The sequence below is a fragment of the Brevundimonas sediminis genome (genome assembly GCF_048799765.1).
In the GTDB taxonomy this organism is placed as follows: domain Bacteria; phylum Pseudomonadota; class Alphaproteobacteria; order Caulobacterales; family Caulobacteraceae; genus Brevundimonas.
Window position 1 is genome coordinate 1 of sequence record NZ_JBLYQK010000001.1, and the last position, 52972, is coordinate 52972.

General features: G+C 69.4%; 58 protein-coding genes, 1 tRNA gene and 1 pseudogene (1 of these 60 cut by a window edge). 31 read left to right on the top strand and 29 right to left on the bottom strand.

What is annotated here, in order from left to right:
* Both ACLQ7T_RS00005 and ACLQ7T_RS00010 read right to left on the bottom strand, forming a co-directional pair.
* Positions 1-335: pseudogene (locus ACLQ7T_RS00005) on the bottom strand (hypothetical protein); the annotation flags it as partial.
* Positions 336-499: 164 nt separating this feature from the next.
* A complete protein-coding gene (locus ACLQ7T_RS00010; protein ID WP_420477556.1) occupies positions 500-1078 on the bottom strand; it encodes an RcnB family protein in 579 nt (192 codons plus the stop codon).
* A gap of 153 nt (positions 1079-1231) precedes the next feature.
* Between ACLQ7T_RS00010 and ACLQ7T_RS00015 the strand changes: the two genes are divergently transcribed.
* Both ACLQ7T_RS00015 and ACLQ7T_RS00020 read left to right on the top strand, forming a co-directional pair.
* On the top strand, positions 1232-1954 hold the full coding sequence (locus ACLQ7T_RS00015) for a glutathione S-transferase family protein (protein WP_420477557.1): 723 nt from the start codon (positions 1232-1234) through the stop codon (positions 1952-1954).
* Positions 1955-2168: 214 nt separating this feature from the next.
* Positions 2169-2474: a sel1 repeat family protein gene (locus tag ACLQ7T_RS00020; RefSeq protein ID WP_420477558.1), complete on the top strand. Its 306-nt coding sequence runs from the start codon at positions 2169-2171 to the stop codon at positions 2472-2474.
* A gap of 9 nt (positions 2475-2483) precedes the next feature.
* On the opposite strand, the gene ACLQ7T_RS00025 is transcribed toward ACLQ7T_RS00020, so the two are convergent.
* Both ACLQ7T_RS00025 and ACLQ7T_RS00030 read right to left on the bottom strand, forming a co-directional pair.
* Positions 2484-2921, bottom strand: coding sequence for a four helix bundle protein (locus ACLQ7T_RS00025; protein WP_420477559.1), 438 nt, complete (start codon positions 2919-2921; stop codon positions 2484-2486).
* A 105-nt stretch (positions 2922-3026) separates the two neighbouring features.
* On the bottom strand, positions 3027-3782 hold the full coding sequence (locus ACLQ7T_RS00030) for a polysaccharide biosynthesis/export family protein (RefSeq protein WP_420477560.1): 756 nt from the start codon (positions 3780-3782) through the stop codon (positions 3027-3029).
* Positions 3783-3905: 123 nt separating this feature from the next.
* On the opposite strand from ACLQ7T_RS00030, the gene ACLQ7T_RS00035 reads away from it, so the two are divergent.
* A complete protein-coding gene (locus ACLQ7T_RS00035; protein WP_420477561.1) occupies positions 3906-5351 on the top strand; it encodes a GumC family protein in 1446 nt (481 codons plus the stop codon).
* 54 nt (positions 5352-5405) lie between these two features.
* Positions 5406-6107 (top strand): P-loop NTPase family protein, encoded by a 702-nt coding sequence (locus ACLQ7T_RS00040; protein ID WP_420470034.1) that lies wholly within the window; start codon positions 5406-5408, stop codon positions 6105-6107.
* Here ACLQ7T_RS00040 and ACLQ7T_RS00045 read toward each other — a convergent pair.
* Genes ACLQ7T_RS00045 through ACLQ7T_RS00060 form a run of 4 tightly spaced genes read right to left on the bottom strand, consistent with a single transcriptional unit; the run spans position 6104 to position 10997 of the window.
* On the bottom strand, positions 6104-7039 hold the full coding sequence (locus ACLQ7T_RS00045; RefSeq protein WP_420477562.1) for a glycosyltransferase: 936 nt from the start codon (positions 7037-7039) through the stop codon (positions 6104-6106). The two genes, ACLQ7T_RS00040 and ACLQ7T_RS00045, sit on opposite strands and share 4 nt — an antisense overlap.
* Positions 7039-7980, bottom strand: coding sequence for a glycosyltransferase family 2 protein (locus ACLQ7T_RS00050; protein ID WP_420477563.1), 942 nt, complete (start codon positions 7978-7980; stop codon positions 7039-7041). Before ACLQ7T_RS00050 ends, ACLQ7T_RS00045 begins: the two co-directional genes overlap by 1 nt.
* Positions 7977-9425, bottom strand: coding sequence for a lipopolysaccharide biosynthesis protein (locus ACLQ7T_RS00055; RefSeq protein ID WP_420477564.1), 1449 nt, complete (start codon positions 9423-9425; stop codon positions 7977-7979). Before ACLQ7T_RS00055 ends, ACLQ7T_RS00050 begins: the two co-directional genes overlap by 4 nt.
* A 9-nt stretch (positions 9426-9434) precedes the next feature.
* The gene (locus ACLQ7T_RS00060; RefSeq protein ID WP_420477565.1) at positions 9435-10997 is read right to left on the bottom strand and encodes an exopolysaccharide biosynthesis polyprenyl glycosylphosphotransferase; all 1563 of its coding nucleotides are present in this window, start codon (positions 10995-10997) and stop codon (positions 9435-9437) included.
* A gap of 119 nt (positions 10998-11116) precedes the next feature.
* Between ACLQ7T_RS00060 and ACLQ7T_RS00065 the strand changes: the two genes are divergently transcribed.
* Positions 11117-11208, top strand: a tRNA-Ser gene (locus ACLQ7T_RS00065).
* Positions 11209-11262: 54 nt separating this feature from the next.
* On the opposite strand, the gene ACLQ7T_RS00070 is transcribed toward ACLQ7T_RS00065, so the two are convergent.
* The gene (locus tag ACLQ7T_RS00070) at positions 11263-12141 is read right to left on the bottom strand and encodes a LysR substrate-binding domain-containing protein (protein WP_420477566.1); all 879 of its coding nucleotides are present in this window, start codon (positions 12139-12141) and stop codon (positions 11263-11265) included.
* Positions 12142-12256: 115 nt separating this feature from the next.
* Between ACLQ7T_RS00070 and bla the strand changes: the two genes are divergently transcribed.
* From bla to ACLQ7T_RS00095, 5 genes are all read left to right on the top strand, one after another.
* Positions 12257-13201, top strand: coding sequence for a subclass B3 metallo-beta-lactamase (gene bla / locus ACLQ7T_RS00075; protein ID WP_420477567.1), 945 nt, complete (start codon positions 12257-12259; stop codon positions 13199-13201).
* A gap of 61 nt (positions 13202-13262) precedes the next feature.
* On the top strand, positions 13263-13820 hold the full coding sequence (locus tag ACLQ7T_RS00080; protein ID WP_420477568.1) for a hypothetical protein: 558 nt from the start codon (positions 13263-13265) through the stop codon (positions 13818-13820).
* 113 nt (positions 13821-13933) lie between these two features.
* Entirely contained in the window at positions 13934-14239 is a 306-nt protein-coding gene (locus tag ACLQ7T_RS00085) for an SCP2 sterol-binding domain-containing protein (RefSeq protein ID WP_420470026.1), read from the top strand.
* A gap of 80 nt (positions 14240-14319) precedes the next feature.
* Complete coding sequence (locus ACLQ7T_RS00090; RefSeq protein ID WP_420477569.1) at positions 14320-15522, top strand: acyl-CoA dehydrogenase family protein; 1203 nt, start codon at positions 14320-14322, stop codon at positions 15520-15522.
* 44 nt (positions 15523-15566) lie between these two features.
* Complete coding sequence (locus ACLQ7T_RS00095; protein ID WP_420477794.1) at positions 15567-17462, top strand: ABCB family ABC transporter ATP-binding protein/permease; 1896 nt, start codon at positions 15567-15569, stop codon at positions 17460-17462.
* Here the strand turns inward: ACLQ7T_RS00095 and ACLQ7T_RS00100 are convergent.
* The 5 genes from ACLQ7T_RS00100 to ACLQ7T_RS00120 form a co-directional block, all read right to left on the bottom strand.
* A complete protein-coding gene (locus tag ACLQ7T_RS00100; protein ID WP_420477570.1) occupies positions 17459-17935 on the bottom strand; it encodes a chemotaxis protein CheE in 477 nt (158 codons plus the stop codon). The two genes, ACLQ7T_RS00095 and ACLQ7T_RS00100, sit on opposite strands and share 4 nt — an antisense overlap.
* Positions 17932-18510, bottom strand: coding sequence for a response regulator (locus ACLQ7T_RS00105; protein ID WP_420477571.1), 579 nt, complete (start codon positions 18508-18510; stop codon positions 17932-17934). Before ACLQ7T_RS00105 ends, ACLQ7T_RS00100 begins: the two co-directional genes overlap by 4 nt.
* Before the next feature lie 90 nt (positions 18511-18600).
* Positions 18601-19551 carry an acetyl-CoA carboxylase carboxyltransferase subunit alpha gene (locus tag ACLQ7T_RS00110; RefSeq protein ID WP_420477572.1) on the bottom strand — a complete coding sequence of 317 codons (951 nt, stop codon included), beginning with the start codon at positions 19549-19551 and terminating at the stop codon, positions 18601-18603.
* 84 nt (positions 19552-19635) lie between these two features.
* Positions 19636-19923: a hypothetical protein gene (locus tag ACLQ7T_RS00115; RefSeq protein ID WP_420477573.1), complete on the bottom strand. Its 288-nt coding sequence runs from the start codon at positions 19921-19923 to the stop codon at positions 19636-19638.
* On the bottom strand, positions 19920-20819 hold the full coding sequence (locus ACLQ7T_RS00120; protein ID WP_420477574.1) for a tyrosine recombinase: 900 nt from the start codon (positions 20817-20819) through the stop codon (positions 19920-19922). The genes ACLQ7T_RS00115 and ACLQ7T_RS00120 overlap by 4 nt, the downstream gene beginning before the upstream one ends.
* Positions 20820-20929: 110 nt before the next feature.
* On the opposite strand from ACLQ7T_RS00120, the gene ACLQ7T_RS00125 reads away from it, so the two are divergent.
* Complete coding sequence (locus tag ACLQ7T_RS00125) at positions 20930-21487, top strand: shikimate kinase (protein ID WP_420477575.1); 558 nt, start codon at positions 20930-20932, stop codon at positions 21485-21487.
* Positions 21484-22590: a 3-dehydroquinate synthase gene (gene aroB / locus ACLQ7T_RS00130; RefSeq protein WP_420477576.1), complete on the top strand. Its 1107-nt coding sequence runs from the start codon at positions 21484-21486 to the stop codon at positions 22588-22590. The genes ACLQ7T_RS00125 and aroB overlap by 4 nt, the downstream gene beginning before the upstream one ends.
* Before the next feature lie 15 nt (positions 22591-22605).
* Here the strand turns inward: aroB and ACLQ7T_RS00135 are convergent, their stop codons facing one another.
* Both ACLQ7T_RS00135 and tadA read right to left on the bottom strand, forming a co-directional pair.
* Entirely contained in the window at positions 22606-23010 is a 405-nt protein-coding gene (locus ACLQ7T_RS00135) for an MliC family protein (RefSeq protein WP_420477577.1), read from the bottom strand.
* A 35-nt stretch (positions 23011-23045) separates the two neighbouring features.
* Positions 23046-23531: a tRNA adenosine(34) deaminase TadA gene (gene tadA / locus ACLQ7T_RS00140; protein ID WP_420477578.1), complete on the bottom strand. Its 486-nt coding sequence runs from the start codon at positions 23529-23531 to the stop codon at positions 23046-23048.
* On the opposite strand from tadA, the gene ACLQ7T_RS00145 reads away from it, so the two are divergent.
* On the top strand, positions 23520-24983 hold the full coding sequence (locus ACLQ7T_RS00145) for a pseudouridine synthase (protein WP_420477579.1): 1464 nt from the start codon (positions 23520-23522) through the stop codon (positions 24981-24983). The two genes, tadA and ACLQ7T_RS00145, sit on opposite strands and share 12 nt — an antisense overlap.
* A 3-nt stretch (positions 24984-24986) precedes the next feature.
* Positions 24987-25565, top strand: a complete 579-nt coding sequence (gene rsmD, locus ACLQ7T_RS00150) for a 16S rRNA (guanine(966)-N(2))-methyltransferase RsmD (RefSeq protein WP_420477580.1) — start codon at positions 24987-24989, stop codon at positions 25563-25565.
* Positions 25566-25573: 8 nt separating this feature from the next.
* Here the strand turns inward: rsmD and ACLQ7T_RS00155 are convergent, their stop codons facing one another.
* Positions 25574-26230 (bottom strand): hypothetical protein, encoded by a 657-nt coding sequence (locus tag ACLQ7T_RS00155; protein ID WP_420477581.1) that lies wholly within the window; start codon positions 26228-26230, stop codon positions 25574-25576.
* Positions 26231-26443: 213 nt separating this feature from the next.
* Between ACLQ7T_RS00155 and ACLQ7T_RS00160 the strand changes: the two genes are divergently transcribed.
* Positions 26444-27481, top strand: a complete 1038-nt coding sequence (locus tag ACLQ7T_RS00160; RefSeq protein ID WP_420477582.1) for a Kelch repeat-containing protein — start codon at positions 26444-26446, stop codon at positions 27479-27481.
* A 172-nt stretch (positions 27482-27653) separates the two neighbouring features.
* Here the strand turns inward: ACLQ7T_RS00160 and ACLQ7T_RS00165 are convergent, their stop codons facing one another.
* Positions 27654-28115 carry a low molecular weight protein-tyrosine-phosphatase gene (locus tag ACLQ7T_RS00165; RefSeq protein WP_420477583.1) on the bottom strand — a complete coding sequence of 154 codons (462 nt, stop codon included), beginning with the start codon at positions 28113-28115 and terminating at the stop codon, positions 27654-27656.
* A 53-nt stretch (positions 28116-28168) separates the two neighbouring features.
* Here ACLQ7T_RS00165 and ACLQ7T_RS00170 point away from each other — a divergent pair, with 53 nt between their 5' ends.
* Entirely contained in the window at positions 28169-28540 is a 372-nt protein-coding gene (locus ACLQ7T_RS00170) for a thioredoxin domain-containing protein (RefSeq protein ID WP_420477584.1), read from the top strand.
* A 208-nt stretch (positions 28541-28748) separates the two neighbouring features.
* Here the strand turns inward: ACLQ7T_RS00170 and ACLQ7T_RS00175 are convergent, their stop codons facing one another.
* Together ACLQ7T_RS00175 and mutL are read right to left on the bottom strand one after the other, a co-directional pair.
* Positions 28749-29579 (bottom strand): DUF4062 domain-containing protein, encoded by an 831-nt coding sequence (locus ACLQ7T_RS00175; RefSeq protein ID WP_489671784.1) that lies wholly within the window; start codon positions 29577-29579, stop codon positions 28749-28751.
* A 79-nt stretch (positions 29580-29658) separates the two neighbouring features.
* Entirely contained in the window at positions 29659-31542 is a 1884-nt protein-coding gene (mutL, locus tag ACLQ7T_RS00180; RefSeq protein ID WP_420477586.1) for a DNA mismatch repair endonuclease MutL, read from the bottom strand.
* A gap of 125 nt (positions 31543-31667) precedes the next feature.
* Between mutL and ACLQ7T_RS00185 the strand changes: the two genes are divergently transcribed.
* The gene (locus tag ACLQ7T_RS00185; protein WP_420477587.1) at positions 31668-32366 is read left to right on the top strand and encodes an AIM24 family protein; all 699 of its coding nucleotides are present in this window, start codon (positions 31668-31670) and stop codon (positions 32364-32366) included.
* Positions 32367-32374: 8 nt separating this feature from the next.
* Here ACLQ7T_RS00185 and ACLQ7T_RS00190 read toward each other — a convergent pair whose 3' ends face one another.
* Both ACLQ7T_RS00190 and ACLQ7T_RS00195 read right to left on the bottom strand, forming a co-directional pair.
* On the bottom strand, positions 32375-32614 hold the full coding sequence (locus ACLQ7T_RS00190) for a DUF2164 domain-containing protein (protein ID WP_420477588.1): 240 nt from the start codon (positions 32612-32614) through the stop codon (positions 32375-32377).
* Complete coding sequence (locus ACLQ7T_RS00195) at positions 32611-34518, bottom strand: ABC-F family ATP-binding cassette domain-containing protein (RefSeq protein ID WP_420477589.1); 1908 nt, start codon at positions 34516-34518, stop codon at positions 32611-32613. Before ACLQ7T_RS00195 ends, ACLQ7T_RS00190 begins: the two co-directional genes overlap by 4 nt.
* 142 nt (positions 34519-34660) lie before the next feature.
* On the opposite strand from ACLQ7T_RS00195, the gene ndk reads away from it, so the two are divergent.
* Positions 34661-35080 (top strand): nucleoside-diphosphate kinase, encoded by a 420-nt coding sequence (gene ndk, locus ACLQ7T_RS00200; protein WP_343793486.1) that lies wholly within the window; start codon positions 34661-34663, stop codon positions 35078-35080.
* A gap of 143 nt (positions 35081-35223) precedes the next feature.
* Here the strand turns inward: ndk and ACLQ7T_RS00205 are convergent, their stop codons facing one another.
* The gene (locus ACLQ7T_RS00205) at positions 35224-37281 is read right to left on the bottom strand and encodes a M13 family metallopeptidase (protein WP_420477590.1); all 2058 of its coding nucleotides are present in this window, start codon (positions 37279-37281) and stop codon (positions 35224-35226) included.
* A gap of 81 nt (positions 37282-37362) precedes the next feature.
* On the bottom strand, positions 37363-37959 hold the full coding sequence (gene purN, locus ACLQ7T_RS00210; RefSeq protein ID WP_420477591.1) for a phosphoribosylglycinamide formyltransferase: 597 nt from the start codon (positions 37957-37959) through the stop codon (positions 37363-37365).
* Between the two features lie 130 nt (positions 37960-38089).
* Between purN and ACLQ7T_RS00215 the strand changes: the two genes are divergently transcribed.
* Entirely contained in the window at positions 38090-38560 is a 471-nt protein-coding gene (locus ACLQ7T_RS00215) for a hypothetical protein (RefSeq protein ID WP_420477592.1), read from the top strand.
* A gap of 19 nt (positions 38561-38579) precedes the next feature.
* Here the strand turns inward: ACLQ7T_RS00215 and purM are convergent, their stop codons facing one another.
* Positions 38580-39617: a phosphoribosylformylglycinamidine cyclo-ligase gene (gene purM / locus ACLQ7T_RS00220; protein WP_420477593.1), complete on the bottom strand. Its 1038-nt coding sequence runs from the start codon at positions 39615-39617 to the stop codon at positions 38580-38582.
* A gap of 80 nt (positions 39618-39697) precedes the next feature.
* Between purM and rnd the strand changes: the two genes are divergently transcribed.
* Positions 39698-40846, top strand: a complete 1149-nt coding sequence (rnd, locus tag ACLQ7T_RS00225) for a ribonuclease D (RefSeq protein WP_420477594.1) — start codon at positions 39698-39700, stop codon at positions 40844-40846.
* A 40-nt stretch (positions 40847-40886) separates the two neighbouring features.
* Here the strand turns inward: rnd and ACLQ7T_RS00230 are convergent, their stop codons facing one another.
* Both ACLQ7T_RS00230 and ACLQ7T_RS00235 read right to left on the bottom strand, forming a co-directional pair.
* Complete coding sequence (locus ACLQ7T_RS00230) at positions 40887-41462, bottom strand: HD domain-containing protein (RefSeq protein WP_420477595.1); 576 nt, start codon at positions 41460-41462, stop codon at positions 40887-40889.
* A gap of 2 nt (positions 41463-41464) precedes the next feature.
* Complete coding sequence (locus ACLQ7T_RS00235; protein WP_420477596.1) at positions 41465-41926, bottom strand: peptidylprolyl isomerase; 462 nt, start codon at positions 41924-41926, stop codon at positions 41465-41467.
* A gap of 66 nt (positions 41927-41992) precedes the next feature.
* Between ACLQ7T_RS00235 and ACLQ7T_RS00240 the strand changes: the two genes are divergently transcribed.
* Positions 41993-42721: an RlmE family RNA methyltransferase gene (locus ACLQ7T_RS00240; protein ID WP_420477597.1), complete on the top strand. Its 729-nt coding sequence runs from the start codon at positions 41993-41995 to the stop codon at positions 42719-42721.
* On the opposite strand, the gene ACLQ7T_RS00245 is transcribed toward ACLQ7T_RS00240, so the two are convergent.
* On the bottom strand, positions 42718-43290 hold the full coding sequence (locus ACLQ7T_RS00245; RefSeq protein WP_420477598.1) for a DUF2061 domain-containing protein: 573 nt from the start codon (positions 43288-43290) through the stop codon (positions 42718-42720). The genes ACLQ7T_RS00240 and ACLQ7T_RS00245 overlap by 4 nt on opposite strands.
* A gap of 129 nt (positions 43291-43419) precedes the next feature.
* On the opposite strand from ACLQ7T_RS00245, the gene guaB reads away from it, so the two are divergent.
* The 6 genes from guaB to ACLQ7T_RS00275 all read left to right on the top strand — a co-directional run bounded on the left by guaB (position 43420) and on the right by ACLQ7T_RS00275 (position 50418).
* A complete protein-coding gene (guaB, locus tag ACLQ7T_RS00250; protein WP_420477599.1) occupies positions 43420-44877 on the top strand; it encodes an IMP dehydrogenase in 1458 nt (485 codons plus the stop codon).
* A gap of 44 nt (positions 44878-44921) precedes the next feature.
* Positions 44922-45296 carry an MAPEG family protein gene (locus ACLQ7T_RS00255; RefSeq protein WP_420477600.1) on the top strand — a complete coding sequence of 125 codons (375 nt, stop codon included), beginning with the start codon at positions 44922-44924 and terminating at the stop codon, positions 45294-45296.
* Between the two features lie 10 nt (positions 45297-45306).
* Positions 45307-46611: an RsmB/NOP family class I SAM-dependent RNA methyltransferase gene (locus ACLQ7T_RS00260; RefSeq protein ID WP_420477601.1), complete on the top strand. Its 1305-nt coding sequence runs from the start codon at positions 45307-45309 to the stop codon at positions 46609-46611.
* Positions 46608-47318 (top strand): 5'-methylthioadenosine/S-adenosylhomocysteine nucleosidase, encoded by a 711-nt coding sequence (locus ACLQ7T_RS00265; RefSeq protein ID WP_420477602.1) that lies wholly within the window; start codon positions 46608-46610, stop codon positions 47316-47318. Before ACLQ7T_RS00260 ends, ACLQ7T_RS00265 begins: the two co-directional genes overlap by 4 nt.
* Positions 47315-48874 carry a glutamine-hydrolyzing GMP synthase gene (gene guaA, locus ACLQ7T_RS00270; protein WP_420477603.1) on the top strand — a complete coding sequence of 520 codons (1560 nt, stop codon included), beginning with the start codon at positions 47315-47317 and terminating at the stop codon, positions 48872-48874. Before ACLQ7T_RS00265 ends, guaA begins: the two co-directional genes overlap by 4 nt.
* Positions 48875-49164: 290 nt before the next feature.
* Entirely contained in the window at positions 49165-50418 is a 1254-nt protein-coding gene (locus ACLQ7T_RS00275; RefSeq protein WP_420477604.1) for a tyrosine-type recombinase/integrase, read from the top strand.
* On the opposite strand, the gene ACLQ7T_RS00280 is transcribed toward ACLQ7T_RS00275, so the two are convergent.
* Positions 50372-50665, bottom strand: a complete 294-nt coding sequence (locus ACLQ7T_RS00280; protein ID WP_333590336.1) for a helix-turn-helix transcriptional regulator — start codon at positions 50663-50665, stop codon at positions 50372-50374. The genes ACLQ7T_RS00275 and ACLQ7T_RS00280 overlap by 47 nt on opposite strands.
* Before the next feature lie 138 nt (positions 50666-50803).
* On the opposite strand from ACLQ7T_RS00280, the gene ACLQ7T_RS00285 reads away from it, so the two are divergent.
* The 4 genes in view from ACLQ7T_RS00285 to ACLQ7T_RS00300 are tightly spaced (at most 7 nt apart) and all read left to right on the top strand, a layout consistent with a single transcriptional unit that may run on beyond the window.
* Positions 50804-51139: an ArsR/SmtB family transcription factor gene (locus ACLQ7T_RS00285; RefSeq protein ID WP_333590335.1), complete on the top strand. Its 336-nt coding sequence runs from the start codon at positions 50804-50806 to the stop codon at positions 51137-51139.
* Positions 51140-51146: 7 nt separating this feature from the next.
* A complete protein-coding gene (gene arsC / locus ACLQ7T_RS00290) occupies positions 51147-51572 on the top strand; it encodes an arsenate reductase (glutaredoxin) (RefSeq protein WP_161638695.1) in 426 nt (141 codons plus the stop codon).
* Positions 51569-52648: an ACR3 family arsenite efflux transporter gene (gene arsB, locus ACLQ7T_RS00295; RefSeq protein WP_420477605.1), complete on the top strand. Its 1080-nt coding sequence runs from the start codon at positions 51569-51571 to the stop codon at positions 52646-52648. The genes arsC and arsB overlap by 4 nt, the downstream gene beginning before the upstream one ends.
* On the top strand, positions 52648-52972 hold the 5' portion of the coding sequence (locus ACLQ7T_RS00300) for a GNAT family N-acetyltransferase (protein WP_333590332.1). It continues 92 nt past the right edge of the window; 325 of the gene's 417 nt are visible here — the first part of the coding sequence; its start codon is at positions 52648-52650; its stop codon lies beyond the right edge, outside the window. Before arsB ends, ACLQ7T_RS00300 begins: the two co-directional genes overlap by 1 nt.

The window sequence follows — 52972 nt, forward strand, 5'->3', positions numbered from 1 at the left end:
TGTGGCCGGTCCGCGCCGGGCGAGCGCGGCTGATCGGGGCGTTGCGGCCGTTCCCCGCGCGGCTGTTCCGGGCGGTCAGGCTGCTGCGGGCGATCCGGGCGCGGCTGTTGGGGGCGCTCGGGACGGGCGGGGCGGTCCTCGCGTTGCGAGGGCGCGGGACGGTCCTGCCGGAGGGTCGGCGCGGAGTCGCCGCGGGATTCGCGGGAGCCCTCGCCGTCATCGTGGCGGGCGCTGCCCCGTCGGCCGGGACCGTCCTGGGCGGCGGCGATCATCGGCGTGACCAGCGGGGCCGTCAGGGCGGTTATGGCGACGGCGACCAATAGTGAGCGTTTCATTCTCGTGTGTTCTCCGCACGCCTCTTTCAGGCGGCTTGTCCCAAGGGTCGCGTTTTCCAGCTGAACGGCGACTGAACGAACAGCGTCTTCAGATGAGGACCTTGCCATGGAAAAAGGCCCCGCGGAGAGGTCCGCGGGGCCTTCATCAAGGCGGAAGCGTCCGGTCAGAAGACGTTGGACAGGACGCTGGCGATCAGGCCGGTGGCGACCGCGATCATGACAATGTCGTTGCCGGCATAGACATAGCGGTAGCCGTAGGGAGCCGGGCGCAGGCCGTAGACGTACGGATCGCGGACGTAGTAGCCGCGGTAGGCCGACGGCAGGTAGCCGCCGCGCTGCCAGCGATAGCCGTAGTAGCGGGGTTCGACCCGGTAGTAGCCGTAGCCGGGGGCGTACCATTGATTATACCGGGCCCCGCGGTAGTCGCGGAAATCGTCCCGGCCACGCCACCAGTCGCGATTGTTGCGATCCCAGCGGCGATCATTGCGATAGTCCCGCCGATCGTCCCTGCGGTCGTCGCGGTAGTCCCGGCGGTCGTCGCGCCGGTCGCTGCGATAGTCGCGACGGTCGTCCCGGCGGTCGTCGCGGTAGTCCCGCCGATCATCGCGCCGGTCGCTCCGGTAATCGCGGCGGTCGTCACGACGCTCCTGGCGGTCGCCGCGGCTCTGGGCCTGGGCGGCGAGGGGGGCGGCGGTGGTGGCCAGCGCCAGTCCGAGGATCGCAGCCTTGGTGAAACGGTTCATCTTCGGTCTCCATGCGGGACCCGCGATGAGCCGGTCCGTTGCGGCGAAGGTCGCGCTCCCCGCATGAACTGCTTCTGAACATTCCTGTCAGGTTCGGCGTTGCGCGCGCGAGGCCGGGCGCCCACCTCGACCGTAACCGACACAGGAGCCGTCATGACCGTCCGCCCGATCGAACTCTGGTACTGGCCCACACCGAACGGCTGGAAGGTGTCCATCGCCCTGGAGGAGATGGGGCTGCCCTATGAGCTCAAGCCGGTGAACATCGGCGTCGGCGAACAGTTCGAGCCGGCCTTCCAGCGGATCAGCCCGAACGGGCGGATGCCGGCCATCGTCGATCCCGACGGTCCGGACGGCCTTCCGCTGTCGATTTTCGAATCCGGCGCGATCCTTCAGTATCTCGGCGCCAAGTCGGGCAAATTCTATCCGCACGACCTGCGCGGCAAGGCCGAGGTGGACCAGTGGCTGTTCTGGCAGGTCGGCGGTCTGGGGCCGATGGCCGGACAGACCCACCATTTCCGCCAGTACGCTCCGGCCCTGATCCGCGATCAGCGCCAGATCGCCTACGGCGTCCGTCGCTATACGGACGAGACCCATCGTCTTTACGGCGTCCTGGACCGGCGGCTGACGGATCGGGACTATCTGGCGGGCGACTATTCCATCGCCGACATGGCCGCCTGGCCGTGGATCCTGCCGGAACTGCAGGGGCAGAACATCGACGACTTCCCGAACCTGAAGGCCTGGCTGGCGCGGGTGGGCGAACGGCCGGCGGTGCAGCGGGGGCGGGCGCTGGGCGACGAACTGCGCCGGAACCTGGCGGCGTCCGGGAAGGCCGCCGAGGCGGCGCGGAAGGTGCTGTTCGGGCAGCGCGCGCGGTAACCCTGTGTAAGGGTTCCGGTGACGACTCGTTAGGGCCTCTGAATCAGGGATTATCGAGAGATTTCAGAGGTCTTTACGGGGTGAAGAAAGTGGGTCCGATTTCGCCGAAAAGGCCTTCGGACCCCTTTGCTGTTAACTCTGTATTCAAACCGCGGGTATTTCACTCGGGTCACAGGACGGGGCCAGAACGGTCCTTTGAACCGGAGACACGGTGATGATCGCGCAAGAAACGGCGCCGGAAATGATGGTCGAGGATGCGGCTCTGCCGTTGCCGACCGCGGACATGAGCGGGGACGACCTGTTCCGTCTGGGCATGATGTACTCCACGGGCCAGAACGGATGCCCGATGGACCGCGTCTCGGCCCATATGATCTTCAACCTCGCCGCCATGAAGGGCAGCATCGAAGCGCGCGTCTATCGCCGCGAGATGAGCCAGGAGATGGAGCGGGAAGAGATTTCCGAAGCCCAGAAGGCGGCCCGCCGCTACATCGACGCCGGCGTGGTGAAATTCGCGGCCTGAAGGTGCTCGCTACGACTGACCGCCGGGGATCACCAGTGGTGAGTGGATAGTGGTTGGTGGATGGCTGGGGCAGGCGTCTGTGCGCCGGCTCAGCGACGCAGAAAGCGCCACCAGCATGCGGCTGATGTCGGATGACGCAAGCAAAAGCATCCGCGCGTCGGTCGCGGGCAGATAGGATAGCCGCTCCGCCAGCAGGAGTTGGGTTTCGGCTTCGGCGAGTGATCCTCTCGCGACGCCGACAAACTGAATGAATTCCCCCGTGCTCCGTCTTGCTGATCCTTCGGCGATATTGGACGCCACAGAGACCGCCGCTCGCCTCACCTGGCTGATCAGTCCGAAGCGCTCATCGCGAGGCCAATGCGCGGTGGCCTCATAAACAGCTTCTGTCCAGGACATGGCCTGCCGCCAGACCTTCAGGTCGCGATAGCTGGCTATGCCTTGGGACATGAGTGCGAAGGGTTGCGGCTGCGATCCACCAGCCACTAACCACTAATCACTTCGCCGTACAACTTTCAGGAGCTTGAGTTCCGTCGCCCCGTCGCCCCGTCGCCCCTAGAAGCTCTGATACTGCCCGCCCAGCGCGTAGGTGAAGCCGACCGGCAGGGCGTTGCGGAACTGGGTGACGAAGTTGGCGACTTCACCCAGGGTTGAGCGCGGCACGAAGATGATGTCGCCGCGGCGCAGGGCGATGACCTCTCCGCGACGGGGGCGGAGATCGGCGGCGCGCATCATGCGGACGCCGCCGCGACCCCGGCGGATCAGCGCGACCTCGCCCTGTTTGGCCGTCGGCAGGAAATCGCCCGCCTGGATGATGGCCTGATAGGCGTCCAGATCGCCGTTCATCTCGATCATGCCCGGGGTGCGGACCTCGCCGCCGACCCAGACGCGGATCGGTCCGGCGGTTTTCAGCGTCACCTCGACCATCGGACGGCGCAGCTGGCTGGCGTAGGCCGCGGAGGCGTCGGCCTCCAGTTCGGCGATGGTGCGATCCGCCGCCATCAGCTGGCCGACCAGCGGCAGGGACACCCGGCCGTCCGGTCCGATGCGCTGGGTGCGGGTGAGCTCGGTCGCGGTGGGCGTGGCGATCTCGATCTCGTCGCCGGGATAGAGGACGTATTCCGGCTCGTCGTCCGACCAGTCCGCGAAGCCGATCTCCGGGAAGGAGCGGCGGCCCACCGACTGCACCCGATTCGGATCCCGCACGGTCTGACGGGGCAGGGGAGCCGCGCCCGAGCCTCCGCCGCAGGCCGTCAGGGCGCCCGCGCCGCCGAGAAGGCCGAGCAGCATCAGGCGACGGTCGATGGACATGGCGGAATCGCTCCCGAAAGCGGCGTTGGCGGCAAGGTGAGGGCTTATGGGTAACCCATGGTTAACGCCGGTGGGCGAAGGCTGACGTCCAACAGTCCCGTTTGATGGAATCACTCCGTTCGCATGCGTACGACGGCCTACACGACAGTCCGGCCGCGCTACGGCTTCGCTGACATTGTCGGCCTGCTGTTCCGCGAGCTGTTGCTGATGATCGTGATCTTTCTGGCCGTGTTCGCCATCGGCACGCTGGCGGTGCTGACGCTCAAGAAGACCTACACCGCCACCTCCAGCGTCTATGCGGGCGCCGGGCAGGAGTATGTCTATCAGCCGCGCGTCGGCGTCACCGACCGGACCGCCCAGCCGCTGGAGGCCTCGGCGGTGGCGCAGGCGGAAGCCCAGATCCTCGGCAGCCTGGAGGTCAAGCGCCGGACGGTGCAGGCCCTGGGGCCGGACGTCATCCTCGGGCCGGACGCCAAGGGGACGGCGACGGAACGCGAGCTGGCGGCTCTCAAGGCGCTGGACAACGGTCTGGGCGTCGGCACCACCCCGGCCAGCGCGATCATCGCCGTCTCCTATGAATCCGGCGACGGCGAGCGCGCCGCGCGCGTCCTGAACGCGGTCGTCGACCAGTATCTGATCCAGCGCCGGAATGTGTTCCGCGACCGCGCCAGCCCGGCCTTCACGGCCCAGCGGGAGGCGTTCGAGAGCGAGCTGGCCGATGCGGATACGGCTTATGAGACCTTCCTGCAGTCGAACGACATCGGCGACTTCGCCACGGCCAAGGCGACGCTGGCGGCGACCTATCAGACGACCTTCGCCGAAACCCTTTCGGTCCGCGCGCAGCTGAACCAGGCGTCGCAGCGCCTGCGGACCCTCGAGGCCCAGCTGGCGCAGCAGCCGGCGGAGGTTGTGCTGCAGCAGGACCTGAACGTTTCGGCCCAGGACCAGATCCTGCAGCTGCGCACCGAGCGCGAGAACCTGCTGGCCCGCTATACGCCGGACGCCCAGCCGGTGCGTGACATCGATCAGCGGATCGCCCAGCTGCAGGCCTATGTGGCGACGGGCACCACGGTCGGCGCGCGCGAGGTGCGCACCGGCCCGAGCACCATCTTCACCGAGATCGAGACCACGCGGATCAACGCCGCCGCGGATCGGGACGCCCTGGCCGCGCGGCTGGCGGTCCTCGAAGGCCAGCTGAACACCCTGCGCCAGCGACAGGCGCACCTGACCCAGCTGGAATCGACCAACGCCACCCTGGCCGGCAACCGCGAGGTGCTGACCGCCAAGGTGCGCGAGTTCCAGCAGCGCGAGACCGAGGCTCGCGCCGACAGCGCCCTGGTCGCCGCCGGGGCGGACAATGTCACCGTCATCGCCCGTGCCGAGGCTCCGACCCGCGGCAAGAGCCTGAAGGCGCCCCTGCTGGCGGCGGTCTTCCTGTTCGCCGGCTTCACCGCCCTGTGCGTCGGCCTTCTGCGGGTCTTCACCCATCGCGGCTTCGCCACGCCCGCGTCGACCGGCCGCACGCTCGAGATGCCGGTTCTGGCCGTGGCGCCGGTGAAGGGACGATGAGCCCGCGCCCGGCCGTGGTAGCGTTCAGGCCGAGCACAGGCGCGTAACGATTCGATGGTCGATCTGACGTCCGAAATGGCGGCCCTCTGGGCGGCGCTGGGACCGGCGCCGGGCCACCGCGGCCGCGTGATCCAGATCGCCGGCGCCAATTCGGGTGAGGGGGTCTCGACCGTGGCGCGCGAGTACGCCCGCCTCGCCGCCGTGCGCGCCCGCCGTCCCGTCTGGCTGGTTGACGCCGATCTGGCCCAGCAGGGGCAGGTCGAGGCCATGGCGTCCGAGCCCGAGCGCTTCGGCCGCCCCGGCAAGGCCGCCATGGCGACGCCGGACGGCTCCATCTTCTTCGCCGTCACGCCGCGCCTGACCGACCGGCAGGGCAAGCCGGTGCATCCGGCCCGACTGGTCACCGCCCGCCCGTTCCTGGGCGGCCGCCTGTGGGGGACGCGATTCGCCGGCGAGCATCTGCGGTCCGGGCAGCGGGCCGAGGTTCTGGCGGACGCCCGCTACTGGGACGCCCTGCGTCGGCACGCCGACACGGTGGTCATCGATTCTCCCGCGGCGGATCGCAGCGATGCGGCGATCACCCTGGCCCCCTTCGTCGATGCGACGGTGCTGGTGGTGTCCGCGGGCGGCGCCTCGGCCAACGAGCCGCTGATCCTGCGCGATGAAATCGAAGCCGTGGGCGGCCGGATCGCGGGGGTGGTGGTCAACCGCTCGACCTACAATCCGCCCGCCTTCCTGCGTCGCCTGACAGGCTAGCTCCGGTTCAGCCGCGCCACCTCGGCCGCGCCGTAGAAGCGGGGCTCGAAGCCCTTCATCCAGAAGACCTTCCCGATCCCCCGCGCCGTGCGGTCGTACAGTTCGGCCCGCTTCGGGCTCTGGATCAGGGTCAGGGCCAGCGCGGCCGCGCCGAAGATCGCGGCCTGTCCGGCGCCGATGACCATCCAGCGGACTACGCCCGGCCAGTTCCGCGCCGCTGCGGCGGTCTGGCTGGGCCCCTGTCCGTAGGCGAAGGCGCGGGTGAGGGCATAGCCGAGCGTGGCGCGATGGGCGGGGGCGAACTCCTCGACGCGCGCCTCGGCCGCCCAGCCGAAACGGCCGCCGCGGGCTTCCAGGGCCGCGAACAGGATGTCGTCCTCCCCGCCGGTATGGTCCGCCGCGGCGCTGAACGGCGCGGCGCCGGGCAGGGCGGTGGCCCGCACCAGCAGGGAGTTGCCGCACCCCCACGGGTGCGCGATCAGCCCTGTTTCGGCGGGTCCGTCACGGCCGAAGAAACGCTCCAGATACGGCCGAAGCCAGGCCTTGGCGTCCGGCGCGCGGCCGGTGATTGGACCGAAAACGGCGTCGGCGCCGGTCCGGGCCTGCGCGGCCAGAAGCGCGCCCAGCCAGCCCGGCGAGGCCGCCTCGTCGTCGTCCAGAAAAGCGATCAGGGGGGCGCCGGTCGCGGCCAGGCCGGCGTTGCGGGCGCGCGCCACCCCGGGTGTGGGCTCGGAGACGTAGAGGAGCGGCCAGGGGCTGGCGGACCGCAGTTCATCAATCATTGATCGGGCTGAGGCGGCCGGGTCGTTGTCGACCACGACGACGGCGGCGAGCCGATCGGCCACGCCCTCCTGGACGAAGATCGAGCGCAGGGCCCTGGCCAGGCTGTCCGGCCGTCGCAGGGTCGGGATGAGGACGGCGACGTCTCCCATCAGACCGCATCCGCATAGAGGGTGGCGCGGTACAGGCGCAGGCAGAAGGCGCGGGTGGCGACCGGCAGGGCGTCCGTCCCCGCCATCCTGCGGACCAGCCCGCGCAGCAGGGGCAGGCCGGGGATCGTCTTCAGCAGCTTCGCCGCCCTGTAGCTGGGATAGGCGGCGACGATCCCGGGGTGGCGTTCGACCATCCGGGCGAAGTTCGGCGCGGACTGCTCATATTTGCGGGCCAGCGCCTCGACCGTGTCGAGACCCATATGGGTGGCGGGGTTGTCGAGGTGCACGACGCGGAACCGGCGCGACACGCGCATGGCCCATTCAACGTCCTCCCAGCCCCAGCCGGTGAAACCGGGGTCGAACGCCTCGGAGTCGAACACGTCGCGGCGGACGAGCAGATTGGAGGTGTAGACGTATTTCTCGGGCTGTCTGGCCCGCTCCGCACAGGGCACGCATTCCGAGCGGGCGGCCATCGAGCGGTGCACCTGGTACCGGGCGTCGGTCGGCGCCTGCAGCAGGGAGAAGCCGCCGAAGGCGACGGCCGGGTCCTCCGTCGCCACGAGCTTCGCCCAGTCGGCGAGGAAGCGGGAATGGTCCGGGCGCATGTCGCTGTCGAGGAACAGCAGACTGCCGCCGCGCGCCGTCGAGGCCAGGCGGTTGCGGCCGATGGCGCGGCCTTCGTTGGCGGGCAGGGTGATCAGGCGGACCGGCAGGGCCATGGCCTTCACCTGCCGAACCAGACGGGCCGTCAGTTCGGCGTCCGCCGTGCCGTCGTCCAGCACGACGATCTCGACCGCCCCGTCGACCGTGGCGGCCTCCTGGTCCAGCAAACGCAGCAGGTCCGACGGATCGTCCCGCAGGAAGGGAATGAGCACCGAGACCGCGGGGCTGGCGGTCGTCCAGGCGGCGTTGTCGGTGAGCCGGGCCTTGAGGGCGGTCATGCGGCGGCCTTTCGGGCGCGACGGCGCTCCAGCAGGCGCAGGGCCACGTCGCGGACCCCGGCGGCGTTGATGGTGAGGGCGACGGCGGCATAGACGATCACCCCCGCGCCCGCGGCCAGAACGAGCTCCACGACGCCGCCCAACGGGGGGACGAGAGACACGACCGCCGCCATGACGGCGGTGGCGATCCCGCAGCGGATCAGGCTCTCCCAAGGCACCGGAAGGGGCAGGACGCGGCGGCCCAGGGCTATGGTGGCCAGCAGGCCCAGGCCGAAGCTGGCGGCGGTCGCCCAGGCGGCGCCCATGACGCCGAAGCGGGGCACGAGGATCAGGTTCAGGACCACGTTGGCGCCCGCCGGAATGGCCATGGCGGCGAGCAGATGCTTCGTCTTGCGGCCAAGGGTGAAGGCCTGGCCGAAATAATAGGCCGTCAGGCCGTAGAGCAGGGCCGACAGGGCGATCCACGGCGTGATCGAGGCGGCGGCGACGCGCAGGTCCTCGCCGATCAGCACCTCGGCCAGAGGGCGGGCGACCAGGGCCACGCCGGCGGCGGCGGGCAGGCCGACCAGCAGGAAGGTGGACAGCTGCTCCCGGGCGGCGACGTTCAGCCGGTCCTTGCCGCCGCGCTCCAGCGCCATGACCAGGGCGGGCTGGCCGGCCGAGCCGAGCCACAGGAACAGCACGTCCAGCGTCCGGTTCGCGATGGAATAGCCCGCGTGATAGGCGCCGACCGCGGCCTCATCCATGAAGGCGGCCAGCAGAAACCGGTCGGTGGAGGACAGCACCACGGTCAGGGCCAGGGAGATGGCGATCGGATAGCCGTACAGGGCGTAGCTGCGCATCCGCCCGGGCTCGAAACGACCGTCGCGCGCCTGCCTCAGTTCACCCGGCAGGACAAAGGGCAGGGCCAGAAGCGGGGCGAGGCCGAGACCCAGCAGGGGCGCCGCGCCGCCGGCTCCGGCGAGGGCGAAGCCGACGCCGATCAGCAGGCCGCCGATCGAGACCGCCATGTCGAATCCCGCCGCCTTGCCGACCTCTCCCGCCGCCCGGAAGCGCTCCTGACCCAGTTTCATCAGGCATCGGGCGGGGGCGCCCGCCAGTCCGACGGCCAGGGCGGTCTTGAACAGGACGTCGGTCGGCCACAGCCACAGGCCGACGGCGATCACGACCAGGAAGGCGGCGCCGAGCGCGAAGGCGGTGCGGTACAGGCTGGCGAAATGGCCGCCCAGGGAAGCGCCGTTCTGGGCGGCCCAGAAGCGGGCCATGGACGCCTCCAGCCAGCTGAACACCGCCACATGGGCCAGGGTCATGACCGAGAAGGCCAGGGCGTAACGCCCGAAATCGTCCGGGGTCAGCAGCCGGGTGAACAGGACGATGGTCAGGAAGCCAACCACCCCCTGCACGATGTTGGCGGGCAGATAGCCCCAGACGCCCTTCCAGAACATGTCAGCCGGTCACCGGATGGCGGCGCGGTCGCCCAGGAGGACGGGCACGGTGACAGCCATGATCCACAGGTCCATCCACAGGCTCTGGCGCTCCACGTAGTCGATGTCCAGCTGGACCCGCCGACGCACGTCCTGGGCGGTGTGCAGCGGGCCGCGCGAGCCGTTGACGGCGGCCCAGCCGGTCATGCCCGGCTTGATGCGATGACGATGCGCGTATTCGCCGACCAGACGGGCGCTCTCGACATGGCCGGTCTTCATGCCGATGGCGTGCGGGCGGGGGCCGACCAGCGACATCTCGCCGGTGACGACGTTGAGCAGCTGCGGCAGCTCATCCAGGCTGGTGGCGCGGATGAATTTGCCGATGCGGGTGACGCGGTCGTCGTTGTGCGTCACCTGGCGGCTGGCGGTGGCGTCGGCGGCCTCCTGACGCATGGAGCGGAATTTCCACACCACGATCTCTTCCTGGTTGAAGCCGTGACGACGCTGGCGGAAGAAGATCGGACCGGGGCTGTCCAGGCGAATGGCCAGGGCGATCACCGCCATGACCGGGGACAGGGCGATCAGGGCGATGAGGCCCAGGATCAGGTCCTGCATCCGCTTGTGGAAGGCGCGGCGGTCGGGATCGGCCGAGCCCTGGATGTCGGCGAGGGGCGCGGCGGCCAGCCGGTCCAGCGCCGCCGTCATCTCCTGCGCCCCGTTGGGCTCGACCAGCAGGGTCACCTCGTTCGGAAGGGTGCTCAGGCGGGCGGTCAGCTCCCGCACCCGCGCCTCGGCCCTGGGGTCGATCGCCAGGACGATCCGGTCGACATAGGGCGTCATCTTGTGGGTCAGCAGGTCTCCGGACGCGCCCAGGACCGGTACGCCCTTCACCGCGGCCGGACTGCGCGCCAGCCGGTCGTCGAAGATGCCCAGAACGTTCAGGTCCCGGCGTTTCAGGGCTTCACGAATCAGGGCCTCGGCGTGGCGGGTGGCGCCGACCAGCACGATATTGGGCGTCAGGGCGCCCGAGGCGCGCCAGCGGGCGACCCTGCCGCACCAGGTCAGGTGCAGGGCGGTCAGGGCGGCCAGGTTCAGTCCGCCCCACAGGATCAGGGCGTCCCATCGCGTCGCGTCGCCCGGACGCAGAACCAGGGCCAGGGCCGCGGCGGCCGCCGCACCGACCAGGGCGACGCCGGCCACGGACGCCAGATGGGTCGCCGTGCGCTGGCCGCGCGAGAAGCGGTAGCGGCCGAGCGACCGCAGAAGGGCGAGGGTGGTCAGGGCGCCCAGTCCGAAGGGCGCGATCTGCGACACCTCGGCGTGAATCAGGCCGCCCGGCGCGACAAAGGCGGCGCACAGCAGGGTCAGGCCGGTCACGGCCAGGACGTCGAAGGCGCGGAAATAGTGGGCGGCGAGTCGCGACGCGTGTCGCTGGCGGGCGTTCAGCCAGACGTCGGGGCGGAAGGGGCCGCGGCGGGCCGCGCCGGCGTCCGTGCGCGTCACGGGCTTGCCGACCCGCTGGGCCGGGCCCTGCGCCGTCGCCTTGCGGGGCGGGGCGTCGTGACGGGAAAGGCGGGTCGCGGCGTCGGTCATCGGGCTCGCACGAGGGGTTCCCGGGCATCTTGCACAACCGGACTGACTGTCCCGTTAACGCACAACCGCGATTGACCCGTTGCGCCGCCCGAAATGCTCGGCTAAGCACGCCGCCTGCCGGAGACGTGGCCGAGTGGCTGAAGGCAACGGTTTGCTAAATCGTCGTACCGGGTAACCGGTACCGAGGGTTCGAATCCCTCCGTCTCCGCCAGAACCTTCCCCGACATCCGGTCCGCTGTCCGCCCGTCCCGGGCGCCGCGCCCGGTCAGCGCTGATCGGCTGCGATTTCGGCGCGTATCCAGTCGCGGAAGGCGGCCATGGCGACGGTTTCCGCGCGGGAGTGAAGGCGGGTCAGCCAGTAGCCGCCCAGCGCGATCTCCGTCTCGAACGGGCGAACGAGTCGCTCGGCCGCCAGTTCTCGGCCGAACAGGGCCGCGGGGACCAGGGCCACGCCGAGGCCCGAGGCCGCCGCGGCGGCCATCACCACCGAATTGTCGAAGACTGGGCCGCGCAGGGGCGGGCAGGGGGCGCCCGCCGCCTCGAACCAGCGGGGCCATTCGTCCGCCCGGTACGAGCGCAGCAGGCGTTCCCCGATCAGGGCGGCGGGGCCGCCGAGGCGGGCCGCGACGGCGGGCGCGCACACCGGCGTCAGCGGCGCGGGCAGGATGGCCTCGGCATGGGTTCCGTGCCAGGCGCCGTCGCCGTAGCGGATGGCGAGATCCAGTCCTTCGCCGGCCAGGTCGACCCGGTTGTTGTTGGTCATCACCCGCAGGTCGATGTGCGGGTGATCGCGATTGAAGGCCTCCAGCCTCGGCAGCAACCAGCCGCCGGCGAAGGCGCCGACCACGCCGAGGGTCAGCACCTCCTGCAGACGCCCGCCCGCATAGCGATCCAGGGTCGCCCCGACCCGGTCGAAGGCGTCGGCCAACACCGGGACGAGCGCCTGTCCCTCGTCCGTCAGGGCCAGTCCCCGGGGCAGGCGGCGAAACAGGGTGACGCTCAGCCGCCGCTCCAACTGGGCGACCTGATGGCTGACGGCCCCTTGGCTGACGCACAGCTCAAGCGCTGCGCGGGTGAAGTTCAGATGCCGCGCGGCCGCCTCGAAGGCGCGCAGGGCGTTGAGGGGCAGCTGGGCGCGATCCATCGTTCAGCCATGAGCTGAGCTCATGGCTTTGTCCAGATATGATGGTTTGCGCCGGGCCGCCGCAGTGCGCATCGTCGGGCTGTCCCTTCCCCCTGAGGAGTGCGTTATGAGACCGATGTCCTGTCTTGCCGCGGCGGCCCTGCTGGCGCTGACGGCCGCCTGCGCCCGGGCTGAGCCGCAGCAGGACGCGGCGCCGCCGGCCGCGCGCCCTGATCCCGCTCACGATCCCCTGCTGCAGCCCATCGCGCCGGAACACGCCCGCCAGTGGCTCGGCGTTGAAATCCCCACCCGCATCTACGGCAATACCTGGTTTGTGGGCTTCAGCGGCCTCTCGGTCGTCCTGATCTCGACGAGCGAGGGGCTGGTGCTGGTGGACGGCGCCCTGCCGCAGGCGGTTCCGGCCATCGAGGACAACATCCGGCGGCTCGGCTTCCGCCTGGAGGACGTCAAATACATTCTCAGCACCGAGCCCCACTATGACCACGCCGGCGGACTGGCCGCCCTGGCGAGGGACACGGGCGCGACCGTGATCGCCAGTCCCGCCGCCGCCGCCGTCTTGCGTCGGGGACGGAGCGGGGCGGACGACCCCCAGGCCGCCTGGCTGGCGCCGTTCCCGGCCGTGGAGCGGGTTCGCGCCCTGCGGGACGGGGAGGTGCTGCAGGTGGGCGATGTGGCGATCACGGCCCGGGCGACGCCGGGACATACGCCGGGCAGCATGAGCTGGAGCTGGCGCGCCTGCGAGGCGGACGCGTGCAAGGCGGTGGTGTTCGGCTCCAGCCTGAACCCGATCGCCGCGGACGGTTATCGCTTTTCCGACCCGGCCAACCGCGCCCTGCTGGACGCCTTCCGCGAGACGCTGACCCGGTTGCGGACCCTGCCGTGCGACATCCTGCTGACCGCCCACCCCGGACAGTCCGACGGCGACACCCGCATGGTGCGTCTGCGTCAGGGCGGGACCCCGAACCCCTTTGTGGACCCCACGGCCTGTCGGGCCTATGCGGATCGCTCCGAAGCCCTGCTGGATCGCCGCCTCGAGCGGAAGCGGCAAGGACGGGACTGAGGGGCGGGGCGAACCAAAGCCGGTCGCCGTCGTTCCTCCCGGGCCAGCCTGGAGTGACGCCATGACCACCCCCGCACCGAGTTCCGCGCCGTCGCCGGCCCGCCCCTGGATGATCGGCGCGGGGGTGACGGTCGTCCTGGCGGCCGGACTGTCCCTCGCCCTGATGCGGGGCGATCCGACGGGCGCCGTCGCCGGCAGTCGCATGACGGTCGAGGTGGTCGCGCCGGTCGAGCCTGTGGTGGATCCGGGGACGACCATGGAGGTGGGGCCCCTGGTCGACGGCTACACCCATGTCGACCGCCCGGTGCCCTCCGACCCGGCGGACGCCTATGACGCGGATTACCAGACGGCCTGGGTGGAGCCTCTGCCGCCCCTGCCGGAGCCCCGGCGGGTTCGGGTCGATCTCCCGATGGACGGGCCGACGGTCGCCCCGACGGCGCCCCAGCCGGAGCGGACCGGCGGCGCCTACGGCTTTGACGCGCCGGGCCCCGACTATGCGGCCGAGCGTCGCGCCCGGCAGGCCCGACTGGATCGCATCCAGGCCGAACAGGCCTTCAGGGGGCGCGGCGGACCGCCCGTCACCGGGCCGGCGCTGGATCGGGACACCGCCTTCTACTGAGACCGTTTCCCACCGCTCCACAGGCGATGGCGGGAACTTGACCCGGCGTGATCTTGGCAGCCGCCCCCGCGAGGGCTACGTCGGAAGCTCAACCGTCCCTAGGGAGAGACGTCATGGCCGATCTGGCTCAAGTCACCGAACACATCCGCGGCGCCGTGGGCGACAACTCCGGTCTGGGCAAGACCGTGAAGCTCGACCTGGGCGACGCCGGCAAGATCTACATCGACGGCGCCTCGTCGCCGAACACGGTGACCAACGAGGACAAGCCGGCTGACGCCACCGTCTCGATCAGCTGGGACGACTTCATGGCCCTGTCGGAAGGCAAGCTGGATCCGATGATGGCCTTCATGCAGGGCAAGCTGAAGATCGCCGGCGACATGATGATCGCCCAGAAGCTGGCTCCGCTGCTGAAGCGCTGATCTTGAAGACGCAGAACTGACTGTTGGCGGCGCGGCTCCGGAAGAGGGCCGCGCCGTTTTCGTATCGAGGAGGACGACCCATGGATTTCCGTCACAGTGACAAGGCCCTGCACTGGCAGGAGCGCGTGCAGCGCTTCATGGACGAGAAGGTGCTGCCGCGTTCGGCGGAATACTGGGCCGAGGTGAAGGCGGATCACACCGTCCAGCCCAGGGCGATGGAAGAGATGAAGGCCCAGGCGAAGGAAGCCGGGCTGTGGAACATGTTCCTGCCGGGCGATCACGGCGCCGGTCTCACCAACCTCGAATACGCGCCGCTGGCCGAGATCATGGGCCGCCATCTGTGGACGGCGGAGGTGTTCAACTGCAACGCCCCGGACACCGGCAATATGGAAGTCCTGCACATGTACGGCGACGCCGCCCAGCAGGCGCAGTGGCTGAAGCCGCTGATGGACGGCGAGATCCGCTCGGCCTTCCTGATGACCGAGCCGGCCGTGGCCTCGTCGGACGCCACCAATATCGAGACCCGGATCGAGCGGGACGGCGACCACTACGTCATCAACGGCCGCAAATGGTGGTCGACCAATATGGCGCACCCGAACGTCGCCATCACCATCGTGATGGGCAAGACCGACACCGGCGCGGCCACCCACCAGCAGCAGTCCCAGATCCTGGTCCCCACCGACACGCCCGGGTTCCGCGTCGAGCGGATGCTGTCGGTGTTCGGCTATGACGAGCGCCCGATCGGCCACGCCGAGGTGGTTCTGGACAACGTCCGGGTGCCGGCCTCCAACCTGATCGCCGGCGAGGGCCGCGGGTTCGAGATCGCCCAGGGCCGCCTCGGGCCGGGCCGCATACACCATTGCATGCGCACCATCGGCTCCGCCGAGCGGGCCCTGGACCTCATGGTCGAGCGCCTGCTGAGCCGCACGGCCTTCAGGAAGAAGATCGGCGAGCACTCGGTGTGGGAGCAACGCGTCGCCGAGGCCCGCATCAACATCGAGATGTGCCGCCTGTCGGTGCTCAAGGCCGCCTGGATGATCGATCAGGCCGGCGCCAAGAACGCCAAGTCCGAGATCGCCCAGATCAAGGTCGCCGCGCCGCGCATGGCCCTGAAGGTCATCGACGACGCGATCCAGGCCTTCGGCGGCGCGGGCGTGTCCGGCGACTTCCCGCTGGCCGAGCTCTATGCGGGCGTTCGCACCCTGCGTCTGGCCGACGGTCCGGACGAGGTCCACAACCGCACCATCGCCAAGCTGGAATACGCGAAGCACGGCGGACGTTGACCCTTCCGCCCGGCCCCTGACGGGGCCATATGGCGGGCATGGCGATGAGAGGTGAACGCGGGGCCGGGCGACGGCAGGGATCGGAAGCCAGGGCGGCCAACGCCGGGCTGACGACGCCGACTGAAGGCCCGCCGACCCTGCAGGCCCTGGCTGACCTGATGCGTCTGGTCAGCCGGTCCAACGCGCCGCAGCTGAAGCTGCGCCTGGCCGCGGCTGTCGGCATGACGCTGGCGGGCAAGGGGCTGGGCGTCCTCGCGCCCCTGGTGCTGGGCGCGGCGGTCAATCATCTGGCGGCCGGGCAGGGGGTGGAGGTCGCCGTCGGTCTCGGCTTCGCCGCCTTCGCCCTCGGGTGGGCCCTCGTGCGTCTGCTGTCGGCGATCGCCCCGAACGCCTCGGATGTGGTGTTCGCGCCGGTGCGCTCGGCGGCCCAGCGGACCGCGGCGACCGAGACCTTCGCCCACGCCCTGGGCCTGTCGCTCGACTTCCACCAGACCAAGCGGTCAGGCGCCCTGTCACGAACCATGGACCGCGGCTCCCGGGCCGTGGACTTCCTGCTGCGCATTCTCGCCTTCAACCTCGTCCCCACCGGCGTCGAACTGGTGCTGGCGGCCGGGGTTCTGGCGGGGCGGTACGACTGGCGCTTCGGGGCCCTGGCCGTGGCGGTGGTGGCCGTCTACGCCGTCTCCACCTTCGCCCTGTCCAACTGGCGGATCGAGCACCGACGGATCATGAACGCCGCCGACACCCAGGCGGCGGGGGTCTCCGTCGACGCCCTGCTCAACTATGAGACGGTGAAGGCCTTCGGGGCGGAGGCGCGGGCGGCCCGCAGCTATGACGCGGCGCTGGGCGACTACACGCGGGCGGCGTTGAAGGCGAACAGCTCGCTGGCCCTGCTGAACATCATCCAGGCTGTGATCATGAATGTCGGTCTGGGCGTGATGGCCGTCATGGCCGGGTTCGAGGCCGCCGCCGGGCGGATGGGCCCGGGCGACGTGACCGCCGCCGTGCTGATCATGATCAGCCTCTATGCGCCGCTGAACATTCTCGGCTTCGCCTATCGCGAAATCCGGCAGTCCTTCATCGACATGGAGGAGATGCTGAAGGTCACCCGCCAGACGCCGCAGGTGGCCGACGCGCCCGACGCGGCGCCGCTGGCCCGGCCGGCGGACGTCAACGGCGCGGCCCTGACGTTCGAACAGGTCGGCTTCCGGCATGACGCCCGGGCGAGCGGCCTTGAGGCCGTCAGCTTCCATGCCGCGCCGGGGACGACGACGGCGCTGGTCGGACCGTCCGGCTCCGGCAAGTCCACCATCGTCAAACTGGCCCTGCGTCTTCTGGACCCGCAGGAGGGACGGGTGCTGATCGACGGCGTCGACGTCCGCCATGTGACCCAGGAGAGTCTGCGGGCCGCCGTCGCCCTGGTTCCGCAGGACGTGGCCCTGTTCAACGATACGCTGCGGGCCAACATCAGCTTCGCCCGCCCCGATGCGGACGAGGCGGCCATTCTGGCGGCGGCCGAGGCGGCCGAGCTGGGGCCGTTCATCGCCCAGCTGCCCGATGGACTTGAGACCGTGGTCGGCGAGCGCGGGCTGAAGCTGTCCGGCGGCGAGCGTCAGCGGGTGGGCATCGCCCGCGCCCTGCTGGCCGACCCCTGCATCCTGATCCTCGACGAGGCCACCAGCGCCCTGGACAGCCGGACCGAGGCCGCGATCCAGAAGACCTTGCGCCGGGCCCGGGCCGGGCGGACGACCCTTGTGGTGGCCCACCGTCTGTCGACCATCGCTGACGCCGACCAGATTTTGGTGCTCAAGGCCGGGCGGGTGGTCGAGCGCGGCGCGCACCATGAACTGGTGGCCCGTCAGGGCGGTGAGTATGCGGCCCTTTGGCGGAAGCAGACGCGCGGGGCCCGGGTGAAGGCCGGGCTGGAGGCCGCGATCTAGTCCGGCGTCGCCAGCTTCCGGCTGACCATCCCGTCCAGGCTTTCGCGCACCTGACGACGGCCGTCCGCATCTCCGGACAGCGTCAGCAGCAGGTGCAGGGACCGGGCGTAGATCGGCAGGACGCGCCAGTCGAACGGCCGCTCGGCGGTGGCGGCGTCGATCAGGTCGCACAGCCCGACGGCGACCGCGCAGACGTCGTCCTGTTCCAGCAGGCCGGCCGCCTCGATGACGCCGTTGGCGGCGTGATAGGCCCGCATCAGGCGCGCATGGGCCTCGGGCGCGTCGCCGTCCGGGGGCGGCGTGATGGCGGCCAGTTCCGCGACCCGGCGCTCGACCTCTTCCGCCCCGCGGGCTTCCAGCGCCCCCAGGTTGGCGCGGGCCTGGCTGAGGGCCGTGCCGACGCTGAAGCCGCCGGCGGCGTCGATGATCTTCGACAGGCGTGACGTGCGCCGGGCGTGGGTGATGACCTTCATGCCGCGCCGCCCGTGTCGGCCTGGGCCGCCAGTTCTGCGGCCAGCTTCTGCTTGCGGATGGCTTCGGCCCGGCGTTCCGGACCGGGCGCCTTGCCCTCGCGGAACCGCCGGTCTGGACCGAAATAGTCCCCGACTTCCAGAAACGGGCGGGTGTCGCGGGCGACGAAGATGATCCGCTCCAGCAGCGTGGCCGCGCTGAACGGCTTGGTGATGACGAAATTGGCCCCGCAGTCGCGGGCCTCCGCGACCCGCGAGCGGCGGATATGGCTGGCGGTCATGATGACCGGAGCGAAGGCGTTGGGGTCCAGCCCCGAACGGCGCAGCCAGCGCACCAGCTGATAACCGTCCATTTCGGGCATCTCGGTGTCGACCACCAGCAGGTCCACCGAATGGTCCTTGAGGATCTCCATGGCGTGGACGGCGCTGCTGCAGGCGTATCGGGTCTTGATGCCGAAACCGAGCAGGGCGCTGGCGGTGATGTCCAGACCGAAGGGGGAGTCGTCGACCACCATGGTCACGGCGCCGGTCAGATTGATCACCGCGCTTTCGCGCAGGCTGTCCAGCCCCAGAGCCATGCCCCACTCCACACGCTGCGGTCTGACCTGAGGTCGCCGCGCGCGGAATGCTTGTCATTCGTCGATGATCAGGAGGTTAACGCTGTCAACCTAGCCGAGGCGACCGATCGCATAGAAGCGGTCCGCGCGCGCCTTGCGCAGCTGATCGGGCGAGAGGCCGGCCATGGCGTCCAGCTCCTCGACCAGCACGTCGCCGACGGCCCGGATCGCCGCGTCGCGGTCGGTGTGGGCGCCGCCCAGCGGCTCGCCGATGATCCGGTCCACGATCTTCAGCTCGACCAGATCGGGGCCGGTGATCTTCATGGCCATGGCGGCGTCCTTCGCCCGGCTGCCGTCGCGCCACAGGATGCCGGCGGCGCCTTCCGGCGAGATGACCGAGTAGATCGAATGCTCCAGCATCAGCACGCGGCTGGCGGCGGCGATGGCGATGGCGCCGCCCGAGCCGCCCTCGCCGGTGATGGTCGCGATCGACGGTACGCCCAGAGTCAGGCCGCGCTCGGTCGAGCGGGCGATGGCCTCGGCCTGGCCGCGCTCTTCCGCGCCCAGTCCCGGATAGGCGCCGGCGGTGTCGACGAAGGACAGGACGGGCAGGCCGTACTGCTCGGCCAGGTCCATCAGGCGCACCGCCTTGCGGTAGCCTTCCGGGCGGGCCATGCCGAAATTGTGGGTCAGGCGGGTCTGGGTGTCATGGCCCTTCTCATGGCCCATGACCACGACAGGACGGCCGCGCAGGCGGGCGAGACCGCCGAGGATGGCCTGGTCGTCGCCGAACTGGCGGTCGCCCTTCAGTTCGACGAAGTCCGTGAACAGCCCTTCGACATAGTCGACGAAATGCGGGCGCTGCGGGTGGCGGGCGACCTGGGTCTTCATCCACGGGTCGAGGCCGCCGTAGATCTTCTTGCGGAGCTGATCCGCCTTCTTCTGCAGGCCGTCGATTTCCGACTCGAACGAGCCCGCGGTCGAGGCGAGCAGCGAGAGCTCCTCGATCTTCGCCTCCAGATCGGCGATCGGCTTTTCGAATTCGAGGTAGTGCGTGGCCATCAAGGCATCCGGAACTGGCGCGCCGCGTGGCGCATCGGAAGGCGGCGGAACCTAGTCAGGTCAACGCCGGGGGGCAAGCGGAGTTCAGTCATCCAGTGGCTCGTCACAACGGGCGCATCGTCGAGGGGGCCAGAAACTGTAGCTGTAGAAAGTCCGGCCGTTGAACTCGATCCGCTGTTTGGCGACCGGCAGATCGCAGGCGGGGCAGCGGAAGACGATACTTGACGCAGCGCCGATCAGGGAGATGGCGACCCATCCGGGAAAGTACCAGAAGCCGAGCACGACCTTGAAGGCCGGGACCCAGGTGTAGGTCAGCAAGCCGATCCAGAAGAGCGTGACCGCCACCAGATAGTCCGTGCGCGCGGTATTCATTCGTCCCTCGCCAAGGGATGCTTCTCCTGCACCATCCGGCTGAGCCGGTCGGTGGCGACGTGGGTGTAGATCTGGGTGGTCGAGATGTCCGCGTGGCCCAGCAGGGTCTGGACGATGCGCAGGTCGGCGCCGCCCTCCAGCAGGTGGGTCGCGAAAGCGTGGCGCAGGACGTGGGGGCTGACCCGCGACGGGTCGATCCCGGCGTCGATGGCCGCCTGATCCAGCATCTGGGCGAAACGGCGGGGCGTCAGGGCCGCCTTGCCGACGGGGGAAGGGAAGAGCCACGGGCTGTCGGGCGTCTCCGGCTTGCGCGCCGCGTCGCGGACTTCGAGCCAGACCTTCACCGCCTCGCGGGCCGAGGCGTTCAGCGGGGCCAGCCGTTCCTTGCCGCCCTTGCCGCGCACGATCAGCCAGGCGGGATCGCGCCTGACGGCCTCGACCTTGAGGGCCAGCAGCTCCGATACGCGCAGGCCCGAGGCATAGGCCAGCTCGACCAGCGCGACCATTCGAACGCCCGCCGCGCCGTCACGGGCGGCAGCGGCCTCCAGCAGGGCCTCGATCTCGTCCCGGGTCAGGGTGTTTGGCAGGGTGCGGCCCTGTTTTGGGGCGTCGAGGCGGCGCGAAGGGTCATCCTGCCGCCAGCCCTCTCCGAGGGCGAAACGGTAGAACTGACGCACGGCGGCGCGCCGCCGGGACTGGGTGGCGGGAGACAGACCGCGCGCCGCCAGCCCCGCGTACCAGGTCTCGACCGCCGTCTCGTCCGCCTGCATCAGGCCGCCGTTCACCCCGCCCTCGGCGTCGGCAAGGTCCCGGGCGTAGGCGGACAGGGTATGGGGCGAGGCGTCCCGTTCCACCGCCATCATCTCCAGGAAGGCCTCGATCTGGGGGCTGCTCAACACGCCCCCTTCGCCACGGCGCGGCTTCGTGTAGAGGTGTAGGGGATCATGACGTGCCTGCGCTCCCCCGTTCCGTCGTTCATCCGCCGCCCGCTGGTGCGAGGCGTGCGATGACCGGCGCTGAGGCGATTCCCGTGCATCAGCGCACCATAGCGCTGGTCGGGCTGATGGGCGTGGGGAAATCGACGGTCGGTCGGCGTCTGGCCAAACGGTTGGGGCTGCCCTTCGCCGACGGGGACGATGAGATCGAGGCGGCGGCCGGGATGACCGTATCCGAGATCTTCGCCAGCATGGGCGAGGGCGAGTTCAGGGCCGGCGAGGCGCGGGTCATGCGCCGCCTGCTGGAAGGGCCCCGACTGGTGCTGGCCACCGGCGGCGGCGCGATGCTGAACCTCGAGACCCGGGCGCTGATGAAGGCCCGCGCCGTGACGGTCTGGATGCGGGCCGATCTGGAGGTGATCGCCCAGCGGGTCCAGCGGCGCGACACCCGCCCCCTGCTGCGGGGCAAGGACCCGCTCGAGACGCTCCGCACTCTCGCCGAGGCCCGCTATCCGGTCTACGGGCAGGCGGACGTGACAGTGGATGTGGCCGGCGGCGCTCACGCGGAAGCGGTGGAGGCGATCGTGCGGGCGCTGGACGCCCACGGGGCGATGGAGATCAAGGCGTGACGACGACGGTTCCGGTCACCGGTGGAGACTTCCGCCCCTACGACGTCGTGGCGGGGCGGGGACTGCTGACCGAGCTCGGCGCGCGGGTCGCCCCGCTGGCCAGGGGCCGCACGGTCGTCATCACGGACGAGACCGTGGCCACCCTGCATGGACCCGCCGCGCTGAAGGCGCTGGAGGACGCGGGCGTGCGCGCCCGTCTGCTGACCGTCCCTGCCGGGGAAGGCTCCAAATCCTTCGCCGAGCTGGAGCGGGTGCTGGACCGGATGCTGGCCTTCGGGCTGGACCGCAGCGACATCGTCGTGGCCCTGGGCGGGGGCGTGGTCGGGGACCTGGCCGGTCTGGCGGCGGCCCTCTACATGCGCGGCATCGACTTCGTGCAGGTCCCGACGACCCTGCTGGCGCAGGTGGACAGCTCGGTGGGCGGCAAGACGGCCATCGACACCCCGCGCGGCAAGAACCTTGTCGGCGCCTTCCACCAGCCCCGGCTGGTGCTGGCCGACATCGATGTGCTGGCCACCCTGCCGGAGCGCCAGCTGCGTTCGGGCTGGGCCGAGGTGCTGAAGCACGGCCTGATCTGCGACGCGGCCTTCTTCGACTGGCTGGCGGGGGAGGGCGCGAGCGGCGCCAAGGGCGATCCGGCGGCGCTGCAGCGGGCGGTGGTCCGCTCGGTCGAGATCAAGAGCGCGGTGGTGGGCGAGGACGAGAAGGAGGCGGGCAAGCGCGCGCTGCTGAACCTCGGCCACACCTTCGGCCACGCCATCGAGGCCGAGCTGGGCTTCGACGAGGACAGCCTGACCCACGGCGAGGCGGTGGCGCTGGGCTGCGCCATGGCCTTCCGCTATTCGGCCGCGCAGGGGCTGTGCCCGCAGGCGGACGCGGACCGGGTCGAGGCGGTGACGGCTGCCGCCGGTCTGCCGGTGAGTCTGGCCGAGGTGGGCCAGTTCGGGGCGGAGGCCCTGATCCGGCGCATGGCGGGGGACAAGAAGGCCGAGGGCGGCCGCCTGACGCTGATCCTGGCCCGCGCCATCGGCGACGCCTTCACGGACAAGAACGTGGACCCCGCGGGACTGACCGCCTTCCTGAAGGCCGAGGGCGCGACCTAGGACGGAGGTTCCCGCCTAGTCCACCGCGCGGCAGGTGGTGGGCTCAAGCCCGTCGGCGCTCCAGGTCGCCATCGAGCCCTTGCCGCGCAGATCATGGCCCGAGGCCCGGTACCAGATGCCGTCGGCGGACCGTTCCTGGAACAGGTCGACGGCCCCGCCTTCGGAGTTGCGGACCGTGGCCATCTGACGGGGGTTGTCGAAGTCGACGGTCAGGCGCTGGCCGTCGTTGCACAGATAGACGGTGCGGATGACCCGGTTGAGGGCGCGGTCCTGCACCTCGGCGCCGGTGCGGCGGCGGGCGGTCTGGGCCGCCTCGGCGCGCTCGCGCACCGAATCACCGTCGGTCGGGGCCTGGGCCGGCTGGCGACCGCAGGCGGCCAGCGAAAGCACGGCGAGGGCCGGGACCAGAAGTCTCTTCATGCGGAGCAAGCCTTGCCGTTACAGGAGCCGGCGCATCAACGCGCCGCGCCGGTCGCCGTTCCCTTGCGGCGGGCGCGGAAGAAGGCGCGGAGCATGTCGCCGCCCTCGGCAGCCAGAACCCCGCCCTCGGCCTGTGGGCACCAGTGGCAGGTGGGCTGGTCGAAGAAGCGGGGGCCGTGGGCGACGGCGCCGCCCTTGGGATCGTCCGCGCCCCAGACCACGCGGCCGATCCGGGCGTGGCTGATGGCCCCGGCGCACATGGCGCAGGGCTCCAGCGTCACATACAGGGTCAGCCCTGTGAGCCTGTAATTGCCCAGCTTTTGAGCCGCCGCGCGCAGGGCGACGATCTCGGCGTGGGCGGTCGGGTCGTAGGCGCCGATAGGGCCGTTGCGGCCTTCGGCGACCACCTCGCCGGTGGTCTCGTCGACAATCACGCAGCCGACCGGAGTCTCTCCGACGTCCGCCGCCGCTTGCGCGCAGGCCAAGGCCATGCGCATGAACCGCTCATCATGGCCTTCCATCCCCGAGACAACGACAAGAAGCCGCGCCCGCGTCAAGACGGCGACCGCGACGGCCCCCGCAAACCCTTCGCCGCCAAGGGCGGCAAGCCCGGCCCGAAGGGACCGCCGAAGGGCGGCAAACCCGCCGCCGACGAGGCCCCCAAGCGCACCGAGCGCATCGCCAAGGCCATGGCCCGGGCGGGCATCGCCTCGCGTCGCGAGGTCGAGCGCCTGATCGGCCTGGGCCAGGTGGCCGTCAACGGCAAGATCCTGGACACCCCGGCGACCCTGGTGACCCGCGACGACGTGATCACCGTCAACGGCAAGCCCATCGGGGCGGCCCAGGCCACCCGCGTGTGGCGCTATCACAAGCCCGCCGGGCTGGTGACCTCGCACGGCGACCCGCAGGGTCGGCCGACGGTCTTCGACGCCCTGCCGAGCAGCCTGCCGCGGGTGATCTCGGTCGGCCGCCTCGACCTCAACACCGAGGGCCTGCTGATCCTGACCAACGACGGCGAGCTGAGCCGCGCGCTGGAGCTGCCGCAGACCGAGCTGGTCCGCCAGTACCGGGCCCGGGCCCGGGGCCGGGTGACCCAGGCGCAGCTGGACACCCTGAAGGACGGCGTCACCGTCGACGGCATCCGCTACGGCCCGATCGAGGCGACCCTCGACAAGGCCAAGGAGAAGGCCGAGGGCGAGAAGTCGTCGGCCAACCTGTGGATCAGCGTCTCAATCACCGAGGGCAAGAACCGCGAGGTCCGCAAGGTGCTGGAGCACCTCGGCCTGACCGTGAACCGCCTGATCCGTCTGGCCTATGGCCCGTTCCAGCTGGGCACCCTGCCGGTGGGCTCGGTCGAGGAGGTCGGACCGCGGGTGATCCGCGAGCTGCTGGGCGAGCACATCCGGCCCGAGAACCTGCCGACCGGCAACACGGTCGCCACTCCCGCGCCGATCCCCGGCCGCCGCACCTCGGCGCCGATCGTGAAGGGGGCTTCGGGCTCGGCCATGTCGGATCCGTCGCGCAAGCCCAACCGCGTCCGCGCCGCCGAGGCCGCCGCGACCGAGGGCGGGAGCGACACCGGCCGTCGCGCGCCCAAGAAGGAAGGCTGGGCCAAGGCCAAGCCGAAGTTCGAGCACACCAAGACCTTCAAGCCGCGCGAGCGCACCGCGCCCCGGCCGAGGGACGAGGACGGCGGCGACCGGCCCAAGCGCGCCTTCAAGCCGCGTGAGGACCAGTTCATCGACAAGCCCCGTGAAGGGACCCGCGGCGGCGGCTCGCGTGGACCGGGCAAGCCGGCCTTCGGTGACAAGCCGCGTGCTGGTGGCGCCGGTCGGCCCTCGGGCGGTTTCGGGGCCAAGCCGGGCGGATCGCGCCCCTCGGGCGGCGGCTTCGGCGGCAAGCCGGGCGGCGGCTCGCGCCCGTCCGGCGGAGCCGGGCGGGGCGGTCCGCGTGGTCCGCGCCGGGACGGCTGATCCATGCGGATCGTCGCAGGCAGCCTGAAGGGGCGGGCCATCACCGCCCCCGAGGGCCAGAACACCCGTCCGACCTCGGACCGGGCGCGTCAGGCCATCTTCAACGTGCTGGAGCACGCAGCGTGGGCCGGGCCGCTGGACGGCGCGCGGGTCATCGACCTTTACGCGGGCTCGGGCGCCCTGGGCTACGAGGCCATCAGCCGGGGGGCGGCCTTCGCCCTGTTCGTCGAGATCGAGGACGAGGCCCGCGGCGCCATCCGCGAGAACGCCGACGCCTGGGGCCTGATGGGCCGCACGCGGGTGCATCGCCGCAGCGCCACCGACCTGGGCGTCCGTCCCGGCTCGGACGGCGAGGCCTTCGACATCGCCTTCCTGGATCCGCCCTACCGCAAGGGATTGGGGGAGCAGACGCTGGCCCGACTGCTGGAGGGCAACTGGCTGAAGCCCGGCGCCACCGTGGTGTTCGAGCGCGGCTCGGACGAGCCGGAGATCGACACCCCCGGCTATGAGCGGCTGGACGCCCGCGACTACGGCGCGGCGCGGGTGCTGTTCCTGAGGGTGAAGACGGCGTCAGAGGGCTGAGACCGGGCTCAGGGACCGCCGCGTTGACGCCCGTCACGGCCGCGGAGGCGGCGGGCGGCGCGTTTCGAGGGACGGGGCGCGTCGGAATTGTGCACTCCGGCGAAAATGGAGTGCACATCGTGCACATTTTCCCGTGGGGCGGGGTCTGACGGAGCCGGCTCGCCTTCCGGTTCGTCGAAGGCCGGGTCTTCGAAGGGCGGTTCGATCAGGATGGGCTCGGCGCCGGACAGCAGGCGGACCTCCGCGTCGGATTCGTCCTCCATCGGCTGATCGACCTCATGCAGGCGGTATTCCGGCGGCTCCTCGCCCGGGAAGATGAGGGCGTCGATCATGTCGCTTTCGGCCTTCATCTCCTGCCACAGACGACGCCAGCGGATGGCCTCCATGGCCCGGCCGCGCTCCAGCGCCTGGACGAAGCGCAGCCGCGCCGTCTCGACCTCCTCGTTCGGCGTCAGGTCGTCGTAGATCATCAGGGCCTGACGGACGTCCGGCGGCGCGCCCGGCTGATCCTGCCGCCGCCAGCCGTATTTGCGGGCGCGACGGCGGAAGGCCGACAGACCGAGCTCATGGCGGCGGCAGACGGCCTCGGCGTCCAGACCGGCCAGATAGTCGTCGCGGGCCTGGGCCCAGATCTCGGGCGAACGGATGCGGTAGGGATAGGTCATCCGGAGAACATAGAACGCGGGTACGTCAGAATTGGACGTACGGGGGGGCGATTTTGAGGGTGTGGGGTGTGGGGTGTGGGGTGTGGTCAGGGATTAGGGATTAGGTTGGGCTCGCCCCACGTTCCGCTCATCCCACACCCCAAGCCCCAATCCCCAAGCCCGGCCCACGCGGGGGAGGAAGACGGGCGCGTAAACCCGTGTCAGTCTCACCTCATGACCCATCTCGACCGCCGCACCCTGATCGCCGCCGGGGCCGCTCTCGGCCTCGTTCCCGCCGCCGCCCGCGCGCAGGCCGAGCCTGTTGGACGCTGGACCAGCCGGGCCTCGCTGCCGTGGATCGGGCAGGAGATCTATGCGGCGGTGTGGAACGGGAAGATCGTCACCGCGGGCGGGCTGGTGATGCGGCGGGGCCAGCCCCTGCATGTCGAGGACCGGGTCGCGGCCTATGACCCGGCGGCGGACGTCTGGAGCGAGCTGCCCCGCCTGCCGGAGGCCCGGCATCATCCGATGGTCATGGTCGCGGGCGGCGAACTGAACATCGTCGGCGGCTATGCGCGGACAGAGGCCGGCGAGTGGGTGAACACGACCACGGCCTGGGCGCTGAAAGACGGCGGCTGGGTCGAGGCGGCCCGCCTGCCGACGCCGCAGGCCGAGGCGGTGGGGGCGGGGATGAACGGGCGGCTGCACCTGATCGGCGGCCGCACGCCGGAGGGCGAGGCCAACGCCGGCTGGAACGACCAGACCGATACGGACCGTCACCGGGTGCGGGTGGACGGGCGCTGGGAGACGGCCCGTCCGGCCCCGGTCGCGCGCAACAGCGCCGCCGCCGCCGTGCTGGACGGGGCGATCTGGGTGGCCGGCGGGCGCACGGTCAGCGGCGGGGGCACGGGGCGGCTGGACCGCTATGACCCGGCGGCGGACCGCTGGGATACGCTGGCGCCGATCCCGCGCTCCGATGCGCAGAACAGTCAGGTCGGCGGCGGACTGGCCATGGCGGAAGCGGGCGGCAGGCTGGTCGCGTTCGGCGGGGAGTGGTTCGCGCCCGGACGCAGCGGCGGGGGCGGCGGGGTGTTCGCCGAGACCTGGATCTATGATCCGGCTCGGGATGCGTGGACGGCGGGGCCGGACATGAAGACGCCCCGGCACGGACTGGCGGCGGCGTCGGTGGACGGCGCGGTCTATGCGATCGCGGGAGGCTCGGTCGTGTCCGGCGGGCAGGCCGTGGGGGTGGTGGAGCGGTTTGGGGGGTAGGGTGTGGGGGTTTGGGGGTGTCGGGTGTGGGGTGTCGGGGAGGGATTAGGGATTAGGCAGTAGGGAGTAGGGACTGGGGATTGGCGGGGCGCTGGCGCGTGCCGACACCCGACGCCCGACGCCCGACGCCCGACGCCCGACACCCGACACCCTAAACCCGAACGCCCGCCGATCAGAGGGCCCGAAGCTGCGCCGCCAGTTCCCGCGCCGCCGCCTCGACCTCGTCCCAGGTCGCCTCGAACCCGGCCTCGTCGCCGAACCAGGGATCGGTGACGGCCTGACCCTCGCGGCCGGGGACATGGTCGAGCAGCAGGCTGAGTTCGGCGGTGGCGTCGGCCGGGGCCAGCTTGCGCAGGTTGGCGAGGTTCTCGTGGTCGAGGGCGATCACGTGGGTGAAGCGGCGGAAGTCGCTCTTCGTCACCTGACGGGCGCGCAGGGCCGAGATGTCGACGCCGTGCCGGAGCGCCGTCCGCTGCGCCCGCTCATCGGGCGGCTCACCGGCGTGCCAGTTCCCGGTGCCGGCGGAGTCGATGATCAGGTCGAGCCGGAGCCGGGCCGCCTCGGCGCGCAGGGCGCCCTCGGCCAGCGGCGAGCGACAGATGTTGCCGAGGCAGACGAAGAGGACGGAGGGCATGGGGCGACCTGGGAGCGGGAGGGACCCGTGCAGTCTGAACGGTTCCGGGGCTGGTGGCGAACGGCGTTGAGCGCGCCCGGGCGTCCGGCAAGCGGGTCCTGCCGGTCATGGGCGCCGACGGGTGCAGCGACAGCCGCGCCCTGGCCGGCCGGCTGGAGACCGAACGCTTCGCCGCCCTGATCGAGCGCAAATACGAGCTGGTGTTCGTCAACATCGGCATGCCCCGCACCGGCGACGGCCACAACCTCGCCATCGCCCGCCGGTTCGGCCTGCCGGAACTGCCCGGCCTGCCCAATGTGCTGGTCCTGACCGCCGACGGGACGTTGGTGAACCCGGCGACTGCCACCAGCTGGCGGAATGCCGAGAGCCGGTCGGGCGATGCGATCTATGAGGAACTGGCGATGCTGGCGGATCGGGGGGTGTGAGGGGAGGGGGAGAGAGGGCGGCCCGCGGTTGAGGCCCGCCTGTCCGGCCCTCGGCCCGTATGTCGGTTCCCGGTCCCAAGCTATTCGACTTTCAGGTCGAGACAAAGGCGGGTAGCCTTAGGCGCTTGGCGAACGACAGATGATGCCAAAGTTGGCGAAGTGGATGGAACTCCTTGGGAGTTACATCAAAGACTGAGACTTACGGGGCTCAGGTCAGCTTTTGAAGAGCGCCTTTCACCTTAACGATCTTGCGTACTTCCTCGAGATGGCGCTTTGAAAACATCCACCCCTTCGCACCGGTTTTTGCAGGTATCCATTTGCCACCCGCATCCTTGAGCTTGTCCTTGAAGGCCGTGGCATCACCACGAACATAAAAAGCCTTTTCCGAGTAGTCTTCTAGCCAGATGGGGCCCTCCATCAATTGCAGTTCGTTTCCACTCGTCTCTGGCGTCTCTGCGGCGGGCGCGCCTGCTGTCTCACGCGTAGATTCTTTAGCTGCCTGAACAATTTTTTTGTCAATAACTGGTCCGACCGACATGTCGCGCATAACTATGGTTAAATGTCTGGACAGCTTCTCTTTCAGTTCATTGGCGGCTCTATAATCGTCCTGAATTCCCTTATCTCTAATTGATTGTTTAAATTCTTTTAGCTTTTTGTATTGATCAATATCTACCTGATCGATATCTACTTCTTTCTTTGAGTAGTATAGCATAACGGGCTTTTTGTTGGTCAGGAACCATTTTATCTCCTCGACCGTACCGCTCTCTTCAACGCCAGTCGGCGAGCCTAGCCGCGTCCAGAACGCGCCGATCAAGATGTCGCATCCACGTACAACCCTGTCATTGATAAGCGCTTGGGGGCGATCTCCCATCGCGGGAGCGCTGTGCGTTTCCCACATAACTGGAAGCAGAATTTTGCCCTGATCCTGCGAGTGCAACGAGTTCCACTCGTGCAGGCTTTGGGCAATCGCCAACCGTTCCTCGGGAACGTCAGACGGCGAGGCAATCAGTACGTTGAAGACAGTTGCGGAAAACGGCATCGCCAACCCATAGGTGAATCTCGCCCGAGCTGTGCCGTATCAGCTGAGCAGCCGCAAGGGGTTATACCTTTGTCCGGCTTCACCGTCGCCCGAACAGCTTCTCCAGATCCCCCAGCTTCAGCTCCACATAGGTTGGCCGTCCGTGGTTGCACTGGCCGCTGTGCGGGGTGGCTTCCATCTGCCTCAGCAACGCGTTCATCTCCGGCGCGCTGAGGACGCGGCCGGCGCGCACCGACCCGTGGCAGGCCATGGTGCCGCAGACCTCGGCCATGCGCTCCTTGAGCGACAGGGCGGCGCCGTGTTCGGCCAGGTCGTCGGCGATGTCGCGGATCAGGCCCTGGACGTCGGTGTCGCCCAGCAGGGCCGGGGTCTCGCGGACGAGGACGGCGCCGCCGCCGAAGGCCTCCACGATCAGGCCCAGCTCGGCCAGTTCGTCGGCGCGGGCGGCGATGCGGTCGGCCTCGGCGGGGTCGAGCTCGACCACCTCGGGCGCCAGCAGGGCCTGACGGGTGACGGCGCCCTCGGCCATCTGGGTCTTCATCCGCTCATAGACGAGCCGCTCGTGCGCCGCGTGCTGGTCGACCACGACCAGGCCGTCGCGGGTCTGGGCGACGATATAGGTGCCGTGCAACTGGGCGCGGGCGGCGCCTAATGGGTAGTCCAGCGGGTCGTGCGGCGGGGAGAAGGGCTGAGGGTCGAGGGTCGAGGGTCGAGGCGAGAAGCCGGAGATTGTGTCGAGGGTCTCGACGCGGGCCGAGCGGTCGTTGAGGCCGGGGAGGATCTGGGCGGTCTGGGTGGCGGGGGCGGCCCATTGCTGCCAGCCGCTGTAGCCGGCGGGTGAGCCAAATCCCTCGACCCTCGACCCTCGACCCTCGAACCCCGGCACGCCCTCATGCGCCCGGAACCCGCTCAGCGCATCCGCCGCCACCGTGGTGCTGGCCCGGTGCCCCGCGGCGGCCAGCGCGTGACGCAGGGCGCCGACGATCAGGCCGCGCACCAGCGCCGGGTCGCGGAAGCGGACTTCTGCTTTTGCGGGGTGGACGTTCACATCGACATAGAGCGGGTCGATGTCGAGGAAGAGGACCGCCGCCGGGTGCCGGTCGCGGGCGAGGAAGTCGGCGTAGGCGCCGCGCAGGGCGCCTTGCAGCAGGCGGTCCTTCACCGGACGGCCGTTGACGAACAGGAACTGGTGGGCGGCGTTGCCCCGGCTGTAGGTGGGCAGGCCCGCATAGCCGGACAGACGCACGCCGTCGCGCTCCTGATCGATCAGCAGGGCGTTGGCCTCGAAGTCCCGGCCCAGCAGGGCGGCGAGACGCTTCAGCCGGCCGTGGTCGCCGGGGTGTTCGGCGGGCAGGCGCAGGGTGGTCCGGCCGTCGAGGTCGAGGGTGAAGGCGACGGCCTCATGGGCCATGGCCTGGCGCTTGATCTCCTCCGAGATGGCCATGGCCTCGGCCCGCTCGGACTTCATGAACTTCAGGCGGGCGGGGGTGGCGTAGAAGAGGTCGCGGACCTCGACGCGGGCGCCGTGCGGGCCGGGGAAGCCGGCGGGGGCGACCGCCTTCTGGTCGCCGCCCTCGACGGTGATCTGGTGGGCGTCGCCGCCGTCCTTCGGGCGGGACGTGATGGTCAGGCGGGCGACCGAGCCGATGGAGGGCAGGGCCTCGCCCCGGAAGCCCAGGGTGTGGATGCGCAGCAGGTCGACGTCGCCCGCATCGTCGGGCTCGAGCTTGGAGGTGGCGTGGCGCTCGACGCAGAGGGCCAGCTGGTCCGGGGCCATGCCGTGGCCGTCGTCGGCGATGAGGATGCGCGACAGGCCGCCGCCGTCCGCCTGGATCTCGATGCGCGTGGCCCCGGCGTCGAGCGCATTCTCGACCAGCTCCTTGATGGCGCTGGCCGGGCGTTCGACCACCTCGCCCGCGGCGATGCGGTTGACGGTCTCGGGGGGGAGGCGGCGGATCGGCATGGATTCGGAAGTATGGCGCGATCCGGGGGAAGCAAGAAGAGGGCGCGGACGGCGAACCCCAGCTTGCGCGACGGGGGCGGAGTCGGCGAACCTGAGGGCCTTCACAACGCCTGTTTGAGGTTCCCATGCCGGTCAAGACCGTCGCCGAGTTCATCGCCGCCTACCGGGAGAAGGACGTCAGTCCGGACGCCTTCGAACTGGAGAACCAGTATCTGCTGGAGGTGAAGCTGGACGGCGCGATCTGGGCCAAGGCGGGGGCGATGGTGGCGCGCACCGGTCAGGTGAAATTCACCCGCCAGGGCCTGATGGAGCAGGGGCTCGGCAATCTGCTGAAGAAGGCCGTCAGCGGCGAGGGCATGGTGCTGATGAAGGTGGAGGGGCGCGGGCGCGTCTATCTGGCCGACACCGGCAAGAAGATCACCCTGCTGCGGCTCGACAACGAGACCATCTTCGCCAACGGCAACGACGTGCTGGCGCTGGAGACGGGCGTCAGCAACCAGATCACCATGATGAAGCGGATCGCCGGGATGATGTCCGGCGGCCTGTTCAATGTGAAGCTGAGCGGCAGCGGCATCGTGGCGATCACCAGCCACTACGACCCGCTGATCCTGAAGGTCAGTCGCGAGACCGGGCCGATCTTCACCGACCCCAACGCGACCGTGGCCTGGTCAGGCGGCCTGTCGCCGGAGATCGCCACCGACATCTCGCTGAAGACGCTGGTCGGCCGGGGCTCGGGCGAGAGCATCCAGATGAAGTTCGAGGGCGAGGGCTGGGTCGTGGTCCAGCCGTACGAGGAAACCTACATGCAGGCCGGGCAGTCGTAGGACCGCCGTCAGCTCCGCTCCAGCCCGGCGACGGCCTCGGCGAGGTCGTCGGCCTTCTGCTTCAGCACGGCCTGGGCGTCGTAGAGGGCGCGGTTGTAGAAGAAGGGACCGATCTCGCGGGCGAGGAAGTCGATCAGCATCTCGGCCGGGAGGTCGCGCAGCTCGACGTCCAGTTCGTCCCGGAAGTAGGGGCGCAGCTTCGCCGTGATGGCGGCGATCTCCTCGCGGCTGAATCTGATCGGGGTCATGCGGTGGCCTCGGCGAGGGCTTCCTCGGCCTCCATCCACGCCGCCTCGGCGGCGTCGAGGTCGGCCTGGGTCTTCGCCCGCGAGCGGCTGAGGCCTTCGAGCTTCTTCGGATCGTTGGCGGCGGCGTTGGCGAGGTCGTCGTCGAGGCGCGAGAGCTCGGCGGCGAGTTGGGTCATGCGCTCTTCGGCCTTCTTCACCGCATGCCTGAGCGTCGAAGGCGAGGGCCCGCTCTTCTTTGCGCCCCTATCGCTCGCGGCGCGGCCGCTCGCTGCCTGAGGGGCGGGCTCGCTGGACTGAGCCGGTTCGTGCTTGACCTGCGACGGCTTCATCCCGGCCTGTTTGGCGCGATCCAGGACGAATTTGGCGTAGTCGTCCATGTCGCCCTCGAAGGGGGTCACCGTGCCGTCGGCGGCCAGCCACAGGCGGTCGGCGACCAGCTCCATCAGCGAGCGGTCGTGGGTGATCAGGATGACGGCGCCGGTGTACTCGTTCAGCGCGTCGAGCAGGGCCCGGCGGCTGTCGATGTCGAGGTGGTTGGTCGGTTCGTCGAGGATCAGGATGTGGGGCGACTCCATCGCCACCAGGTTCAGCAGCAGGCGGGCGCGCTCGCCGCCCGACAGGCTGGCGACCGTGGTCTCCTGCTTCTGGAAGGGCAGGCCGAACTGGGCCAGCTTCGAGCGACGGCTGGACTCCGAGGCCTCCGGCATGGCCCGGCGGATGATTTCCAGCGGGGTGTCGGTCGGGTCCATGGCCTCGATCTGGTGCTGGTGGAACCAGCCCACGCGCATCTTGCCGTCGCGGTGGAACTCGCCGGTCTCGACCGTCAGGGCCTTGGCGATGAGCTTGGCGAAGGTCGACTTGCCGGCGCCGTTGACGCCCAGCAGGCCGATGCGGTCGTCCAGGTCCATGCGCAGGTTGAGATTGCGCAGGATGGGCTTGCCCGGCTCGTAGCCGACGTTGGCCTTCTCCAGCCGGATCAGGGGCGGGGGCAGGGGGCGTTCGGGCGAGGGCAGGACGAAGGGGGCGACGCGCTCCTCGGGCGGCAGCTCGATCCGCTCCATCTTCTCCAGCTTCTTGACCCGTGATTGGGCCTGGGTGGCCTTGGAGGCCTTGGCCTTGAAGCGGTCGATGAACTTCTGCAGGTGCGCGCGCTCGGCCTCCTGCTTGGACTGGGTCGCCGCCATCAGGCGCAGCTTCTCGGCCCGGGTCTTTTCGAAGGTGTCGTAGTTGCCGGTGTAGAGGTCCAGCTTGCGGTTCGAGAGGTGCAGGATGTGGGTGCAGACCTCGTTCAGCATCTCGCGGTCGTGGGAGATGATGAGGGCCGTCGCCGGGTATTTCTTCAGGCGGGCCTCAAGCCACAGGGCGCCTTCCAGATCGAGGTAGTTGGTCGGTTCGTCGAGCAGCAGCATGTCCGGCTCGGCGAACAGGGCCGCGGCCAGGGCCACGCGCATCCGCCAGCCGCCCGAGAAATGGGCCATGGGGCGGTGGATGTCTTCCTGGGAGAAGCCCAGGCCGACGAGGATTTCGGAGGCCCTGGCCGGGGCGGCGTCGGCGTCGATCTCGATCAGACGGCCCCAGATCTCGCCCATCTCTTCCGGCTCGGCGGTTTCGAGGCGGGTGAGCAGGTCGTGGCGTTCGACGTCGGCTTCCAGAATCGTCTCGAGCACCGAAACGGGGGTGGCCGGGTGCTCCTGGTCGACCGAGCCGATGCGGGCGGTCTTCGGCAGGGAGACTTCGTCACCGCCGGCGACCAGCTCGCCCAGAATGACCTTGAACAGGGTCGACTTGCCGATGCCGTTGCGGCCGACCAGACCGACCTTGGCGCCCGGCGGCAGGCTGACGGAGGCGTCGTCGAGGAACGAACGGCCCCAGGCGTTGAGGGTCAGGCGGTTGATCTGCAGCATAGTCCAGAACTCGGGCGCGCCCCCGACGCCGGACGACCGGCGATCGGTCAGCGATAGAGGCAAAATTGTGAGGCGGTTGGAAACCGGGGAGCGCGCGTCTATAAGCCCGCGACCTTCAATCTCCCAAACCAGAAGTCATCCCATGACCGAACGTACCTTCTCGATCATCAAGCCGGACGCCACCCGCCGCAACCTGACCGGCGCGATCAACGCCGTGATCGAAGGCGCCGGCCTGCGCATCGTCGCCCAGCGCCGCGTCAAGCTGTCGACCGACCAGGCCAAGAAATTCTACGAAGTGCACGCCGAGCGCCCGTTCTACGGCGAGCTGGTCGAGCAGATGACCGCCGAGCCGGTCGTCGTTCAGGTGCTGGAAGGCCCGAACGCCGTCGCCGCCTACCGTGAAGTCATGGGCGCCACCAACCCGGAACAGGCCGCCGAAGGCACCATCCGCAAGCAATTCGCCCTGTCGATCGGTGAAAACTCGGTCCACGGTTCGGACTCGCTCGAGAACGCCGGCATCGAGATCGCCCAGTTCTTCACCGAAGACCAGATCGTCGGCTAAACGCCGGGGCCGGTGACGGCCTGAAGAGTTCAGCGCCCCGTGTCCGGAGACGGATGCGGGGCGTTTTGCTGTCCGATGGAGGCCGAAACGAAAACGGCCCCGGGGATCGCTCGCCGGGGCCGTCGGTCTGTTCGCGGCGCGCCTTACCAGATGCGGGCGCGGGCCTCGGGGGCGAGGTACTGTTCGTCGCCGGGCTTGACCCCGAAGGCGGCGTACCAGGCGTCGATGTTCCGGGGCGGCACGGCGGCGCGGTACTGGCCCGGGGCGTGCGGATCGACGGTGACCTGCTGGCGCAGGGCGTCATCACGGATGTTCTCACGCCAGACCTGGGCCCAGCCGAGGAAGACCCGCTGGTCGCCGGTCAGGCCGTTGATGACCGGGGCGGGACGGCCCTCCAGGCTGCGGTGGTAGGCGTCGAGCGCCAGCAGAAGGCCGCCCAGATCGGCGATGTTCTCGCCCATGGTCAGGTCGCCGTTGACGTGGACGCCCTCGAACGGGGACAGGGCCGAATACTGGGCGCCGAGATTGGCCGCGCGGGCTTCGAAGCGGGCGGCGTCCTCGGCGGTCCACCAGTCGCGCAGCACGCCGTCGCCGTCCACCTTGCGGCCCTGATCGTCGAAGCCGTGGGTGATCTCGTGGCCGATGACGGCGCCGATGCCGCCGTAGTTGACGGCCGGATCGGCGTTCGGATCGAAGAAGGGGGCCTGGAGGATGGCGGCCGGGAAGACGATCTCGTTCCGGGGCGGGTTGTAGTAGGCGTTCACCGTCTGGGGCGTCATGCCCCATTCCAGGGGATCGACCGGCCGGGTCAGCTTGCCGAGGTTCCACTGCCAGTCGAAGGCCGAGGTGCGCTGGACGTTGCCGTACAGGTCATCGGCGGCGAGGCTCAGGCCGTCGTAGCTGCGCCACTGGTCCGGATAGCCGATCTTCACCCCGAAACGGCTCATCTTGTAGAGGGCCTGCTCGCGGGTGGCGTCGCTCATCCAGTCGAGGGTCCGGAGCCGCTCGGTCATGGCCGCGCGAATGTTGTCCACCAGGGCCTGCATGCTGGCCCGGGACTCCGGCGGGAAGTAGCGGGCGACGTATTCGCGACCGAGCGCCTCGCCGAGCGAGCCGTCGACGAGGGAGACGCCGCGTTTCCAGCGCGGACGGTTCTCGGGCTGGCCGCTGAGGGCCTTGCCGTAGAAGTCGAAACGGCCGTCGACGAAGTCTTGCGACAGATAGGGCGCCGCCTGGTTGATGACATGGAAGGCCTGCCACGCCTGAAGGGTGGCGATGGGCGTTTCGGCGAACACGCGGGCCATGCCGGGGTAGGCGCTGTCCTGGGACTGGACCAGACGCGGGGCGTTGCGGACGCCCGCGGCCTCGGCCCATCCGTTCCAGTCAAAGCCCGGGGCGTTGCGGACCAGGTCGGCGAGCGTCGTGGGCGAATAGCCTTTCTCGATGTCGCGGCTCTGGACCTGGGTCCAGTGCTGTTCGGCGATGCGGGTCTCGAAGGCGATCAGATCGGCCGCCGACTGTTCCGGATGGCTCCAGCCGGCCAGGGTGAGGGCGCGGGTGACCCAGGTCAGGTAGGCGGCGCGCTGGGGCGCGAAGGCGGGCTCCAGATAGTAGTCCCGATCCGGCAGGCCGAGGCCGCTCTGGACGATATAGGCGCTGTTCTGGTCGGGATCCTTCAGGTCTTCCGCCACATAGAGGCCGAACAGGCTGACGCCGAAACCGCCCTGGCTGCGCCCCATCAGGGCGGCCATCTTCTCGCGGGTGTCGGCGGCGCGGACGGCGGCCAGGTCGGCGCGAAGCGGGGCCGCGCCCAGCTGGTTCACCGTCGCCTCATCCATGAAGCTGGCGTAGAGGGCTCCGACCTGGCGCGCTTCGGGCGTGGAGGGACTGGCGGCGCTCTGTTCGATCAGACCCCGCAGGGCGGTCTGGGCGTTGTCGTACAGCATGTCGAAGGCGCCGTAGGACGTCTTGTCGCCCGGGATCGGGGTGTTCCGCAGATAGCGGCCGCTGGCGTAGCGGTTGAAGTCGTTCCCGGGCAGGACGTCGGTGTCCATGCCGTCGAGGTCGAAGCCCCAGGCGCCGATGGCGGGGTGAGGATCGTGGGCGGCGGCCGGGGTCCCGGGAGGGGTCTGGGCGTGGGCGCCGCCGGTGAGGGAAAGCGCGGCGCCGGCGACGCAGCAGAGAAGGCGAAGTCTGGGCATTGGAGGGCCTTTCGAAGTCCGGCGGCAGCCTGACTCCAACCCCCTCCGGTGTCGCGCCGAAATGTCGCGGATTACAAAATTCTAATGCAGGGCCCGGCAGAAGGCGGTGAGGGCGCGCGGATAGAGCTTGTGCTCGGCGACCAGGACCCGCTGGGCGAGACTCTCCGGCGTGTCCATGGGCAGGACCGGGACGTTCTCCTGATCAAGGATGGGGCCCTCATCGACCCCTTCGGTGACCAGGTGGACGGTGCAGCCGGCCTCCGCGTCGCCCGCCTCGATGGCGCGGGCGTGGGTGTCGAGCCCCGGATATTTCGGCAGCAGGCTGGGATGGATGTTGATCATCCGCGCCGCCCACAGCCGCACCAGGAAGGGCGTCAGCAGCCGCATGTAGCCGGCCAGGGCGACCACATCGATCGCATGCTCCATCAGGATGGCGTCGATGGCCCGCTCATGCGCCTCGCGGTCCTCGCCGTAGAGACGGTGATTGACCACGACGGTGGGGACGCCCCGGGCCTCGGCGACGGCGAGGCCGCCCGCGGTCGGACGGTTGGACAGCACGAGCGCGATCTCGAACGGCGCGCCCGGCTTCTGGGCGGCGTCGATAAGGGCGGCCATGTTGGAGCCGGCGCCGGAAATCAGCACGGCGACGCGGACACGACGGGGCGGGGATGCGGTCATCGACTCGGCCTCGGGAGGAGGGGGACCATTGCCGCCCGCGCCCGGTCGGGTCAACGGCGCGCGGAGGCGCTTGCGCGGCGACCTCCGGTCGGAAACAGTGGCGCCGACTGTTTCGAGGGGAGTTCAATCCATGTTCGCCGTGCTGTTCGCCGCCGCCCTGTTCACCCCGCCGATGCAGGCGGACGACACGACGCGGGATGTGCTGGTGAACGTCTGCCTGCCCTTCGTCGGCGGCGACCGGGACCTGACGCCGGCCGAGTTCATCGGCTTCTCCGTCGTCAGCCAGGACGGGACGGTCACGGAGATGGCGTCCGGCGAGGCGGCCCCGAAATACCTGCTGGAACTGACGGACGACGAGGGCGAGGACGACGGCGAGGTGAGGCGCGCCTGCACCCTGCAGGCGCGGACGATCGATTTCGCCTCGGCGCGCGGCGCGGTCCGTCGTCCGCTGGAGCAGAACGGCTTTGTCCTCGAACCGGTGGCGGCGCCCAACCGGATGATCTGGACGAAAGCCGGGGTGACCGTCTCGGTCCGGCAGGCGGAAGGGCGGGCGACCGTGGTGCGCGTGACCTATTCGAGCCTGGAGGCCGCCGGGGGCTGAGGTCCCCGCGCGACCGGGATCAGGCGGCTTCGAGCTGGCCGCAGACGAAGGCGACCTCGCCCGCGTTCAGCAGGGCGGCCAGCACCGGCTCGGCGTTTTCCGGCGCGACGATCAGGATGAAGCCGACGCCGCAGTTGAAGGTGCGGCGCAGTTCATGGTCCGAAATCCCGCCGACCTCGCCCAGCCACTGGAAGACGTGCGGCATCGGCCAGGCGTCCCAGTCGAACGCCGCCTGCAGACCGTCGGCGATGCAGCGCGGCGGGTTCTCGATCAGGCCGCCGCCGGTGATGTGGGCGGCGCCCTTGACCAGACCGGCCTTCATCAGCGGCAGCACCGGCTTCACATAGATGCGGGTCGGCTCCATCAGGGCCTGGGCCAGCGAGCGGTCCTTGGCGAAGGGGGCGTCGTCGGCCCACGACAGGCCGGACTTCTCGACCACCTTGCGGATCAGCGAATAGCCGTTGGAGTGCGGCCCCGACGAGCCGATGCCGATGATGATGTCGCCCGCCTGCTGGCGGTCCAGATACGGCAGGGCGTGGCCGCGCTCGACCGCGCCGAGGCTGAAGCCCGCCAGGTCGTAGTCGCCGCCGCTGTACATGCCGGGCATTTCGGCGGTCTCGCCGCCGACGAGGGCCGCGCCGGCCTGCCGGCAACCCTCGGCGATGCCGGCGACGACGCGACGGGCGGCGTCGATCTCGAGCTTGCCGGTGGCGTAGTAGTCGAGGAACAGCAGGGGCTCGGCGCCCTGGGCCAGCAGGTCGTTGACGCACATGGCGACCAGGTCGACGCCGACGCCGTCATGGCGGCCGGTTTCGATGGCGATCTTCAGCTTGGTGCCGACGCCGTCCGTGGTGGTGACGATCAACGGGTCTTCAAAACCGGCGGCCTTGAGGTCGAACAGGGCGCCGAAGCCGCCCAGCGAGGGTTCCGAGCCGGGGCGCGCGGTCGACTTCGCCAGCGGCTTGATATGCTCGACCAGCATCTCGCCGGCGTCGATATCGACGCCCGCATCCGCGTAGGTCAGGCCGTTCTTGAGGCTGTCGGAGGTGTCGCTCATCGGTCACGGGCCTGAATCAGTGGGCGGAAATATGTCGCGGCTCTTGCCACAACCGCGTCGCGCGGGGCTATAGCATCCCAATGACGCCGATCACCACCACCGAGGCGCTGCAAGATTTTTGCGCGCGACTGGCCCATGAGCCCTTCATCACCGTCGACACCGAATTCATGCGGGAGACGACGTACTGGCCCAAGCTGTGCCTGATCCAGGCGGCTTCGCCGACCGACGCCGCGATCATCGATCCGCTGGCCGAGGGCCTCGATCTGGAGCCCTTCCTGGCGCTGCTGCGGGACGAATCGATTCTGAAGGTCTTCCACGCCGCCCGTCAGGACGTGGAGATCTTCGCCAAGCTGGGCGCCATGCCCCGGCCGATGTTCGACACCCAGGTGGCCGCCATGGCCGCCGGCTTCGGCGATCAGGTCTCCTATGAGTCGCTGGTGCGCCAGATGCTGCGGCAGGAGGTCGACAAGGGCAGCCGCTTCACCGACTGGGCCCGCCGCCCGCTGTCGGACGCCCAGCTGACCTACGCCCTGGGCGACGTGACCCATCTGGCGGCCCTGTATCCCAAGCTGCGCGACCGGCTGCAGAAGGACGGCCGTCTGGACTGGGTGATGGCCGAGATGGGCGACCTGACCGACCCGGCCCTGTACGACACCGACCCGGCCAAGGCCTGGCGTCGCCTGAAGCCGAAGAAGTTCTCGGCCAAATACCTGGCCCCCTTCGTCGCCGCCGCCGTCTGGCGCGAGCGCGCGGCGCAGGAGCGCGACCAGCCGCGCGGCCGGATCCTGAAGGACGAGGCCATCGACGAGATCGCCGCCCAGGCGCCGCTGGACCCGGACGCCTTCAACCGCATGCGGTCGGTGCCCAAGGGCTTCGGCGCCTCGCGGCTGGGGCTGGAGCTGATCGCCGAACTGAAGCGCGTGATGGCCGATCCGGAAGCCCATGCGCCCAAGCTGGAGCGCCCGGCGCACAACCAGCCGGCCCCGCCGTCGGTGGTGGAGCTGCTGAAGGTGCTGCTGAAGGCCAAGAGCGACAACGCCGGCGTGGCCACCAAGCTGATCGCCAATGTCGCCGACCTGGAGAAGATCGCCCTGAGCGACGACGCCGACGTCGACGCCCTGAAGGGCTGGCGCCGCCAGCTGTTCGGCGAGGACGCGCTGAAGCTGAAACGCGGCGAGATCGCCCTGGTCCTGAATGGACCGCGGGTCGAGGTCGTGGAGATCGAGTAGAGAAGGGGCCGTCCGAAGGGGCGGCCTTTTTTTTGGCGGCTCAGGCGGTCAGGTCGGCGATCTCGCGCGCGATGTTGGCGCGGGCCTGTGTTTCGTACCGCTCCGCCCAGACCGGATCGGCGTAGAGCGCCGGGCTTTCCAGAAACCGGCCCATGATGGCCGCGCGGCCCGCCCGGTAGAAGGGCTCGGGCACGTGGGCGTATTCCTCGCGGATGGCGCGGGCGTAGGCGTCGTAGCGGTCGGGCGCGGCGCCGAGGATCGACAGGTCGATGGAGACGAGGCGGGCGCCGAGGGCGTCGCCGTCGCTGACCGAATGGCCGGCGGTCAGCAGGATCAGCCGCTCGACCTCGGCGATGAAGGCCGGATCGACGCCCTCGGCGGACAGATGCTCGCGCGCCAGACGGGCGCTGGCGGCTTCGTTGTCATTGCGGGCGGGGTCGTAGATCGCGTCGTGGAACCAGATCGCGGTCTCCAGCAGGTCACGCTGGTCGGCGGTCAGGTCGGTCGAGGCCCGGACCTGCGTCAGACAGTCCTCGATATGCGCCATCGCGTGATAGCGCCGGTGCGGTTCGCTGTAGCGCGCGATCAGCGCCTCACGAACCGCACCGGAGATCATGATCAGGCCACCGTGGCCTTGACGATCTTGCCCGGAGCGCGGGGCGGCTCGCCCTTCGGCAGGGCGTCGACGTGTTCCATGCCTTCAATGACGTTGCCCCAGACGGTGTACTGGCGGTCGAGGAAGGTGGCGTCGTCGAAGACGATGAAGAACTGGCTGTTGGCCGAGTTCGGGTCCGAGGTGCGGGCCATCGACACGGCGCCGCGGGTGTGGGGCTCGGCCGAGAACTCCTGCTTGATGTTCGGCTTCTTGGAGCCGCCGGTGCCGGTGCCGGTCGGATCGCCGCCCTGGGCCATGAAGCCCGGGATCACGCGGTGGAAGACGACGCCGTCGTAGAAGCCTTCCGACGCCAGGTCGGTGATCTGCTTGACGTGGTTCGGCGCCAGGTCCGGGCGCAGCTTGATGACGACGTCGCCGCCGGCGCCGTCGCCGTTGTCGAGAGTCAGGGTGAGGGTTTCGGCCATCGGCGCGCTCCTTTGAAATATCGCGGGGTCATAGCCCGCAAACGCGGTCGCGGCTATGTGGGTGTGATGAGCGAAGACGAAAAGCCCCCTGAACGCCGCCGGATGGTGCGTCCGCCCTCGGGCGGGACCGCCGCAGGGCGCGGCATGGGCACCAAGATGAAGACGGCGGACACCAAGTCGATGTCCAGCCAGCAGTGGATCAAGCGGCAGCTGTCGGACAAATGGTCCGAGAAGGCGCGGGCCGAGGGCTGGCGCTCGCGCGCGGCCTTCAAGCTGATCGAGATCGACGACCGTTTCCGCCTGATCAAGCCGGGCAGCCGGGTGATCGACCTGGGCGCGGCGCCGGGCGGCTGGGTGCAGGTGGCGCTGAAGCGCGGGGCCAAGGCCGTGGTGGGCGTGGACCTGCTGCCGATCGAGCCGGTGCCGGGCGCCGAGCTGATCCAGGCGGACTTCACCCATCCTGGCGTCGATCAGCAGATGATGGAGTTGCTGGGCGGGCCGCCGGATCTGGTGCTGTCGGACATGGCGCACAATACGGTGGGGCACCGGAAGACGGACCACCTGAAGATCATCGCCCTGATCGAGATCGCGGCGGACTTCGCCATCCGCACCCTGCGGCCGGGCGGGGCCTTCGTGTCCAAGAATTTCCAGGGCGGCGACGCCGGCGGCGTGCTGGCGCGTCTGCGCGAGGAGTTCGAGACGGTGAAATACGTGAAGCCGGAATCGAGCCGCAAGGACAGCGCCGAGGTGTTCCTGGTGGCGCTGAACAAGCGCCAGGGCGAGATCAGGCGCTAGGCCGAGGCCAGCTTCTCCGCCGCGCGGCGGGCCTTGCGGGCCTCGATGCCGGTCCAGACGCGGTCGTGGATGGTGAAGAAGACCGTCTGCACCAGCGGCTCCAGCAGGCCGATGGTCAGGGCCAGGCCGATGTTCCGGGTCAGGGCGAAGGCGACCAGCACGGCCACGGTGAAATGCATCAGGCCGTAGGTGACGGACTTGAGCGCGATCTGCTTCAGCGAGCGGGGCAGGGCGTGGCTGTGGCCGTGGTGCCCGTGCCCATGCCCGTGCCCGCCGTGGGCGCGGGTCTGCTCGGCCGGGTCCATGACGCCCAGACGGGCGGTGAAGGCCTCGGACGCCTCCTCGACGCCCGACAGCATCCGGCGCCGCTCGATGCGGTGCCAGACCCGGTCGTGGATCGAATAGGCGATGGTCTGGAAGAAGGGCTCGACCACCCCGACCGCCAGGGCCAGCCGCCAGTCGCGCGTGATCGCGAAGGCCACCAGGATGGCGACCACCAGGTGCATCACGCCGTAGCTGGCGATCTTGAGCGCCAGCCGGCGGGCCGTGGTGAGCAGGATGCGAACCATTCTCGCCAGATTGGGTGATGAGCCCCGCGACGCAAGGCAATTTTTCTTATCGCTCCAATAGCTCGCCCGGGGGCCTTGCGGTTCCGGCCCGGCTGCGGTTATACGCGGCCCGCAAAACGGAGACTCCTCATGGAGATACGCGAAGGCTTCACCTTCGATGATGTTTTGCTCGAACCCGGCCCGTCCGAGTTCATGCCGGCGATGGTCGATGTCTCGACCCAGCTGACCCGCGACATCAAACTGAACATCCCGCTGCTGTCGTCCGCGATGGACACGGTGACCGAAAGCCGTCTGGCCATCGCCATGGCGCAGGCCGGCGGTCTGGGCGTGCTGCACCGGAACATGACCATCGAGGAGCAGGCCGACCAGGTCCGCGCCGTGAAGCGCTATGAAAGCGGCATGGTGGTCAATCCGGTGACCGTCGGCCCCGAGACGACGCTGGGCGAGGTTCGCCAGATCGTCGAGCGCAAGAAGATCACCGGCTTCCCGGTCGTCGACCCGAAGACGGGCAAGCTGGTCGGGATGCTGACCAACCGCGACATGCGGTTCGAGAGCGATCTCAACGTCAAGGCCGCGGCCCTGATGACCACCGGCGACCTGATCACGGTGCGCGAGGGCGCCAGCCGTGAAGAGGCCCGCGAACTGCTGCGGACCCGCAAGATCGAACGGGTCATCGTCGTCGACGAGGACTATCGGGCCGTGGGCCTGATCACCATGAAGGACATCGAGAAGGCCCAGGCCTTCCCGAACGCCGCCAAGGACGAGCAGGGCCGCCTGCTGGTCGGCGCGGCCTCGACGGTCGGCGACTCCGGTTTCGAACGGGCGATGGCGCTGGCGGACGCCGGGTGCGACGTGGTGGTCATCGACACCGCCCACGGCCATTCGGCTTCGGTCGCCGCCGTGGTCGAACGCATCAAGCGCGAGAACAACCGCCTGCAGATCATCGCCGGCAACGTCGCCACCTATGACGCCACCCGCGCCCTGATCGACGCGGGCGCCGATGCGGTGAAGGTCGGTATCGGCCCGGGCTCCATCTGCACCACCCGCATCGTCGCGGGCGTGGGCGTGCCCCAGCTCACCGCCGTGATGGACTCGGCGCGCGCGGCCAGGGGCACCGGCGCCTCGGTCATCGCCGACGGCGGCATCAAATATTCGGGCGATCTGGCCAAGGCCATCGCGGCCGGCGCCAACGTGGCCATGATGGGCTCGATGTTCGCCGGTACCGACGAGAGCCCCGGCGAGGTCTTCCTGTACCAGGGCCGGAGCTACAAGTCGTACCGCGGCATGGGCTCGGTCGGCGCCATGGGCGCGGGCTCGGCGGACCGCTACTTCCAGAAGGAAGTGTCATCCGAGAAGCTGGTGCCCGAGGGCATCGAGGGCCAGACCCCCTACAAGGGGCCGATCAGCCCCGTCCTGCACCAGCTGGTCGGGGGCCTGCGCGCCTCGATGGGCTATGTGGGCGCCGGGACCATTCCGGACTTCCAGGAGCGGGCCCGGTTCGTGCGCATCACCGGCGCCGGCCTTCGTGAGAGCCACGTCCATGACGTGATGATCACGCGCGAGGCTCCGAACTATCGTCAGGGCTGAACCGGGGAGGGCAAGCCATGGATATGACGCCTGAATTCATTCTGTTGGCTTTCACCCTCATCCTCGCGGTGATCCAGATCGGCGCGGCGGGCATCGCGCGCACCGCCGAACTGGGCGCCAGGTGGAACGCCGGTCCGCGCGACGGGGAAAACCCGCCGCCGGGCAAGCTGGCCGGACGCCTTATGCGGGCGCAGGCCAATCTGTTCGAGACCCTGCCGCTGTTCATCGGCGCGGTGCTCATGGCCCATGTGACCGGGAAGGACGGGGGAACCCTGACCTTCCTGGGCACGCATCTCTATTTCTTCGGGCGGGTGATCTACGTCCCGCTCTACGCCTTCGGCGTGCCCGTCGTCCGTTCGCTGGTCTGGCTGATCGCCACCGCCGGGCTGTTGATGGTCATCGCCGCTTTGTTCGTTTGAAAGACCTGACTTGACCCCAGCCGCCCGCCTCGCCGCCGCCGCCTCCATCCTGGACAGCATCGCCCAGGGGCGTCAGCCCGCCGAAGCCGTGCTGAAGACCTGGGGGGCAGCCAACCGCTACGCCGGGTCCAAGGACCGCCGGGCCATCGCCGACCGCGTCTACAAGGTGCTGCGCGCCCGTGGGCGCCTGGTCTGGGCCATGGGCGGACGCGAGGACGGGCGGGCGCTGGTGATCGGCTCGCTGAGCCTGATCGACGGCCTGCCGCTGGAGGAGATCGAGGTTCTGCACTCGGGCGACGGCTACGGCCCGCGTCCGCTGTCCAAGCAGGAGCGCTCGCGCCTGACCGCCGCCGGTGAAGGCGAGCTTCCCGGCTGGGTGGCCTCGGGCCTGCCCGAGTTCGCGGTCGAGGATTTCAAGGCGACCTACGGCGACCGCTGGGCCGAGGAGGCGCGGGAGCTGATGGCGCCGCGCGCGCCGATCGACCTGCGGGTCAACGGCCTGCTGGCCACGACGGCCGAGGTCGAGGCCGAGCTGAAGGCGGCCGGTCTGGAGCCGGAGCCGACGCCCTTCTCGACCTTCGGTCTTCGCCTGCCCAGCGAGCCGCCGCCGAACGTGCAGGCGCTGGAGGCTTTCAAACAGGGTCATATCGAGATCCAGGACGAGGGCAGCCAGATCGTCTCCTGGCTGGCCGGCGCGCAGCCGGGCATGACGGTGGTCGACTATTGCGCGGGCGGGGGCGGCAAGACCCTGGCGCTGGCTCAGGCCATGCAGGCGCAGGGCACGCTGGTCGCCTGTGACGTGGTGCAGAAGCGACTGGACAACATCCGGCCCCGGCTGACGCGCGCGGGCGTTGCGGCGGACCTCTGTCTGCTGGGCCAGAACGGCGGCGGGATCGAGGACCTGAACGGTCAGGTGGACGTGGTCTTCGTCGATGCGCCGTGCAGCGGCTCGGGCACCTGGCGGCGGCGTCCGGAAGACGCCTGGCGGCTGACGGCCGAGGAGGTCGAACGGCTGCACGCCCTGCAGGTCCGCATCCTGGGTCAGGCGTCACAGCTGGTGAAGCCGGGCGGGCGGCTGGTCTATGTGACCTGTTCGATGCTGAGCCGCGAGAACGAGGCCTCGATCGCGGCCTTCGAGGCGGCGCATCCGGAATTCACGCCGGTGGCGGTGGCCGGGGCCCTGTCGGACGCGGGCCTGAACAGCGAGGGCGCCGCGACGCTCGCGGCGAAGGCGGACGGGCATCGTCTGCGGCTGTCCCCGGCCTCGACCCACACCGACGGCTTCTTCGCCGCCGTCTACGAGCGCGCTTCGTGAGCGGCGCCTGGCGCATGGAGCGATACGGCGACGTGTCGGTCCTTTGCGTCATGGCGGCCCCGGCGGAGTACGGCGCCCATCTGCAGGCCCGCATCCGGCCCCTGATGACCGGCATCGGCCCGGTCGAGGGCGCGGTCGCCCTGACCGCCGCGCTGGCGCGGCTGGAGGCGAGGGGAGGGCTGCCTGACCTGGTGCTGTCGCTGGGCTCGTGCGGCTCACCGACGCTGGAGCATGCGGCGGTCTATCAGGCCTCGTCGGTTTCCTATCGCGACATGGACGCCAGTCCGCTGGGCTTTCCGAAGGGGATCACGCCCCTGTTGAACCGACCCGCGGTGATGCCCCTGCCGTGTCCGATCCCGGGCGTGCCGACCGCCTCCCTGTCGACCGGAGCCAACGTGGTTTCGGGCGCCGCCTATGCCGCCATCGACGCCGATATGGTGGACATGGAGACCTTCGCCCTGCTGCGCGCCTGCCAGACGTTCGACCTGCCTCTGGTGGCCCTGCGCGGGGTGTCGGACGGTCGCGCCGAGCTGAAGGCGCTGGAGGACTGGACCTCCACCCTGCATCACGTCGACGAAAACCTGGCGGCGGCGCTGGACCGCCTGATCGCCGTGCTGCAGGTCGACGGCCTCGCCGCCCTTGAATTCGCCGTGTCAGACGGCCAAGACCCCGCCCATTCCACGCCCTCCCCGGAATCGCTCGCATGACCCAGTCCGCCCACCAGAAAGTCCTCATCGTCGACTTCGGCAGTCAGGTGACCCAGCTGATCGCGCGGCGCCTGCGCGAGGCCAGCGTCTATTGCGAGATCCATCCGTTCCAGAAGACCGAGGCGGCGCTGGAGGCCATCAAGCCGGCGGCCATCATCCTGTCGGGCGGGCCGGAGAGCGTGCACGAGGAAGGGAGCCCTCGCGCGCCGCAGGCGGTGTTCGAGGCGGGCGTGCCGGTGCTGGGCATCTGCTACGGCGAGATGACGATGTGCGAGCAGCTGGGCGGCAAGGTCGAGGGCGGCCACACCCGCGAGTTCGGCCGCGCCGAGATCACCGTCGAGAAGGCTTCGCCCCTGCTGGCCGGCCTGGCCCCGGTCGGTGAGGAAGAGACCGTCTGGATGAGCCACGGCGACAAGATTGTCGCCATCCCCGAGGGCTTTGACGTCGTCGCCTCGTCGTCGGGGTCGCCCTATGCCGTGATCGCCGACGAGGCCCGCCGCTTCTACGGCGTGCAGTTCCACCCGGAGGTGATGCACACCCCGCGCGGCCATCAGATGCTGAAGAACTTCACCCACGGCATCGCCGGGCTGAAGGGCGACTGGACCATGGCGGCCTATCGCGACGAGAAGATCGCCCAGATCCGCGAACAGGTCGGCGACGCCAAGGTGATCTGCGGCCTGTCGGGCGGCGTCGACAGCTCGGTCGCCGCCGTGCTGATCCACGAAGCCATCGGCGACCAGCTGACCTGCGTGTTCGTGGACACCGGCCTGCTGCGCAAGGACGAGGCCAAACAGGTCACGACCCTCTTCCGCGAACACTACAACATCCCGCTTGTGCACGTTGATGCGTCGAAGGAATTCCTGGGCGAGCTGGCGGGCCAGTCGGACCCGGAGACCAAGCGCAAGACCATCGGTCGGGTCTTCATTGAGATCTTCGATCGCGAGTCCGCCAGGATCGAGGGCGCCGAGTTCCTGGCCCAGGGGACGCTGTATCCGGACGTCATCGAGAGCGTGTCGTCGTCCAGCGGCAAGGCCCACGTCATCAAGAGCCACCACAACGTCGGCGGCCTGCCGGACTATATGAAGCTGAAGCTGGTCGAGCCGCTGCGCGAGCTGTTCAAGGACGAGGTCCGGGCACTGGGCCGCGAGCTGGGGCTGAGCGAGGCCTTCGTCGGCCGCCACCCGTTCCCCGGACCGGGCCTGGCCATCCGCATTCCTGGTGAAATCACGCCGGAGGCTGTGGCCACGTTGCAGGACGCGGACGCCATCTATCTGGAAGAGATCCGCAAGGCGGGCCTGTACGACGACATCTGGCAGGCCTTCGCCGTGCTGCTGCCGGTCAAGACCGTCGGCGTCATGGGCGACGCCCGCACCTATGAGAAGGTGCTGGCCCTGCGCGCCGTCTCCTCGACCGACGGCATGACCGCCGACTTCTACCAGTTCCCGTGGGACGTGCTGGGCAAGACCGCGACCCGGATCATCAACGAGGTCCGCGGCGTGAACCGCGTCGTCTACGACGTGACCTCCAAGCCGCCCGGCACGATCGAGTGGGAATAATTCGGGCCTTTCGGGAGCTTTCGAGAACGCTTCCGAAATGGGCTGTAAGTTGCTGACGCGAAAGTGAATTCTGTCGAGACCCTTCGAAGCCTTTCGGAGGGTCTTTTTTTCGTGATGCCGACCTGTCTGACGGTATCGCGCCCCGTTGCTCCCATGGATTCCGGCTCATACCGTCTGGGCCACGGCGAGCCGATGACGGTATTCTTCTCAAGCAAGACGCTGAAAAGGCGAGAAAATATCGACCTCGAACCGCCGATTTCCGGGCCTGTCCGGTGCGAGGAGATTTTACCGTGCTTACCGATGCCGCTCTGAAGAATTTGAAGCCAAAATCAAAGCCTTACAAGAGTACCGACAGGGACGGCTTATACGCCTACATCTCGCCTGGGGGAGCGATCTCGTTCCGCTACGACTACCGCTTCAACGGTCGGCGAGAGACGCTCACCCTGGGGCGCTACGGGCGGGGAGGTTTGAGCCTGTCGCAGGCGCGGGAACGTCTGTTCGAGATCAAGCGGACCATCGCGGACGGCGTGTCGCCTGCCTTGGAGAAGCAGCGCGCCAAGCGCCGGTTGAAGGAAGCGCGCAGCTTCGAGCATGTCGCCCAGCGCTGGATGGACACCGCGCCCATGGCGGACAGCACCCGGAACATGCGCCGATCGATCTTCAATCGCGAGGTTCTGCCGCAGTGGCGAAACCGCCTGCTCAGCGAGATCACTCCCGACGACATCCGGGCGCACTGCAAGACCATCGTGGACCGCGGCGCGCCGGCGACGGCGATCCATGTGCGCGACATCGTCAAACAGATCTACGCTTGGGCCATCCTGCACGGGGAGAAGATCGACAATCCGGCGGACGGCGTCGGGCCGGCGTCGATCGCGACCTTCCGGCCGCGAGACCGCAGCCTGTCGCCGAGCGAGATCCGCATCATGCTGGGGCTTCTCGGAGAGGTGGCGACCCTGCCGACCATCCGGCTCGGGTTGAAGTTCATCCTGCTCAGCATGGTGCGAAAGAGCGAACTGCAGGACGGCGTCTGGCCGGAGGTAGATTTCGAGAACGCGGTCTGGTCCATCCCGGCCGCGCGGATGAAGCGCTCCCGGCCCCACAACGTCTATCTGTCGACGCAGATGCTCGACATCCTGATCGCCCTGAAGACCTGCGCCGGGAACTCCAGATACATCCTGCCCTCCCGCTACGACGCGGACGCGCCGATGTCGCGGGCGACCTTCAATCGTGTGACCTCCGCCATCGCCGAACTGGCGAAGAAGCGGGGATTGCCGTTGGAGCCGTTCACGGTGCACGACCTGCGGCGGACAGCCTCCACCCTGCTGCACGAGATGGGCTTCAACTCGGACTGGATCGAAAAGGGCTTGGCTCACGAGGAGCGGTCGTCGCGCGGCGTCTACAACAAGGCGGAGTTCGAGATGCAGCGACGGCACATGGCGCAGCAGTGGTCAGACGCGGTCGAGGCCTGGGAGGCCGGGCGGACGTTCACGCCGGTGCTCAGTGTGCCGGAGGGAGAGGGGCCTCGCTTCGATCCGAAGTTCTGACGGGTCGGGTGATGCGTCGGCGGACGTCGGGCGGCGCCGCGCGGTGGATCGGCTGGTTGCGGCGGCGCTCGAGCCAGGCCTCGACCTCGGCCAGGTCCCAGACCACGCAGCGGGGCGTCAGGAGGAACCGCTTCGGAAACTCGCCCCGGCGCTCCATCTCCCAGATGGTGCTGTCGGCGAGCGGCACCATCTGGTGCAGTTCAGGCTTCTTGATCGTGCGCCGCAGGGGCGGGGTGGTCTGGCCCATCGATATCTCCGCTTTTGCTGCGGGGAATCGAACTCGAAAGGTTGCTACAGGCCTAGCCGTACCCTCTCCACCGTAGATTTGCGGCCCGTGTGAGGATGAGCAGCTTGAATATTTCTATATTTCTACTAATTCAGAAATATGGAAACCGAAACCTCGATTCTCGCTCTTGCGGCCTTGGCGCAATCAACGCGACTGGAGGCGTTTCGCCTTTTGGTCCGCCACGAGCCCGACGGTCTGGCGGCCGGTGACATCTCCAACCATCTGGCCATCCCGGCCAACACGCTGTCGTCCCATCTCGGCGTCCTGACCCGGGCGGGGTTGATCAAGTCGGAGCGTCGCAGCCGGTCGATCATCTACCGCGCCGATCTGGACCGCCTTCGCGATTTGGTCCTGTTCCTGCTCAAGGACTGCTGCGGGGGCAGGGCGGACCTGTGCGAGCCGCTTCTGGCAGAACTCGCGCCTTGCTGTCCCTGAGGACGCCATGGACGTCGTCATCTATCACAACCCCGCCTGCGGGACGTCTCGCAACGCCTTAGAGCTGATCCGCCACGTCGGGATCGAGCCTCATGTGGTCGAGTATCTCAAGACCCCGCCGTCGCGCGCCATGGTCGCCTGGCTGGCGGAGCGGACCGGCGCCCCGCTGCGCGACCTGCTGCGGGAGAAGGGCACGCCCTTCGCCGAACTGGGTCTCGAGAATCCCGCCCTGACGGATGACCAGTTGCTCGATGCGATCGAGGCCCATCCGATCCTGCTCAACCGTCCGATCGTGGTCAGCCCCCTTGGGGTCCGCCTGTGCCGCCCGTCGGAGGCCGTGCTGGACCTGCTGCCGGCCGAGAACCTGAAGCCCTTCACCAAGGAAGACGGGGAGGTCGTCATCGACGCGGACGGCCAGCGGGTGGCGAGATGACCGACGCGCCCGCCGCTCCGCCGCGCCGCCTGTCGTTCCTCGACCGCTGGCTGACGGTATGGATCTTCGCCGCCATGGCGCTGGGCGTCCTGCTCGGAACCGTGGTGCCGGGCCTGCCCGCCTGGGTCGACAGCCTGTCGGTCGGGACCACCAACAGCCCGATCGCCATCGGCCTGATCCTTATGATGTACCCGCCGCTGGCCAAGGTCCGCTACGAGGCCCTGCCGCGCGTGTTCGCCGACAAGCGGGTGCTGGCTCTGTCCCTGATCCAGAACTGGGTTCTCGGTCCGGTGCTGATGTTCGCCCTGGCGGTGATCTTCCTGCGCGATCAGCCGGAGTACATGACCGGCGTGATCCTGATCGGCCTGGCGCGCTGCATCGCCATGGTGCTGGTCTGGAACCAGCTGGCGCGCGGCGACAACCAGTATGTGGCCGGTCTCGTGGCCTTCAACTCGATCTTCCAGATCCTGTTCTTCAGCCTCTACGCCTGGGTCTTCCTCACCGTCCTGCCGCCGTTGTTCGGCCTGCAGGGCAGCGTGGTGGACGTCAGCGTCTGGACCATCGCCGGAGCCGTGCTGGTCTATCTCGGCGTGCCGTTCCTGGCGGGGTTCCTGACCCGCCGCAGTTTGATCGCCCGCAAGGGCGCCGACTGGTACGAGCGCCGCTTCCTGCCGCGAATCGGGCCGATCACCCTGATCGCGCTGCTCTTCACCATCGTGGCCATGTTCAGCCTCAAGGGCGGAGAGGTCGTGGCCCTGCCGCTCGACGCCCTGCGCATCGCCATTCCCCTGACGATCTACTTCCTCGTCATGTTCGTCGTCAGCTTCCTGATGGGCAAGCTGATCGAGGCCGACTACCCGCGCACCACGGCCTTGGCCTTCACCGCGGCCTCGAACAATTTCGAGCTGGCCATCGCGGTCGCCATCGCGGCCTTCGGCCTGGCGTCGCCGGTCGCCTTCGCCGCCGTCATCGGCCCGCTGGTGGAGGTGCCGGTGCTGATCCTGCTGGTGTCGGTCGCCCTCTGGATGGGCCGGCGCTGGTTCCCGGACACGGTCCCGTCGGCGGACGCCGGGTGATGGTGGTCCTCTATCTGATCGAGCCGACCGACGCCGGCCTGATCGCCGCGCTGCGGGGCGAAGGCCTGCCCGCGCCCGACGCCGGCCGCTACTTCAGCGCCGATCACTACGGCGCCGTCGTCGGCTACGTCGGACTGGAAGGGGAGGGGCGCGACCTGTTGCTGCGTTCCCTGGTCGTCCTCGCCGACCGGAAGGCGCGCGGCCTGGGAGCCCGGGTGCTCGCCGCCGCCGAGATCGTCGCCGGCCACATGGGCGGCGCCCGCCTGCATCTGCTCACCACGACGGCCGAGCCCTTCTTCACCCGGCACGGCTACCGGGTGGCGG

Excerpts from the sequence above, each read along its gene's own strand:
- ACLQ7T_RS00010 (WP_420477556.1), bottom strand. The coding sequence starts at position 1,078 with ATGAACCGTTTCACCAAGGCTGCGATCCTCGGACTGGCGCTGGCCACC.
- ACLQ7T_RS00015 (WP_420477557.1), top strand. The coding sequence starts at position 1,232 with ATGACCGTCCGCCCGATCGAACTCTGGTACTGGCCCACACCGAACGGC.
- ACLQ7T_RS00020 (WP_420477558.1), top strand. The coding sequence starts at position 2,169 with ATGATCGCGCAAGAAACGGCGCCGGAAATGATGGTCGAGGATGCGGCT.
- ACLQ7T_RS00025 (WP_420477559.1), bottom strand. The coding sequence starts at position 2,921 with ATGTCCCAAGGCATAGCCAGCTATCGCGACCTGAAGGTCTGGCGGCAG.
- ACLQ7T_RS00030 (WP_420477560.1), bottom strand. The coding sequence starts at position 3,782 with ATGTCCATCGACCGTCGCCTGATGCTGCTCGGCCTTCTCGGCGGCGCG.
- ACLQ7T_RS00035 (WP_420477561.1), top strand. The coding sequence starts at position 3,906 with ATGCGTACGACGGCCTACACGACAGTCCGGCCGCGCTACGGCTTCGCT.
- ACLQ7T_RS00040 (WP_420470034.1), top strand. The coding sequence starts at position 5,406 with ATGGTCGATCTGACGTCCGAAATGGCGGCCCTCTGGGCGGCGCTGGGA.
- ACLQ7T_RS00045 (WP_420477562.1), bottom strand. The coding sequence starts at position 7,039 with ATGGGAGACGTCGCCGTCCTCATCCCGACCCTGCGACGGCCGGACAGC.
- ACLQ7T_RS00050 (WP_420477563.1), bottom strand. The coding sequence starts at position 7,980 with ATGACCGCCCTCAAGGCCCGGCTCACCGACAACGCCGCCTGGACGACC.
- ACLQ7T_RS00055 (WP_420477564.1), bottom strand. The coding sequence starts at position 9,425 with ATGTTCTGGAAGGGCGTCTGGGGCTATCTGCCCGCCAACATCGTGCAG.
- ACLQ7T_RS00060 (WP_420477565.1), bottom strand. The coding sequence starts at position 10,997 with ATGACCGACGCCGCGACCCGCCTTTCCCGTCACGACGCCCCGCCCCGC.
- ACLQ7T_RS00070 (WP_420477566.1), bottom strand. The coding sequence starts at position 12,141 with ATGGATCGCGCCCAGCTGCCCCTCAACGCCCTGCGCGCCTTCGAGGCG.
- bla (WP_420477567.1), top strand. The coding sequence starts at position 12,257 with ATGTCCTGTCTTGCCGCGGCGGCCCTGCTGGCGCTGACGGCCGCCTGC.
- ACLQ7T_RS00080 (WP_420477568.1), top strand. The coding sequence starts at position 13,263 with ATGACCACCCCCGCACCGAGTTCCGCGCCGTCGCCGGCCCGCCCCTGG.
- ACLQ7T_RS00085 (WP_420470026.1), top strand. The coding sequence starts at position 13,934 with ATGGCCGATCTGGCTCAAGTCACCGAACACATCCGCGGCGCCGTGGGC.
- ACLQ7T_RS00090 (WP_420477569.1), top strand. The coding sequence starts at position 14,320 with ATGGATTTCCGTCACAGTGACAAGGCCCTGCACTGGCAGGAGCGCGTG.
- ACLQ7T_RS00095 (WP_420477794.1), top strand. The coding sequence starts at position 15,567 with ATGAGAGGTGAACGCGGGGCCGGGCGACGGCAGGGATCGGAAGCCAGG.
- ACLQ7T_RS00100 (WP_420477570.1), bottom strand. The coding sequence starts at position 17,935 with ATGAAGGTCATCACCCACGCCCGGCGCACGTCACGCCTGTCGAAGATC.
- ACLQ7T_RS00105 (WP_420477571.1), bottom strand. The coding sequence starts at position 18,510 with ATGGCTCTGGGGCTGGACAGCCTGCGCGAAAGCGCGGTGATCAATCTG.
- ACLQ7T_RS00110 (WP_420477572.1), bottom strand. The coding sequence starts at position 19,551 with ATGGCCACGCACTACCTCGAATTCGAAAAGCCGATCGCCGATCTGGAG.
- ACLQ7T_RS00115 (WP_420477573.1), bottom strand. The coding sequence starts at position 19,923 with ATGAATACCGCGCGCACGGACTATCTGGTGGCGGTCACGCTCTTCTGG.
- ACLQ7T_RS00125 (WP_420477575.1), top strand. The coding sequence starts at position 20,930 with ATGACCGGCGCTGAGGCGATTCCCGTGCATCAGCGCACCATAGCGCTG.
- ACLQ7T_RS00135 (WP_420477577.1), bottom strand. The coding sequence starts at position 23,010 with ATGAAGAGACTTCTGGTCCCGGCCCTCGCCGTGCTTTCGCTGGCCGCC.
- ACLQ7T_RS00145 (WP_420477579.1), top strand. The coding sequence starts at position 23,520 with ATGGCCTTCCATCCCCGAGACAACGACAAGAAGCCGCGCCCGCGTCAA.
- tadA (WP_420477578.1), bottom strand. The coding sequence starts at position 23,531 with ATGGAAGGCCATGATGAGCGGTTCATGCGCATGGCCTTGGCCTGCGCG.
- rsmD (WP_420477580.1), top strand. The coding sequence starts at position 24,987 with ATGCGGATCGTCGCAGGCAGCCTGAAGGGGCGGGCCATCACCGCCCCC.
- ACLQ7T_RS00155 (WP_420477581.1), bottom strand. The coding sequence starts at position 26,230 with ATGACCTATCCCTACCGCATCCGTTCGCCCGAGATCTGGGCCCAGGCC.
- ACLQ7T_RS00160 (WP_420477582.1), top strand. The coding sequence starts at position 26,444 with ATGACCCATCTCGACCGCCGCACCCTGATCGCCGCCGGGGCCGCTCTC.
- ACLQ7T_RS00165 (WP_420477583.1), bottom strand. The coding sequence starts at position 28,115 with ATGCCCTCCGTCCTCTTCGTCTGCCTCGGCAACATCTGTCGCTCGCCG.
- ACLQ7T_RS00175 (WP_489671784.1), bottom strand. The coding sequence starts at position 29,579 with ATGCCGTTTTCCGCAACTGTCTTCAACGTACTGATTGCCTCGCCGTCT.
- mutL (WP_420477586.1), bottom strand. The coding sequence starts at position 31,542 with ATGCCGATCCGCCGCCTCCCCCCCGAGACCGTCAACCGCATCGCCGCG.
- ACLQ7T_RS00185 (WP_420477587.1), top strand. The coding sequence starts at position 31,668 with ATGCCGGTCAAGACCGTCGCCGAGTTCATCGCCGCCTACCGGGAGAAG.
- ACLQ7T_RS00190 (WP_420477588.1), bottom strand. The coding sequence starts at position 32,614 with ATGACCCCGATCAGATTCAGCCGCGAGGAGATCGCCGCCATCACGGCG.
- ACLQ7T_RS00195 (WP_420477589.1), bottom strand. The coding sequence starts at position 34,518 with ATGCTGCAGATCAACCGCCTGACCCTCAACGCCTGGGGCCGTTCGTTC.
- ndk (WP_343793486.1), top strand. The coding sequence starts at position 34,661 with ATGACCGAACGTACCTTCTCGATCATCAAGCCGGACGCCACCCGCCGC.
- ACLQ7T_RS00205 (WP_420477590.1), bottom strand. The coding sequence starts at position 37,281 with ATGCCCAGACTTCGCCTTCTCTGCTGCGTCGCCGGCGCCGCGCTTTCC.
- purN (WP_420477591.1), bottom strand. The coding sequence starts at position 37,959 with ATGACCGCATCCCCGCCCCGTCGTGTCCGCGTCGCCGTGCTGATTTCC.
- ACLQ7T_RS00215 (WP_420477592.1), top strand. The coding sequence starts at position 38,090 with ATGTTCGCCGTGCTGTTCGCCGCCGCCCTGTTCACCCCGCCGATGCAG.
- purM (WP_420477593.1), bottom strand. The coding sequence starts at position 39,617 with ATGAGCGACACCTCCGACAGCCTCAAGAACGGCCTGACCTACGCGGAT.
- rnd (WP_420477594.1), top strand. The coding sequence starts at position 39,698 with ATGACGCCGATCACCACCACCGAGGCGCTGCAAGATTTTTGCGCGCGA.
- ACLQ7T_RS00230 (WP_420477595.1), bottom strand. The coding sequence starts at position 41,462 with ATGATCTCCGGTGCGGTTCGTGAGGCGCTGATCGCGCGCTACAGCGAA.
- ACLQ7T_RS00235 (WP_420477596.1), bottom strand. The coding sequence starts at position 41,926 with ATGGCCGAAACCCTCACCCTGACTCTCGACAACGGCGACGGCGCCGGC.
- ACLQ7T_RS00240 (WP_420477597.1), top strand. The coding sequence starts at position 41,993 with ATGAGCGAAGACGAAAAGCCCCCTGAACGCCGCCGGATGGTGCGTCCG.
- ACLQ7T_RS00245 (WP_420477598.1), bottom strand. The coding sequence starts at position 43,290 with ATGGTTCGCATCCTGCTCACCACGGCCCGCCGGCTGGCGCTCAAGATC.
- guaB (WP_420477599.1), top strand. The coding sequence starts at position 43,420 with ATGGAGATACGCGAAGGCTTCACCTTCGATGATGTTTTGCTCGAACCC.
- guaA (WP_420477603.1), top strand. The coding sequence starts at position 47,315 with ATGACCCAGTCCGCCCACCAGAAAGTCCTCATCGTCGACTTCGGCAGT.
- ACLQ7T_RS00280 (WP_333590336.1), bottom strand. The coding sequence starts at position 50,665 with ATGGGCCAGACCACCCCGCCCCTGCGGCGCACGATCAAGAAGCCTGAA.
- ACLQ7T_RS00285 (WP_333590335.1), top strand. The coding sequence starts at position 50,804 with ATGGAAACCGAAACCTCGATTCTCGCTCTTGCGGCCTTGGCGCAATCA.
- arsC (WP_161638695.1), top strand. The coding sequence starts at position 51,147 with ATGGACGTCGTCATCTATCACAACCCCGCCTGCGGGACGTCTCGCAAC.
- arsB (WP_420477605.1), top strand. The coding sequence starts at position 51,569 with ATGACCGACGCGCCCGCCGCTCCGCCGCGCCGCCTGTCGTTCCTCGAC.